The sequence below is a fragment of the uncultured Schumannella sp. genome (assembly GCF_905479755.1).
GTDB lineage: Bacteria > Actinomycetota > Actinomycetes > Actinomycetales > Microbacteriaceae > DCRR01.
In genome coordinates this window covers 113,444-171,114 of sequence record NZ_CAJQNT010000003.1, presented here as the reverse complement: position 1 = coordinate 171,114, position 57,671 = coordinate 113,444, and the positions used below count along the sequence as shown (strand labels likewise).

The window sequence follows — 57,671 nt, the reverse complement described above, 5'->3', positions numbered from 1 at the left end:
GCAACGTCGTCTACTCGGCCTACAAAGGGATCGACCTCGGGACGAATCTCGTCTCGGGTCCGTATCGGGTCTCCAACCTCGCATCGGCGTACACGACGGCCATGTCGAGCAGGCTCCTGGATTCGGTCGTCTTCACCGACTTCGAGACGTACCGGCCGTCGCTGGATTCGCCCGCCGCCTGGGGGGTCAGCCTGATCTCGCGCGACGGCGAAGTGACCGGGGCGCTCGCCGTGGAGATGCCGATCGATCGCATCGCCGACGTCATGACCGGCGGGGGCGCCTGGGCCGAAGGGGGACTCGGCGAGACCGGGGAGAGCTACCTCGTCGGTCGCGACGACCTCATGCGTTCGCCCTCGCGCGAACTCCTCGAAGACCCCGAGCGCTACATCGAGCAGGCCACACGGATGGGCGTCGAGCCGAGCGCGATCGAGCTGGCGGTGCAGCGCGGCGAGTCGCTGCTGCTGCAGCCGGCCGTCACGGATGCGGTCGAACGCGCGCAACGCGGCGAATCCGGCACCCTCGTCGCGCCCGGCTACCTCGGCACCGAGACCATCTCGGCGTACGCACCGCTGCGGGTGCAGAACCTCGGCTGGGTGATCGTCGCGGCGGTCGACACGAGCGAGGCCTTTGCGCCGGTCTCCGCCTTCACCGCGAACCTCATCATCTCCTCAGCGATCCTCGTGCTGGTCATCTCGGTGCTCTCGCTCGTGATCGCCCAGTTCCTGGTGCGGCCGCTGCGGCGGCTGCGGCTCGCCGCGGAACGCATCGCGGCCGGAGAGACCGGCGTCGAGGTGGACGCCGGATCGACCGACGAACTCGCGGCCGTCGCCGGGGCGTTCAACGAGATGTCGCGCAGCCTGCAGGTGAAGGCGGAGCTGCTGGAGGAGCAGCAGAAAGAGAACGACCGCCTGATCCTCTCGCTCATGCCCGAGTCCCTCGCCAAGCGCTACCGGGAGGGCGCCCAGACGATCGCGCAGGACCACACGGAGGCCTGCGTGCTGTTCGCCGACATCGTCGGCTTCGAGGCCTTCAGCCGCACTCTCGACAGCGAGCATGGCCTGGAGGTGCTCAACGAGCTCGTGAAGAACTTCGATGACGCCGCCGACCGGCTCGGCGTCGAGCGCGTGCGCACGACCCGGCAGGGCTACCTCGCCAGCTGCGGACTCTCCGTGCCGCGCATCGATGCCGCGCGCCGCGTGGTCGACTTCGCGCTCGAGCTGGAAGCGATCCTGCACCGCTTCAACGGGCAGCACGGCACCTCGCTCGAGCTTCGCGCCGGCATCGACCTCGGCACCGTGACGAGCGGGCTGATCGGGCGGTCGCACGTCATCTTCGACCTGTGGGGCGACGCCGTGAGCCTCGCGTTCCAGCTGCAGGGCGAGCGCACCGAGCCGGGCATCTATGCGAGCGATCGGGTGCGCGAGCGCCTCGCGGACTCGACCGGGTTCGTGGAGGTCGGCAGCGTCGACTCGGGCGGCGCCGCCCACCGCGTGTGGCGGGTCGAGGCGGCCGAGGTCGATGGCTGAGCTGTTCGCCGAACCGTGGTTCTGGCCCGCGGCGCTCGTGATCGTCGGACTGCCGATCACGCTGCTCGTGCTCACCGAGATTCATGCGGCGCTGGCGCGGAGCGGGCGCGGTGCGGCGCGAATCGTGCGCCTGGTGCGCGACTGGGTGGTGCCGCTCGGCGCACTCCTCGTCCTGCTCGCGCAGACGCGCTACCTCGCCGGCGATGTCGACTGGTTCAAGGTCACGGCGACCGCGTTCGGCTTCCTCGTGGTGCTCGTGCTGATCAACGGCGTCAACCTCGTCGTGTTCACGAAAGCGCGCGAGGGGAGCTGGCGCCAGCGACTGCCCAAGATCTTCATCGACCTGGGGCGGGCGCTGCTCATCGTCGTCGCCGTCGCGATCATCTTCTCCTGGGTGTGGGGCGCCGACGTCGGCGGCCTCTTCACCGCGCTCGGGGTCGGCTCGATCGTGATCGGCCTGGCGCTGCAGGGCGCCGTCGGACCGGTCGTCGCGGGCCTGTTCCTGCTGTTCGAGCGCCCCTTCCAGGTCGACGACTGGCTGATGACCGGATTCGGCAAGGGCCGCGTCGTCGAGGTCAACTGGCGCGCGACGCACTTCGACACCAACAACGGGCTGCGCGTCGTGCCGAATTCCGCCCTCGCGGGCGACGCGTTCGTCAACCTCAGTCGGGCGCGCAACCCCTACGAGGCCTCGGTCCAGGTGCGGTTCGCGACCGACGACCCGCCCGACGACGTGCTCGCGCTCGTGCTGGCGGTCGCGACCGACCTGCCCCAGCGGCATCCCGAGTCGGGCCCCAGCGCGATCCCGCTGCGCAAAGGCTTCTACGAGGTCGGGATCCCGCTGGCGAGCCCCGGTTCCGAATGGGGTGCCGTCGGTCTGTTCCGCCGCCGGCTCTGGTACGCCGCCCGGCGTGCCGGACTGCACCTGGATCGCGACCTCACGGATCCGTTCACCAGTCGGGAGCGCACGCGCGCCGCGCTCACCCGGCTCGCCCCGCGGCTCTCGGTCGAGCCCCCCGACATCGAGCGGCTGCTGGAGAGCGTGCGCCTGGAGCGCTACGGCGAGGGCGAGTGCGTGCAGCGACCCGCGACCGTGCCCGACGGGGTGCGCTACATCGTGTCGGGCGAGGCCCGCATGTCGGCGGAGGGGCCGGCGGGCGAGGTGCTGCATGTCGCCGACTTCGGGCGAGACGACGCGCTCGGTCTGACCTCGCTCACGCGCCAGGGGATCGCCTCGAGCGTGGTCGCGCTGACGCCGCTGACCGTGTTGCTGATTCCGGTGGAGACGCTCGACGAGCTGGTGCGCACCCGGCGCAGTCTCGCGCGCGAGTACGGTCGCGAGATCGACAACCGACGTGATCGCACCTTCGAGGCGTTCGCTGCCGCCGGTCTGGAGCCGCCGAGCGGCTCGCGTCTGATCGCCTACTAGGCCCGGTAACACAGGCCGAGTCGGAAGTAGGCTCGGGGCATGCATTTCGCCGGAACCGTCCTGGACCTCGTCGGGAACACGCCACTCGTGCGGCTCAACTCGGTCACCGAGGGGATCGAGGCGACCGTGCTCGCCAAGATCGAGTACCTGAACCCGGGTGGGTCCTCCAAAGACCGCATCGCCACGCGGATCATCGACGCCGCCGAGCGCGAGGGCAAGCTCGCTCCCGGGGGGACCATCGTCGAGCCGACCAGCGGCAACACCGGGATCGGCCTCGTCCTGGTCGCGCAGCAGCGCGGCTACCACTGCGTGTTCGTCTGCCCCGACAAGGTCAGCGAAGACAAGCGCAACGTGCTGAAGGCCTACGGCGCCGAGGTGGTGGTGTGCCCGACGAACGTCGCCCCCGAAGATCCGCGCTCGTACTACAACGTGAGCGATCGGCTGGCGCGCGAGCTGCCGGGCGCCTTCAAGCCCGACCAGTACTCGAACCGGAACGGTCCGCTCAGCCACTACGAGACGACCGGTCCCGAGATCTGGCGCGACACCGAGGGGAAGATCACGCACTTCGTCGCGGGCGTCGGCACGGGCGGCACAATCTCCGGGGTCGCCAAGTACCTCAAGGAGCAGAACCCCGGCGTGCGCATCATCGGCGCCGACCCGGAGGGCTCGGTCTACTCCGGCGGCACCGGGCAGCCGTATCTGGTCGAGGGCGTCGGTGAGGACTTCTGGCCGACCGCCTACGACCCGAGCCTGGTGGACGAGATCATCGCCTCCAGCGACGCCGAGAGCTTCGACCTCACCCGCCGGCTGGCGCGCGAGGAGGGGCTGCTGGTCGGCGGATCCAGTGGCCTCGCGATTGCGAGCGGACTCAAGGCGGCCCGCGACCTCGGACCTGACGATGTCATGGTCATCCTGCTTCCCGATGGCGGCCGCGGCTACCTCGGCAAGGTCTTCAACGACACCTGGATGGATCGGCACGGCTTCGGTGTTGCAGGGGAGGGGCGCACCGTCGCCGACGTGCTCGGGGCGGTCGATGCCGCGGCTCTTCCGCACCTGCGGCCGGACCACACGGTCGCCGAGGCGGTCGCCGCGCTGCGCGCCGCCGACACGCCCGCCCTGCCCGTGCTCAAGGCCGAGACCCCGGTCGTGCTCGGGGAGGTCGCCGGAACGGTCACCGAACGCGCCCTCGTGGATGCCCTCCTCGCCGGCGAGGTGACCCCCGCCCACCCGATCGACGCCCTCATCGGCGATGTGCTTCCGCTCGTCGGCCTCGCGCAGTCGCTCGAGGCGGCCCGCGACGCCCTCGCCGAGACCGGTGCCGGGCTCGTGCTCGACCAGGGCAAACCGGTCGCGCTCCTGACTCGCGGTGCGCTCGCGCGCGCCCTCGCATCCTGACGAAGAGAAGAACCCCATGAACTCCGAGAACGACTTCACCACGCGCGCCATCCACGCCGGGCAGGACTTCGACCCGACGACCGGCGCGGTCATCCCGCCGGTCTACTTCACGACCACGTTCGTGCAGGACGGCGTCGGCGGCTTCCGCGGCGGCTACGAGTACACGCGCGGCGGCAACCCGACCCGCACGGCGCTCGAGACCCTGCTCGCCTCGATCGAGGGCGGCGACCGCGCCTTCAGCTTCGCCTCCGGTCTCGCGGCTGAGGACACGCTGTTGCGGGCCGCGCTGAAGCCGGGTGACCACATCCTGATGGGCAACGACGTCTACGGTGGCACCCACCGACTGGTGAGCCGCGTGCACGTGCCCGTGGGCGTCTCGCTCTCCACCGTGGAGATGGGCGATCTGGATGCGGTGGCGAGCGCCCTGCGCCCCGACGCCACCAAGGTCGTCTGGCTGGAGACGCCGAGCAACCCGCTCATGAAGATCACCGACATCGCCGCGGTCGCGGAGCTCGCGCACCGCGTCGGCGCGATCGTCGTGGTCGACAACACCTTCGCGTCGCCCTACCTGCAGCAGCCGCTGTCGCTCGGCGCCGACGTGGTCGTGCACTCGACGACCAAGTACCTCGGCGGTCACAGCGATGTGCTCGGCGGAGCGGTCATCCTGAAGGACGAGACGCTCGTGCGCGGGGAATCCCTCGCCGATCAGGTCGGCTTCCTGCAGTTCGGGGTCGGCGCCGTCTCCGGTCCGATGGATGCCTGGCTCACCATGCGCGGCATCAAGACCCTCGGTGTGCGGATGGACCGGCACTCCTCGAACGCGCAGCGCATCGCCGAGGCGCTCGTCGGGCACGAGAAGCTCGAGCGGGTGTACTACCCGGGTCTGCCGGATCACCCCGGGCACGAGCTGGCCGCGCGCCAGATGAAGAGCTTCGGCGGCATGATCTCGGTCGCGGTGCGCGGCGGGGGCGAGACTGCGCGGCGCTTCGCCGAGTCGATGGAGCTGTTCCAGCTGGCGGAGTCGCTCGGCGGTGTCGAGTCGCTCGTCTGCTACCCGAGCGAGATGACCCACGCCTCCGTCAAGGGCACCCAGCTCGAGGTGCCCGAGAACGTCGTGCGTCTCTCCGTCGGCATCGAGTCCGTCGACGACCTCCTCGCCGACCTCCACTCCGCCCTCACCCGTTTGTGACGGCAGGGATGCATCCCTGACGCGAGCGAGTGCGGCGTGCGGCACGCGGATGCGGCGCGAGTCACGCGGTTGGGCGCGGGGCGCGGGGCGCGCGGCGGGGACTCGCCTGGGTGGGGCTCGCCCGGGGGCGGCGCGCTCGGCATAATGGGCGGAGTAGCCGTGTGAACGTACACACGGCGAGACAGAGGACGGTGTGATGGAACCGGAGAAGGTTCGCGCGCCCAATATTCGCGATGTCGCTCGCGTGGCCGGGGTGTCCTACCAGACCGTTTCTCGCGTGCTCAACGACAGCGAGGCGATTCGGCCCGCCACGCGTGAGCGCGTGCTCCAGGCCATCGACGAACTCGGCTATCGGCCGAACCAGGCCGCGCGCGCGCTCGTCACGAGCCGCTCCCGCACCATCGGCGTGCTCTCGTCGCAGTCCTCCCAGTACGGGCCCGCCACCAGCATCGCCGCGATCGAGGCGGCCGCGCGCGAGGCGGGCTATCGCCTGAGCATCACCAACACGGCCTCGAGCGAGTACGCCTCGATCAAGGCTGGGGTCGACTACCTGATGAGCCAGGCGGTGGAGGCGCTCGTCGTCATCGCCCCCCAGGTTCGTGTGTTCGAGGCGCTGCAGGATCTCTCGGTGAGCGTCCCGATCGTGACCCTCGAATCGACCGGCAGAGACCCGCGCCGCAGCCTCTCGGTCGACCAGGTCGCGGGCGCGCGACTCGCGACGCGACACCTCCTCGATCTCGGCCACCGCGACATCCTGCACCTGGCGGGGCCTCAAGATTGGATCGAGGCCGAGGCCCGGATGCAGGGCTACCTGGAGGCGCTCGCGGATGCCGACGCCCGCACCCGCGCCCCGATTCTGGGCGATTGGACGGCCTCGTTCGGCTACTACGCGGGCCTCGAGCTCTTGCGCGTGCGCGACTTCACGGCGGTCTTCGTCGCGAACGACCAGATGGCGCTCGGCCTGCTGCACGCGGCGCGCGAGCTGGGCCTCCAGGTGCCGGATGACCTGAGCGTCGTCGGCTTCGATGACATCCCGGAGGCGGCGCACTTCGCTCCTCCGCTCACCACCGTTCGGCAGAACTTTGTTGAGATCGGACGACGCGCGGTGTCGATTCTGCTCGCCGAGCTGCGTGGTGAGACGTCGACCGACCATCAGATGGTGTTGCCGGAGCTGATTCTGCGCGAGTCGACCGGCCCGGTGTAGGCCCGCGCGCGGCCCCAATCTCGCGACCGTTACCGAACGGTGACCGAAAGACATTTGACAAATGTGACCGTTTCGCGAGTAGAGTCCTCTCGTTGGTGTGAACGGTCACATCACGGGTCCTAGATCCAGACAACGGAGTCAGTACGTGGAAGCAACGACCGCCCCGGGCGCAGAGTCCGCCGATCAGTACACGATCGGCGTCGACTTCGGCACCCTCTCCGGCCGCGCCGTGGTCGTCCGCGTCGCGGACGGCGCCGAGCTCGGCGCCGGCGTCCACGAATACCGCCACGCCGTCATGGACACCACCCTCGCCGCCACCGGCGCGGCACTCCCGCCCGAGTGGGCGCTGCAGGTGCCGAACGACTACCGCGAGGTGCTGCGCATCGCCGTGCCGGCCGCCCTCGCGGATGCGGGCATCGACCCCGCCCAGGTGATCGGCATCGCGACCGACTTCACCGCATCCTCGCCGATGCCGGTCACGGCCGACGGCACCCCGATCTGCGAGCTGCCCGGCTTCGCCGACCGACCGCACGCCTACGTGAAGCTCTGGAAGCACCACGCCGCCCAGCCGCAGGCCGACCGCATCAACGCCCTGGCCGCCGAGCGCGGCGAGAGCTGGTTGCCGCGCTACGGCGGGTTCATCTCGAGCGAGTGGGAGTTCGCCAAGGCGCTCCAGCTGCTCGAAGAGGACGCCGAGATCTTCGAGACGATGGATCACTGGGTCGAGGCCGCCGACTGGATCGTCTGGCAGCTGTCGGGCCGCTACCTTCGCAACGCCTGCACCGCCGGCTACAAGGGCATCTTCCAGGACGGCGCCTCCCCGAGTCGCGACTTCCTCGCCGCCCTCAACCCCGCGTTCGTCGACTTCGCCACCGACAAGCTCGAGCACGAGATCGGCGCCCTCGGCGCCCGCGCCGGGGGACTGACCGCCGAGGCGGCCGCCTGGACGGGGCTGCCCGAAGGCATCGCCGTCGCGGTCGGCAACGTCGACGCGCACGTCACCGCCCCCGCGGCCCGCGCCGTCGAACCCGGCCAGATGGTCGCGATCATGGGCACCAGCACCTGCCACGTCATGAACGGCGAGCGCCTCGTCGAGGTTCCCGGCATGTGCGGCGCGGTCGACGGCGGCATTGTCGACGGGCTCTGGGGCTACGAGGCCGGGCAGTCCGGCGTCGGCGACATCTTCGCCTGGTATGTGGCGAACCAGGTGCCGGCCGCCGCGCACGAGGCCGCCGCCGCGGCGGGCCAGAGCGTCCACCAGTACCTCACCGATCTCGCCTTCACCGAACCGGTCGGCGCCCACGGCCTGCTCGCCCTCGACTGGCACAACGGCAACCGCTCGGTGCTCGTCAACACCGAACTGTCCGGCCTCGTCCTAGGCCTGACGCTCGCGACCCGCCCCGAACAGGTCTACCGGGCGCTCCTGGAGGCGACCGCCTTCGGCACTCGCGGGATCGTGGAGACTTTCGCCGCATCCGGGGTCCCCGTCACCGAGTTCATCGTCGCCGGCGGCCTGCTGAAGAACCCGCACCTCATGCAGACCTACAGCGACGTGCTGCGGATGCCGATCTCCACCATCGCGAGCGAGCAGGGCCCGGCGCTCGGCAGCGCCATTCACGCGGCGGTCGCGGCCGGAGCCTTTGAGAACATCCGCGCGGCGAGCGAGGCGATGGGCAAGCTGGAGCGCAACGTCTACACCCCAAATCCGGAGTCGGCGGATGCCTACGACGCCCTCTACGCGGAATACCGAGAGCTGCACGACTACTTCGGCCGCGGCGGCAACGACGTGATGAAGCGGCTCAAGGCGCGCCGGCGGGAGGTGCTGGCATGAACGCGTTCTCTCCCGAGATCGAGGTGGCGATCGCGCGCGTGCGCGACGAGGTCGCCGGCCTGCACCGTGAGCTGACCCGCTACGGGCTCGTCGTCTGGACCGGCGGCAACGTGAGCGGTCGCGTGCCCGGCGCCGACCTGTTCGTGATCAAGCCGAGCGGCGTCGCCTACGACGACCTGGCACCGGAGAACATGATCCTCTGCCACCTCGACGGCACCGTCGTCGGCTCCACCCCGGGCAGCGACCGCAGCCCGTCGAGCGACACCGCCGCACACGCCTACGTCTACCGCGAGATGCCGGAGGTCGGCGGAGTCGTGCACACGCACTCCACCTACGCGACCGCCTGGGCGGCGCGCGGCGAGGCGATCCCGTGCGTGATCACCGGCATGGCGGACGAGTTCGGCGGCGAGATCCCGGTCGGCCCGTTCGCGATCATCGGCGACGACTCGATCGGGCGCGGCATCGTCGAGACCCTGCGCGGCCACCGCTCGCGCGCCGTGCTGATGCAAAACCACGGACCGTTCACGATCGGCGCGGATGCCCGCGACGCCGTCAAGGCGGCCGTGATGTGCGAGGACGCGGCCCGCACCATCCACATTTCGCGCCAGTTGGGGGATCCGCTGCCGCTGCCGCAGGACCGCATCGACGCCCTCTTCGATCGCTACCAGAACGTCTACGGCCAAGCGCCCCAGGGAGAACTCCAGTGACCGCCCGCAGCATCATCCCCGACCTCGGCTCGTTCGAGGTGTGGTTCCTCACCGGGAGCCAGCACCTCTACGGCCCCGAGACGCTCGCCCAGGTCGCCGAGCAGTCGCAGGCGGTCGTGCGCGGACTCGCCGAGTCGGCGGATGTGCCGGTCACCGTGGTCTGGAAGCCGGTGCTGACCGACAGTGAAGGCATCAAGAAGCTGATTCTCGAGGCGAACGCGAACGAGAAGGTCATCGGCCTGATCGCCTGGATGCACACCTTCAGCCCCGCCAAGATGTGGATCGCGGGCCTGGATGCGTTGCAGAAGCCGCTGCTGCACCTGCACACGCAGGCGAACGTCGAATTGCCCTGGGGCGAGATCGACTTCGACTTCATGAACCTCAACCAGGCCGCGCACGGCGACCGCGAGTTCGGGTACATCGAGACGCGTCTGGGCATCCCGCGCACCACCGTCGTCGGGCACGTCTCCGACCCCGCCGTCACGGCGCGGGTCGGCTCGTGGGCCCGCGCCGCGGCGGGGCGCTGGGCCACGCAGACGATGAAGCTCGCGCGCTTCGGCGACAACATGCGCTTCGTCGCCGTCACCGAGGGCGACAAGACGGAGGCCGAGTTGCGCCTCGGCGTGCAGGTCAACACCTGGGGCGTCAACGAGCTGGCGGCGGCGGTGGATGCGGCGAGCGACACCGACATCGACGCGCTGGTGGCCGAGTACCTCGACAGCTACCACGTGGCCCCCGAACTGCACCCGGGCGCGGCGCGCCACGCCGCGCTCCGCGACGGCGCGCGCATCGAACTGGGCCTGCGCTCCTTCCTCGAAGCCGGCGGATTCTCCGCATTCACCACCTCCTTCGAGGATCTCGGGACGCTCCCGCAGCTGCCCGGCCTCGCCGTCCAGCGCCTCATGGCTGACGGCTACGGCTTCGGCGCCGAGGGCGACTGGAAGACCGCGGTGCTCGTGCGCACGGCCGCGGTCATGGGCGCGGGCCTCCCCGGCGGCGCGAGCCTGATGGAGGACTACACCTACCACCTGGAGCCCGGCAACGAGCTCATCCTGGGCGCGCACATGCTCGAGGTGAGCCCGTCGCTGTCGAGCGAGAAGGCGAGCCTCGAAGTGCACCCGCTCGGCATCGGCGGCAAAGACGACCCGGTGCGGCTCGTGTTCACCGCGGATGCCGGCCCCGCGATCGTGGTGGCGCTGAGCGATCAGCGCGACCGCTTCCGCCTCGTCGCGAACCTGGTCGAGAATGTGGCGCTGCCCGCACCGATGCCGAAGCTGCCGGTCGGCCGCGCCGTGTGGAAGCCCGCGCCCGACTTCCGGACCTCCGCGACCGCGTGGCTGATGGCGGGCGCCGCGCACCACACGGTGATGTCGACCCAGGTCGGCCTCGAGGTCTTTCAGGACTTCGCGCGCATGTCGAAGATCGAGCTCCTGGCGATCACCGACGACACCACCCTCGACGGTTTCGAGCGCGAGCTGCGCTCGAACGCCGCCTACTACCGATTGGCACAGGGCTTGTAGCGCCCCCCACAAGACTTGCCGGATCTGCGGATTCGGGGAGGCATCCGATGTTCATCGACGACACCGGATGAGGCACCAACCTCACATGATGAAAGGAAACACAGTGAAGAAGGCAAAGGTTCTTCTTGCCGGCATCGCCGCCGGTGCACTGACGCTCAGCCTCGCGGCCTGCGCGCCCGGAGACGGCAGCAGCAGCGAAGGCGAGGGCGGTCTGATCGGTGTTGCGATGCCGACCCGCTCGTCCGAGCGGTGGATCGCCGACGGTGACGCCCTCAAGGCGGCGCTCGAGGCGCAGGGCTACACGGTCGACCTGCAGTTCGCTGAGGACGACATCCCCACCCAGGTCTCGCAGGTCGAGAACATGATCACCAAGGGCGCCGAGGCGCTCATCATCGCGGCGATCGACGGCACCACCCTCAGCAACGTGCTGCAGACGGCGGCCGACAGCGAGATCCCGGTGATTTCCTACGACCGTCTGATCGTCGGAAGCGAGAACGTCGACTACTACGCGACGTTCGACAACTTCCTCGTCGGTCAGCAGCAGGCGTGGACGCTGCTCAACGGTCTCGGTCTCACTGAGCTCGACGGCACGCCGATCGCGGATGCGCCGGCCGGACCGTTCAACATCGAACTGTTCGCGGGCTCGCTCGACGACAACAACGCGTTCTTCTTCTTCAACGGCGCGATGGATGTGCTCCAGCCGCTGATCGATGACGGAACGCTCGTCGTGCAGTCGGGTCAGACCTCGATTGAGCAGGCCGCCACGCTCCGCTGGGACGGCGAGACCGCTCAGAGCCGCATGGAGGACCTCCTCACCGCGAACTACTCGGGTGGCGACAAGGTCGACGCCGTGCTTTCGCCCTACGACGGAATCAGCCGTGGCATCATCTCGGCTCTGACCGACGCGGGCTACACGGTCGGCGACGACTTCCCGATCATCTCCGGTCAGGACGCCGAGGTCGACTCGGTGAAGTCGATCCTCGCGGACGAGCAGTACGCGACCATCTTCAAGGACACGCGTGAGCTGGCCAAGGTTGCGGCCGGCATGGCGATCGCGATCCTCGAAGGCACCGAGGTCGAGGTGAACGACACCGAGACCTACGACAACCAGGTCAAGGTCGTTCCGTCCTACCTGCTGGCGCCGGTTCCGGTCATCAAGGCGAACGTGCAAGAGGCGCTCGTCGACACCGGGTACTGGACGGCTGCGGACCTCGGTCTGTAATCCACTTCGGATACCCATTCACGCGGGAGCGCTAGCGCTCCACGAGTGAAACCTGAAGGATCGGTGGTGGGGGAGCCCTCCCACCACCGATCCCCTCCGACAACGACGTAAGGAAGCGGACGAGAGATGACGCAGAACGTCCTCGAAATGCGATCGATCACCAAGACGTTCCCGGGTGTGAAGGCGCTCAACAAGGTGACCCTCGAGGTCGCGCGCGGCGAGATTCACGCCATCTGCGGCGAGAACGGCGCGGGGAAATCCACGCTCATGAAGGTGCTGTCCGGGGTGTATCCCCACGGCACCTACGAGGGCGAGATCGTCTTCGAGAACAAGACGGTCGAGTTCGGCAACCTGCGCGACAGCGAGGCTGAGGGGATCGTCATCATCCACCAGGAGCTCGCGCTGAGCCCCTACCTCTCGATCGCCGAGAACATCTTCCTCAACAACGAGGTGAAGAACCCGGTCGGCCTGATCGACTGGAACAAGACCAACCACGAAGCGGCCAAGCTGTTGGCGCGCGTGGGACTGAGCGAGAATCCGCTCACCCGCATCATGGATATCGGCGTCGGCAAGCAGCAGCTCGTCGAGATCGCCAAGGCGCTGTCCAAGGAGGTGAAGCTCCTCATCCTGGATGAGCCGACCGCGGCGCTCAACGACGAGGACAGCGACCACCTGCTTGACCTGATCCTGCACCTCAAGGGGCAGGGCATCACGAGCATCATCATCAGCCACAAGCTCAACGAGATCAAGAAGATCGCCGACAGCGTCACCGTCATCCGTGACGGCCGGACGATTGAGACGATCGCCAAGTCGGATGTCACCGAGGACCGCATCATCAAAGACATGGTGGGGCGCGACCTCGAGCACCGCTACCCCGACCACACGCCGCACATCGGCGAGGAGGTGCTGCGCGTCGAGAACTGGACGGCGCATCACCCGCAGGACCCGACGCGCGTCGTCGTCGACAACGTCAACCTTCACGTGCGCGCGGGCGAGATCGTCGGCATCGCCGGCCTCATGGGCGCCGGGCGGACCGAGTTCGCGATGAGCCTGTTCGGCCGCAGCTACGGCACGCGGATCACCGGCAAGGTCTTCAAGAACGGCACCGAGATCACGACGCGTTCGGTCGCCGAGGCGATCGAGCACGGACTCGCCTACGCGACGGAGGACCGCAAGCACTACGGTCTCAACCTGATCGAAGACATCAAGCGGAACATCTCGATCGCCGCGCTCAAGAAGATCTCGCGCTTCGGTCTGGTCAACGACAACGAAGACTTCAAGATCGCCAACGAGTACCGCGCGAGCATGAACATCAAGGCCCCGAGCGTGCTCGTGCCGACCGGCAAGCTGTCGGGCGGAAACCAGCAGAAGGTCGTGCTGTCCAAGTGGATCAACGCCGACCCCGACGTGCTCATTCTCGACGAGCCGACTCGCGGCATCGACGTCGGTGCGAAGTACGAGATCTACACGATCATCAATCGCCTCGCGGCGCAGGGGAAGGCGATCATCGTCATCTCCTCCGAGCTGCCCGAGCTCATCGGGATCAGCGACCGCATCTACGCCCTGTCCGAAGGCCGCATCACGGGTGAGCTGCCCGTGAAGGAAGCCACCCCTGAAGCACTCATCAAGCTCATGACCATGGAGAACGCACGCTGATGTCCGAACCCACTACGCGCACTGACGTTGCGGAAACGACCCCCATGCCCACCAACCGGTTCACGGCGGCGCTCAGCCACGTCGTGTCCGATCTCGGCAAGAACGGAATCTTCATCGCGCTCATCGCGGTGATCGTGTTCTTCTCGATCACGACCGACGGCATCCTGCTGCGGCCGCAGAACATCTCCAACCTGATCGTGCAGAACGGGTACATCCTCGTGCTCGCGATCGGCATGGTGTTCGTGATCGTCGCCGGCCACATCGACCTCTCCGTCGGCTCGGTCGCCGCGTTCATCGGGGCGGTATCGGGCGTCTTCATTCGAGACCTCGGATTCCCGTGGTGGCTGGCCATCATCGGCGCCCTCGCGGTGGGAGCCCTGGTCGGCGCCTGGCAGGGGTTCTGGATCGCGTACGTCGGCATCCCCGCGTTCATCGTGACGCTCGCCGGCATGCTGATCTTCCGCGGGCTCGCGCTCGTGACGCTCGGCAACGCCAACATCGGCTCCTTCCCGGAGGAGTACCGAGCGCTCGGGAACGGGTTCTTGACCGATGTGCTCGGGGAGTTCGCCGTCGATCCCCTCACCCTCGCCGTCGGTGCGATCGCGATCATCGCGATCATCGTGCAGACCTGGCGCACGCGCCGCGCCCGCCAGTCCTATGCGCAGGACGTGGAGCCGGTGTTCTGGTTCGTCGCCAAGATCCTGCTCGTGATCGGCGGTCTCGGCGCCTTCAGCTTCGCGCTCGCGAGCTTCAAGGGCATCCCGGTGACGCTCATCGTGCTGGCGGCGCTCGTGCTGATCTACGGCATCATCCAGAACCGCAGCGTCTTCGGGCGTCACGTCTACGCGATCGGCGGCAACCGTCACGCGGCCGAACTCTCGGGCATCAAGACGCGTCAGGTCGACTTCTTCCTGTTCGTCAACATGGGTGTGCTGGCGGCGCTCGCCGGGTTGATCTTCACCGCGCGACTGAACCTCGCGGGGCCGAAGGCCGGTGACGGCTTCGAGCTGGAGGCGATCTCGGCGGCGTTCATCGGCGGCGCGGCGGTGCAGGGCGGCATCGGCACCATCGGTGGTGCGATCATCGGTGGTCTCATCATCGGTGTGCTGAACAACGGCATGTCGATCATGGGCATCGGCATCGAGTGGCAGCAGGCCGTGAAGGGTCTCGTGCTGCTCCTCGCCGTCGCCTTCGACGTCTTCAACAAGCGCCGCAACGGAGGCCGTTGAGCTGGCAGGGATGCATCCCTGACGTAAGGGAGTGCCGCGCGCGGCACTCCCTTACGTCGCGGGTCACGCGGTAGGCGCGTTTGCACGGGTGACGTGTGCGGGTGCGCTGGGCGCGCGGCCGTGGTGCTGCTCGGGGTGCGGCGGCCCGCTGGCGCGCTCGGGATGCATCCCTGACGCCACCGCGTGAGGCGTGCGGCACTCGGCGGCCGCGTGAGTCACGCGGTTGCCGTCCTTCAGCGTGCGGGCTCGGCCGCGACTGCTGGCTACGCGCGCGCCGCGTACTGTTCGCGGATCACCGGACGCACGTCGGCCACCGGAGCCGCGGCTACCGCGATCGGCCAGTCCGGTCGCGAACCGGTGAGTGCCCATGCCGCCTGCACGCTACCCCCGAGGGCCACGTACTCGGCGGGCTCCGGGACGACCACCGGCGCGTCGAACACCTGCGCGGCGATCGTCGCGACCGCCGGGTTCTGGGCGGCGCCGCCCACCAGCAGCACACGCTCGGCCGACACCCCGTGCGAGCGCACCGCGTCGAGCCCGTCGGCCAGGCCGCACAGCAGTCCCTCCACGGCCGCCCGGGCCAGGTTCTCGCGGGTGGTGCTCGCGAGCGTCATGCCGAACAGGGTCGCGGTCGCGTTGGGGCGATTCGGGGTGCGTTCGCCCTCGAAGTAGGGCTGCAGGACGAGACCTGCGGCGCCGGGCTCGGCGGCGAGGGCAAGCCGCCCCAACTCGTCGTGGTCGACTCCGAGCAGCCGCGCCGTCGCGTCGAGAATGCGGGCCGCGTTGAGCGTGGCGACGAGGGGGAGGTAGGCGCCGGAGGCATCCGCGAATCCGGCCACCGTGCCGGTTTCGTCGCGCACCGGCTGCTCGGTTACCGCGAAGACGGTGCCGCTGGTGCCGATTGACACGACCACGTCGCCGGGGCGTGCGCCCAGGCCGAGCGCGGCACCCGCGTTGTCGCCCGCGCCGGCGCCGACGACGAGGCCGGCGGGCACCGGACCGTGCGCGGTGGTCGCCCCGGCGGAGTCGGCCGGGCCGAGCACGCGCGGCAGGATGGCGTCGTGGCCGAGCGCGGCGATGAGCAGATCGCGATCGTACGCGCCGTCGGCGGGGCTCCAGTAGCTGGTGCCGCTTGCGTCGGACCGGTCGGTGGTGAGCGCGGCGAGGTCGGGGCCGAATGGGCTCACGCCCGCGGGCCCGTAGCCGAGTAGTCGCCAGGTGAGCCAGTCGTGGGGGAGCGCGACGGCGGCGACGCGGGCGGCGTTCTCCGGTTCGGCGTCGCGCAGCCAGCGCAGCTTGGTCGCAGTGAAGCTCGCGACGGGCACGCTGCCGGCGCGTCGGGCGAGCTCGGCCGCGCCGAACTCGGCGACCAGCGCGGATGCGGCGGCGGCGCTGCGGGTGTCGTTCCAGAGCAGCGCCGGGCGGATTACCTCGCCCGCGGCGTCGAGCACGACCATGCCGTGCTGCTGGCCGCCGATTGAGATCGCGGCGACGTCATCGAGGCCGCCGGCGTCGGCGAGCGCCTCGGTGAGGGCGGTCCACCAGGCATCCGGATGCACTTCGGTGCCGTCCGGATGCGCGGCTCGACCCGTGCGCACCACGGCCCCGGTCTCGAGGTCGCGGATCACGACCTTGCAGCTCTGGGTGGAGGAGTCGATTCCGGCGACGAGCGTCACGAATCACTCCGACCGCGTGACCCGCGCGCCAACCGCGTGCCGCGCGCGGCACTCGCTGGCGCCCGGGATGCATCCCTGCCGACCCGCATGGGCATTAGCGGGCGTTGAGGAGGTGCTCGGTGGCGAGCTGCTGCAGACGCACGAAGCCGAAGCCCTTGCCGCCGAGGTAGGCGTCGGCGTCGAAGTCTTCGAACGCGCTCGTGTCCGCGAGCAGGTCGTCGTAGGTCTCGCCCGCAGCCAGGGTCGGCACCGCGAGCTCCGGCACGCGCGAGGCGATGAGCGCCTCCTGCACCTCGGGGTCGGCGCGGAAGGCCGCGGCGCGCTCCTTGAGCAGCAGGTAGGTGCGCATGTTGGCGGCGGCCGAATCCCAGACCCCGGTCTCGTCTTCGGTGCGGCTCGGCTTGTAGTCGAAGTGCCGCGGGCCGTCGTAGGAGGGTCCGCCGTTCGGGCCGCCATTCTCGAGCAGGTCGACGAGCGAGAACGCGTTGTGCAGGTCGCCGTGCCCGAACACGAGGTCCTGGTCGTACTTGATGCCGCGCTGCCCGTTCAGGTCGATGTGGAACAGCTTGCCCTGGTAGAGCGCCTGCGCGATGCCGGCGGTGAAGTTGAGTCCGGCCATCTGCTCGTGCCCGACCTCGGGGTTGAGGCCGAACAGTTCGGGGCGCTCGAGCGTCTCGATGAACGCCATCGCGTGCCCGACGGTGGGCAGCAGGATGTCGCCGCGCGGCTCGTTCGGCTTCGGCTCGATGGCGAAGCGGATGTCGTAGCCCTTGTCGCTCACATAGTCACCGAAGACGTTGAGCGCCTCGCGATACCGCTCAAGCGCGCTGCGCACATCCTTGGCGGCATCGTATTCGGCGCCTTCGCGGCCGCCCCACATGACGAAGGTGGTGGCGCCGAGTTCGACGCCGAGCTCGAGCTGACGCATCGCTTTGCGCATCGCGAAGCGCCGCACCTCGCGGTCGTTGGAGGTGAAGCCGCCGTCTTTGAAGACGGGCGCGCTGAACAGGTTGGTGGTGACCATCGGCACCTTCATGCCGGTGGAGGCGAGGGCGCCCTTGAGGCGTTCGATCTCCTTGTCGCGTTCGGCGGGCGTCGACCCGAAGGCGAACAGGTCGTCGTCGTGGAAGGTGAGGCCGTAGGCGCCGAGTTCGGCGAGCTTGTTGACGGCGTGCACGACGTCGAGGGGCTTGCGGGTGGGGCCGCCGAAGGGGTCGGTGCCGTTGTATCCGATGGTCCAGAGTCCGAAGGTGAACTTGTCGGCGGGGGTGGGATGGAGGGCCATGATGCTCCTGGTTCGACGGTGAACGCGAAATGTTGCGTTCCCCAACTTATATCATGAAGCGCGCGCCGCGCGAGAGAGATGCCGCGGACCCGCGCACGGATATGGTGAACGGATGGTCAGCGTGAAGGACGGGTCGGACGGGGTCCGCCGCCGCAATCTGGCGGCCGTGCTGACGCGCGTGCACCACGGCGGTCCCGCCTCGCGCGCCGCCCTCACCGCCGAGATCGGCCTGAACCGCTCGACCATCGGTTCCCTCGTCGCCGAGCTCGACGCGCTCGGGCTCGTCGAGGAGGCCGACGCCGAGGTCACCCGCCGGGTCGGCCGGCCCTCTCCGGTTGTGCGCCCGAACCCCGGCCCGGCCGTCGTGGCCGTCAACCCGGAATTGGATGCCGTGACCGTCGCAATCGTCGGCCTCGGCGCGCGCGTGGAGCACCGCATCCGGCGCGAAGTGGACCATGCGATCACGGCGCGTGAAGCGGCCGACATGGTGGCCGACATCGTCGATCACTACCGCGAGACGATCACCCCGGGCCGTGTGCTGCGTGCCGCCGGGCTCGCCGTGCCGGGCCTCGTGCGGGCGAGCGATGGGGTGGTGCGCTGGGCCCCGCACCTGGATTGGCGCGACGAACCGATCGCGTCGCTCGTGGCGGAACGTCTCGGGCTGCCGACGGTGGTCGACAACGACGCGAGTCTGGGCGCGCTCGCCGAACGCATCTTCGGCGCCGGCCGTGGCGTCGAGGAGCTGGTCTATCTGAACGGTGGTGCCAGCGGTATCGGTGGCGGTGTCATCGTGCACGGGCACCTGCTCGGCGGCGCGCACGGCTACGCGGGCGAGTTCGGGCAGAACCGCCCCGGGCTCGTGGATGCGGCCGACCGGGTGACCGAGCACGGCACGCTCGAGGACGAGGTGAGTCGCGCCCGCCTGCTCGCGGTGCTCGGGTTGGCCGGCGCCGACGAGCCGCAGCTGGAGCGCGCGCTGCTGGCGAGCACCGACGAGGGCGTCCGCGCCGAGATTGCGCGCCAACAGCGGGTGCTCGCGGTGGCGCTGAGCAATGCGATCAACGTGATGAATCCCGAATTGGTCGTGCTCGGCGGGTTCCTGGCGAGCCTGCTGGCCTGCGACCCGGCCGGGTTCGAACGGGCGGTCGAGGCCTCGACCGTGCCGGCCGCGTTCGAGGGTGTGCGCATCCAGCCGGCGGGGCTCGGGGAAGATCGGTTGCTGATTGGTGCGGCCGAACTCGCCTGGCAGCCGATCCTCGACGACCCGGCGACGGCGGCCTCGCCGCCCCAGGAGGTGTCCGCCGTCGAGCTTGGGGTGCGCGGGATGCATCCCTGACGCCGGCGCGTGCGGCGTGCGGCACGCGGATGTGGCGCGGGTCACGCGGTAGGTCGGATGCGGCGCGAGCCCCGCCCCGAGCGCCCATGCGCAAGGATGGGAGGCACGACTCGCGGGCGCGGCCGCCCGGAGCACCACCACCACTGCAGGAAAGGCCGTGACATCATGGCGACCGCCGGTTCCCCCGACTACCGCGACGGCGGGCTCGAGTTCGCCCCCGACTTCGTGTTCGGCTCGGCGACCGCGAGCTACCAGATCGAGGGCGCCGCCCACGAGGACGGCCGCGGCCCGAGCATCTGGGACACCTTCAGCCACACCCCCGGCAAGACCTGGAACGGCGACACCGGCGACGTGGCCGACGACCACTATCACCGGTGGGAATCCGACCTGGATCTGATGAAGGAGCTGGGCCTGGAGGCCTACCGCTTCTCGATCGCCTGGCCGCGCATCCAACCGACCGGCTCCGGCGCCGTGAACCGGAAGGGCCTCGAGTTCTATTCGCGGCTCGTCGACGGCCTGCTCGCCCGCGGCATCAAGCCGGTGGCGACGCTCTACCACTGGGATCTGCCGCAGGCGCTGGAGGATGCGGGCGGCTGGCCGAATCGCGACACCGCGTACCGCTTCGAGGAGTACGCCGCGCGCACGGTGGAGGCCCTCGGCGACCGCGTGCACACCTGGACGACGTTCAACGAGCCGTGGTGCTCGGCCTACCTCGGCTACGGCTCGGGCGCCCACGCGCCGGGTCGCACCGAGGGGGCCGCCGCGCTCGCCGCCGTGCACCACCTGAACCTGGCGCACGGGCTCGCGGTGCCGGAGATCCGGCGCGCGGCGACGAACGACCCGGAACTGTCGATCACCCTCAACTTCCACGTCATCCGCGGCGATCACGAGACCAGCCCGGAGGCGATTCGCCGCATCGACGCGCTCGCCAACCGCGCCTTCACGAGCCCGCTGCTGCACGGTCGCTACGACGACGACCTGCTGGCCGACACCGCCGAGGTCACCGAGTGGGCTTTCGTGCGCGACGGTGACCTGGCGCAGATCCACCAGCCGATCGACATCCTCGGCGTCAACTACTACTCGACCGTGACGGTGAAGATGTGGGACGGCGTGAGCCCCCGCGCGAATGCCGACGGCCACAAGGACATGGGCGGTTCGCCCTGGCCGGGCAGCCGCGACGTCGAGTTCTTGACGCAGCCGGGCCCGTACACCGACATGGGCTGGAACATCGCCCCCGACGGTCTGGAGGAGCTGCTCGTGCACCTGCACGAGGAGTTCCCGAACCAGCCGCTCATGATCACCGAGAACGGCGCCGCGTTCCCGGACCGGGTGGTCGAGTCCGAGCACGGAACCCGGGTTCCGGATGCCGACCGCATCGACTACCTGAACCGCCATTTCACGGCGGCGCACCGCGCGATCGCGCGCGGCGTGGACCTGCGCGGGTACTTCGTCTGGTCGCTGCTGGACAACTTCGAGTGGGGCTACGGCTACTCGAAGCGCTTCGGCATCGTGCGGGTGAACTACGAGACGCAGGAGCGGATCGTGAAGGACTCGGCGCGCTGGTTCACGGAGGTCATTCGCGGGCGCCGCACACCCGACATCGACTAGCGTCGCTTCGTGAGTTCTGAGATCCGCGTCGAGGCGCACCCGCCGACTAAGCCGATCGTCCTTCACCCCGGCGACTCGCTCACCAAGGGCCAGCGGCTCGTCTACGTGCTGGTGCTGGGCGCGCTGGTGGCGCTCGGCCCGTTCACGATCGACCTCTACCTGCCGGCGTTCCCGGCGATCGCGACGGTGTTCGACGCGACCGACGCGGCGATTCAGTTGACGCTGACGGCGACGACGATCGGCTTCGGTCTCGGCCAGCTGCTGATCGGGCCGTGGAGCGACAAGGTGGGTCGGCGCACGCCGCTGCTGGTCGCGACGGCGCTGCACATCGCGGCGAGCCTCGGCGTGGCTCTCGCCCCGGACCTCGGGCTGATCGGGCTGTTCCGTGTGCTGCAGGGCATCGGTGCGGCCGGCGGCGGGGTCGTGGCGATGGCGATGGTGCGCGACCTGTTCGGCGGGCATCCGCTGGTTCGGATGCTCGCCCGCCTGGCCCTGGTGACGGGCCTCGCCCCCATCGTGGCGCCGGTCATCGGCTCGCAGTTGCTGCAGATCATGGACTGGCGCGGCATCTTCTGGGTGCTGATGGCCTACGGCATCGCGGTGCTGGTGCTCGCCTGGTTCCTGATCATCGAAACTTTGCCGCCGGCCCGTCGCCGCGACGTCGGCCACAGCACGGCGCGCGACCGCTACCGCGCGCTGTTCCACGACCGGGTGTTCGTCGGCATCGCGATCGTCGGGGCGATGAATTTCTCCTCGCTGTTCGCCTACTTGGCGGCGTCGTCGTTCCTGTTTCAGGATGTCTACGGGCTGGACGCGCAGCAGTACGGCTTGGTGTTTGGGGCCAATTCGCTCGGCTTGGTGATCTGTTCGCAGCTCTCGTCGCGCGTGATGCGGCGCGTGGGTCCGCAGTGGGTGATCGCGGTGACGCTCACTGGGATGTTCCTCGCGGCCGCGTCGATCGTCGTGTTCTCGATCGCCGGCGGCGGTATCTGGACGGTGCTCATCCCGCTGTTCGTGCTGATCTCGCTGGCGGGGGCGACGTTCCCGGCGATCCAGGTGACGGCGCTCGCCCATCACGGCAAGGAGGCGGGCACGGCCGCGTCGCTGCTCGGCGCGGTGAACTTCGGCCTGGCCGGGCTCATCTCGCCGATCGTCGGGTGGCTCGGCATCGGTTCGGCGCTGCCGATGGCGGCGGTGCAGATGGCCACGCTCGCGGTCGCCATCATCGTGCTCTGGGTGGTCGTGCGCCCGCGCACCGTGCCTTCGATCGCGGGAACCTAGGCGGATGCCCACCCCCCGCCGCCGACGCCTCTCGCGGCGCGGCGCGACCCTGGTCGCGAGCGCGTCCGCCGTTCTGACGATCGTGGCGGTCGGCGGCCTCTTCGCGCTGCGGGTGGTGGAGGGCCCGTTCGGCTTCGACCTGGCGTGGGTCGATGAGCTGCGGCAGAACCCGGGCCCGTGGTTCGAGCTGCCGGCGCGCCTGCTCGACTTCCTCGGCGGGGGCTGGGCGGGGGTGCTGGTGATCCCGTTGGCGATCGCGGTCGCCTTTCTGGTCAGGCGCCGCCCGATGGCGGCGCTGATTTTTGTGGTGGCGTCGGCGGCGAGCGCGCTCGTGGTGCAGGCGGTGAAGTTCCTCGCCGACCGCGACCGCCCACTGGAGTCGCTGATCCAGCTCGAGTCGGCATCATTCCCTTCGGGGCATGTGGCGAATGCGGCCACGATGGCGGTGCTGCTGACGCTGCTGGTGCGGCGCTGGAGCGTGGCGATCGCGGGCACGATCTGGGTGGTGGCGATGGCGTTCGCACGCACCTACCTCGGCGTGCACTGGCTGAGCGACACTCTCGCGGGTGCGGTGGTCGGCGCCGGGGTCGCGGTGTTCGTCTGGGCGCTCTTCCCGCACCGCATCCGGGGCGCTAGCGTCAGACCATGAGGATCCTGCTGGTCGGTGCGGGCGGTGTCGGCGACGCGATCGCCAAGATCGCCGCACGACGTGACTTTTTCGAACTGCTCGTCGTCAGCGACTACGACCAGAGCCGCGCCGAGCGCACGATCGCGTGGATCGCGAACAAGCACGGCGCCGAGGTGGCCGCACGGTTCGTCGCGGCGCACGTCGACGCCTCCGACCCCGACTCGGTCGCGGCGCTCGCCGGTGAACACGGGGTGACGCACGTGATGAACGCGGTGGAGCCGAAGTTCGTGCCGACGATTTTTGCCGGGGCGCTGGCCGCCGGGGCCGGCTATCTGGACATGGCGATGAGCCTGTCGGAGCCGCATCCGGAGGAGCCGTATTCGCAGACGCACGTGAAGCTCGGTGACGACCAGTTCGCGCAGTCGCCCGACTGGGAGAAGGCCGGGCAGCTGGCCCTGGTCGGCATGGGCGTCGAGCCGGGCCTCAGCGACGTGTTCGCGCGCTACGCGAGCGACGAACTGTTCAGCGAGATCGACGAGTTGGGCACGCGCGACGGCGCCAACCTGGTGGTGCGCGACGAGGCGGGCAACGAGATCTTCGCCCCGAGCTTCTCGATCTGGACGACGATCGAGGAATGCCTGAACCCGCCGGTGGTGTGGGAGAAGGACGCCGGCTGGTTCACGACGGCGCCGTTCAGCGAGCCGGAGGTGTTCGAGTTCCCGGAGGGCATCGGTCCGGTGGAGTGCGTCAACGTCGAGCACGAGGAGGTGCTGCTGATGCCGCGCTGGCTCGACGCCAAGCGCGTGACCTTCAAGTACGGGCTCGGCGACGAGTTCATCGGCGTGCTGAAGACGCTGCACCTGCTGGGGCTCGATTCGACGACACCGCTGACGGTGCGAAGCGCCGACGGCCCGGTCAGCGTCGCCCCGCGCGACGTGGTGGCGGCCGCTCTTCCCGACCCGGCGAGCATCGGCCCGCGGATGACCGGCAAGACCTGCGCGGGCGTCTTCGTCACCGGTACCGGCAAGGACGGCGCCCCGCGCGCCGTGTACCTGTACCACGTGAGCGACAACGAGTGGACGATGGCCGAGTACGAGGCGCAGTGCGTCGTCTGGCAGACCGCGTTGAACCCGGTGATCGCGCTCGAACTGCTCGCCCGCGGGGTCTGGTCGGGCGTCGGCGTGCTCGGCCCGGAGGCCTTCCCCGCGGCGCCGTTCCTGGAGCTGATGGCGAAGCCCGAGGCCGAGGGCGGGTACGGCCAGGCCTGGGGCCTCGAGGAGCGCACCCCCGTCTGATTTCGGGGTGCGCGGCTAGGCTGACCGCCATGAACGCTCCGAAGAACGCCGGGCCGCTCGACGACGCCGCGGTCGAGGCCATCCGCGCCGGGTACGCCTTCGAGGCGCCGGCGCTCGAGATGGGGGCCCTGGTCAACGGGGAGGCGCGCGCGGATGTGCCGGTGCGCATCCCGATCGCCATGACCAACCGTCATGGTCTGGTCGCGGGCGCGACGGGAACCGGCAAGACGAAGACCCTGCAGGTGCTCGCCGAACAGCTCTCGGCCGCCGGGGTGCCGGTGTTCGCCGCCGACATCAAGGGCGACCTCTCGGGCATCGCGAGCGAGGGTACCTCGAGCGAGAAGCTGCGGGAGCGCACCGAGAGCATTGGGCAGGAGTGGGCGCCGACCGCCAGCCCGACCGAGTTCTTCTCGCTTGGCGGCCTCGGTTCGGGGGTGCCGATCCGTGCCAGCATCGAGAGCTTCGGCCCGCTGCTGCTCAGCAAGGTGCTCGGGCTGAACAACACGCAGGAGTCGAGCCTCGGCCTCGTCTTCCACTACGCCAAGAAGGCCGAGCTGCCGCTCGTCGAACTCGCCGATTTGCGGGCGGTGGTCAGCCACCTGATGAGTGCCGAGGGCAAGGCCGAGCTGACCGAGCTCGGCGGGCTGTCGAAGGCGACCGCGGGGGTGATCCTGCGCGAGTTGATCAACTTCGCCGACCAGGGCGCCGACGTGTTCTTTGGCCAGCCGCAGATCGACGTCGCCGAGTTCATGCGCCAGTCGGCCGACGGCCGCGGCATCGTGAGCCTGCTCGAGGTGCCAAGCGTGCACGACAAGCCGGCCCTGTTCTCCACGTTCTTGATGTGGCTGCTCGGCGAGCTCTACGCGACGCTGCCCGAGGTGGGCGACCTCCCGCAGCCGAAGCTGGTGTTCTTCTTCGACGAGGCGCACCTGCTGTTCAAGGATGCCTCCAAAGATTTCCTCAGCCAGGTCACCCAGGTGGTGCGGCTGATCCGCTCGAAGGGGGTCGGCATCTTCTTCGTCACCCAGACCCCGAAGGACGTGCCCTCGGATGTGCTGGCCCAGTTGGGCAGCCGCGTGCAGCACCAGCTGCGCGCCCACACCCCCGACGACGCGAAGGCGCTGCGGGCGACCGTCTCGACCTATCCAAACTCCGGGTACGAGCTCGACGAGGTGCTGACGACGCTTGCCACCGGGGAGGCGATCGTGACGGTGATGAACGAGAAGGGCGCCCCCTCACCGGTCGCCTGGACGCGCCTGCGGGCCCCGCAGGGCTCGATGAACCCGACGGATGCGGCGGTGATCGCCGCCGCGGTCGCCGCCTCGCCGCTGACCGAGAAGTACGGGGTGGCGATCGACCCCAGCTCGGCGCGCGAGAAGCTCGCGACGAAGGCCGCGCAGGCCGAGAAGTCTCGCGAGCAGGCGGCGGAGGTGACGGCGCGGGCCGAGGCGCTCGAGCGTCAGCTCGCGGCCGAGCAGAAGGCCGCCGAGAAGCGGATCAAGGATGCCCAGCGTGCGGCCGACAAGCGGGCGAAGACGGCCGAACGTGCCGCGGCGAAGCGGGCGCGCGAGGAGGCGGCGCGCGACGAGCGTCGGCGCAAGCAGGCCGTGAACGCGGGCGTCCGGGTGGCGCGCGTGCTCGTCAACACGCTGTTCGGGTCGTCGCGCAAGCGCTGAGCCCGTCGCCCGGCAACTACATGCCCGGGATATTGAAACCGAGCACCGTGGTCAACAGCACGATCACGCTCGCGAGGGCGACGAGTCCGATCACCACCGCCGCGACCTTGATGGCGGGGCGATTCTCGAACCAGTACACGCTTCCCGGGTAGTCGCGGAAGAATTCGCTCATGCTGAGCGGGCCCGTCACGCGCTTCGCGGGCACCGGGAGCGCCGCGACGAGCGCCTCCAGATCGTGTGCGTGCCAGAAGTTGCCGCGCAGTCGGTAGAGCGTCCGGCCGTCGAGGTTGCGCGCGATCAGCTGCGTGACAATCTCGGGGGACTGGCCGACCTGGGTGTCGACGAGCAGCACCTCTTCGATGTCATCCAGGTCGACGCTGATCGTCGGCGAGAAGATGCCGTTGCCGGTCAGCTCGGTGTCGGTGACGGTCGCGTGCACCCACAGTTGACGCAGCAGCACCGCGAGCCCCGCCGCGAGGACGACCGCGTGCACCGCGAAGACGGGCGCGATCTGGTCGCGTTCGCTCGCGAACCAGTAGAGAACGCCGAAGATCGGCACCATGCCGGCGACGAGCGACACGACGGCGGTCAGCATGAGGGAGCGGCGCGGGTAGATCCGGACGCGGTGGGTCGTCACACGCCCCCCTTCGAGCGGCACAGATGATGTGAAGCTTTTTTCGTCGTGGTGGTGTTCAACAGCGGAGGATGGGGGATTCGAACCCCCGAGGGCTTTCACCCAACACGCTTTCCAAGCGTGCGCCATAGGCCACTAGGCGAATCCTCCTGGCAGGACCCCCCGCGCACCCGCCAGAGCCCGGTTACCCTTGCTGCGTTTCCGCCCTGGGGGAGTTGGCCTGGTTGGCGCCACGCGGGGAGCCGCGGCCATACTATCCCACCGGCCTCTGGGTGTCGGACCTGGTCCCATCCCCACCCGTCCGCGGTGGTGCCGACTACGCTGGGCGAGTGGTTACCGCCCTGTATCGCCGCTACCGGCCCGAGACCTTCGCCGAGCTCATCGGCCAGTCGCAGGTGACCGATCCGCTGCGCACGGCGCTGCGCACCGATCGCGTCAACCACGCCTACCTGTTTAGCGGACCACGCGGATGCGGCAAGACCACCAGCGCCCGCATCCTGGCCCGCTGTTTGAACTGCGCCGAGGGCCCCACCGACACCCCGTGCGGCGTGTGCCCCTCGTGCGTCGAGCTCAGCCGCGACGGCTCCGGCTCGCTCGACGTGGTCGAGATCGACGCCGCCTCGCACAACGGCGTGGATGACGCCCGCGACCTGCGCGAACGCGCCGCCTTCGCCCCCGCGCGCGACCGCTTCAAGATCTTCATCCTCGATGAGGCGCACATGGTGACGCCGCAGGGCTTCAACGCGCTGCTGAAGATCGTGGAAGAGCCGCCGGAGCACGTCAAGTTCATCTTCGCCACCACGGAGCCCGACAAGGTGATCGGCACGATCCGCAGCCGCACCCATCATTACCCGTTCCGGCTGGTGCCGCCCGCGCAGATGCTCGATTACGTGCAGCAGTTGAGTGGCACCGAGGGCGTCGAGGTCGAGGCTGGCGTGCTGCCGCTCGTCGTGCGCGCTGGTGGGGGTTCGGTGCGTGACACGCTGTCGCTGCTCGACCAGTTGATCGCCGGCTCGGAGGGCGACCGCGTCGACTACGAGCGCGCGGTCGCGCTGCTCGGCTACACGCACGCCGCCCTGCTCGATGAGGTCGTGGAGGCGATCGGCGGCCGCGACGCGCCGGCGCTGTTCGCGGCCATCGACCGCGTCATCCAAACCGGACAGGATCCGCGCCGTTTCGTCGACGACCTGCTGGAGCGCCTGCGCGACCTGATCGTGGTGGCCGCCACCGGCGAGGGCGCCGGGGCGGTGCTGCGCGGCATCCCCGCCGACGAGGTCGAGCGGATGCGCGTGCAAGCGGGCTCCTTCGGCTCCGCCGAGCTGTCGCGGAGCGCGGACCTGGTGAACGCCGCACTCGGCGAGATGTCGGGCGCGACCTCGCCGCGCCTGCACCTGGAACTGCTGGCCGCGCGCCTGCTGGTGCCCGCGATGGACGACGCCGAGCGCGGCGCGCTCGCCCGCGTGGAGCGCCTCGAGCGCCGCATCGGCATCGAGGGCGCCGCGCCGGCCCCCGCAGCGCAGCCCGTCCCCGCCGCGCAGCCCGCCCCCGCGTCCGCGAAGCGTGACGTTTCTCCGGAGGTTTCGGCGGCCCCGCCCGCGAAACCGGCGGAGGTGGAGCCTCCCGCAGCAAAAACTCCGGAGAAACGACACACTGACGAGCCCGCGGCGCCCGTGGCACCCGCCGCGCCGGCGGCACCCGGCGAGCCGGCCGCGAAGGCGGCGCCCGTTGGCCCGGTCACCATTCAGCAGATCAAGGATTCCTGGCCCGAGATCCTTGAGGCGGTCAAGAAGGCGAAGCGCAACTCGTGGCTCGTCGTCTTCGGCGCCACCCCGCGCGCGTACGCCGACGAGGTGCTGACGCTCTCGTTCCGCAGCGGCAACGACATCGACGACTTCCGCCCCAAGCAGAAGCCGGGCGACAACGTCAGCGATCACCTCCGCGTCGCGATCGAGCAGGTGCTCGGCGTGCGCGTGAAGTTCCTGCCCCGCGTCGAGGCGAACGCCGCCAGCCCGGAGCCCGCGCCGCCCGCCACAGCGCCGCCCGCCACCGCGCCGCCCGCGCAGCGTGAGGTTTCTCCGGAGGTTTCGCCGGGCGGGCCCGCCAACCCGGGGGATGCCGCCCGCACCGCGCCCAAAACTCCGGAAAAGCGTCACACTTCGGCGGTGGAGCCGGCCCCCGAGCCCGACGACGCCCCCGACCCGGAGGCCGAACCACCGCACCCCGACGACGCCGACGGCTGGAATGTCGTCTCGATCCCCGGCGGCGCCGCGACGCCCCCAGCCGCCAACCCCAGCGGGTTGAGTAGCCGCGACAGCGGCGTATCGAAACCCGACGCGGAGAACTCCAGCGGGCCCAGCAGCCCCGCCAGCGCCAAACCGAGCGGGTTGAGTAGCCGCGCCAGCGGCGTATCGAAACCCGAACCCGAGCAACCCCAGGCCGCAAACCCCGCCGCAAACCCCGCCGGTAGGCGCGCCCACCCTTCCGCCAACTCCGCGGCCCCGCGCGAGCGCTACGGCGAGGCCGTCGTGCGCGAGCTTCTGGGTGCCAACTTCATCGGCGAGCACTCCCTCGCGCCCACCGACGCGCCGGTTACGATGGACGCCCCCACGTCCAGCGCCCCAGCCAGCGCCCCCGCGGCCAGCGCCCCCGCCGACGCCCCCGCCGACCCGGCCGGGAGCTAGCCGTGTACGAAGGCATCATTCAGGATCTGATCGACGAGCTCGGCCGCCTGCCGGGCATCGGCCCAAAGTCGGCGCAGCGCATCGCGTTCCACATCGTGCAGACCGAGAGCTTCGACACCCAACGCCTGGCCGAGATCCTCACCGACATCCGCGAGAAGATCCGTTTCTGCTCGATCTGCGGCAACGTCTCGGAGCACGACACCTGCGCGGTCTGCCGCGACCCGCGTCGCAGCCCCGCCTCGATCTGTGTGGTCGAGGAGGCGAAGGATGTGGTGGCGATCGAGCGCACCCGCGAGTTCCGCGGTCTGTACCACGTGCTCGGCGGCGCGATCAGCCCGATTGACGGCATCGGCCCCGACGATCTGCGCATCGCCCAGCTGCTGTCGCGTTTGGCCGACGGCACCGTCACCGAGGTGATCATCGCGACCGACCCGAACCTGGAGGGGGAGGCGACCGCCACCTACCTGAGCCGCCTGCTGCAGAGCCAGCCGGGCCTGCGCGTCTCGCGTCTCGCCTCGGGCCTCCCGGTCGGCGGCGACCTGGAGTACGCCGACGAGGTGACCCTTGGCCGCGCCTTCGAGGGTCGGCGTTTCGTCCAGAACTGAGACGAACTTTAAACAAGAGCGTGCAAGAATCTGATCCCGTGACCCACGCCACTGCCACGACCGCCCGCCTCGTCGCCTTCGACCTCGACGACACCCTTGCGGCCTCCAAGTCTCCGCTCGACCCGCGCATGGCGAGCCTCATCGTCGAGCTGCTCGGCGCCGTCGAGGTGTGTGTCATCTCGGGCGGCAATTTCGCCCAGTTCGAGCTGCAGCTGGTCGACAACCTGCCGCTGGATCACCCGGATGCCCTGGCCCGCCTGCACCTGATGCCCACCTGCGGCACCCAGTACTTCCTGTTCCAAGACGGCGGCTGGGCCGCCCAGTACGCCGAGAATTTGAGCGAGGAGCAGAAGGCATCCGCCCTGGCCGCGGTGGAGCAGGAGGCGAAGCGCCTCGGCTTCTGGGAGAGCGAGACCTGGGGCCCCATCCTCGAGGACCGCGGATCACAGATCACCTTCTCGGCTCTCGGCCAGGCCGCGCCGGTGGACGCCAAGAAGGCGTGGGATCCGAGCGGCGAGAAGAAGAACGCGTTGCGTTCGGCGGTGCAGGAGCTGCTGCCCGAACTGGAGGTGCGCTCGGGCGGGTCGACGAGCGTCGACATCACCCGCCGCGGCATCGACAAGGCTTACGGCATGCGCAAGCTCGCCGAGCTGACCGGCATTCCGCTCGACGACATGCTGTTCGTCGGCGACCGCCTCGACCCGGACGGCAACGACTACCCGGTGAAGGCGATGGGCGTGGAGTGCGTCGCGGTGGAGGGCTGGGAAGACACGGCCGAGTTCATCCGCGGCTTCCTCGCCGCGCGTTCCTAGCGACGCGCGCCGAACCCCACGCGCGCCGAGCACGGCGCAATCTCGCGCCCCGCTGGCGCGATCGCGGCGGCACCTCCGCTCGCGCGCCCGTAGAATCGTCCGTTATGAGCACTTCCGCAGGCATCCATCTCGGCGTTGTCGGCGCCACCGGTCAGGTCGGCGCCGTCGTGCGTCGCCTTCTCGCCGAGCGCGATTTTCCGATCGCCAGCATCCGCTTCTTCGCGAGCGCCCGCAGCGCGGGCACGACGATTGATTTCCGCGGTGAGCCGATCACGGTCGAGGATGCCTCGGTCGCCGATCCGAGCGGCCTCGATGTCGCGATCTTCAGCGCCGGCGCCACGATGAGCCGCGTACAGGCCCCGCGCTTCGCCGCGGCGGGTGTGCTGGTCATCGACAACTCGTCGGCCTGGCGCATGGACCCGGAGGTTCCGCTGGTGGTGAGCGAGGTGAACCCGCACGCCATGGACGAGGCGGTCAAGGGCATCATCGCGAACCCGAACTGCACCACCATGGCGGCGATGCCGGTCATGAAGGTGCTGGATGCGGAGGCGGGCCTGACGCGTCTGATCGTCAGCACGTACCAGGCCGTCAGTGGCGCGGGCCTGGCCGGCGGCGAGGAGCTCTTGGAGCAGGCGAGCGCCGCGGTCGCGCAGGACGCGATCAATCTGGTGCACGACGGCGGCGCGGTCGAGCTGCCGGCCCCGAACAAGTTCCCCAAGAACATCGCCTTCAACGTGGTGCCGCTCGCCGGCAGCATCGTCGACGATGGGCTCAACGAGACCGACGAAGAGAAGAAGCTGCGCAACGAGAGCCGCAAGATTCTCGAACTGCCGGAGCTGCTGGTCAGCGGCACCTGCGTGCGTGTTCCGGTGTTCACCGGCCACTCGCTGTCGATCAACGCGGAGTTCGCCCGCCCGCTCAGCCCCGAGCGCGCGCGGGAGCTGCTGTCTGGCGCCCCCGGCGTTCAGCTGATGGATGTGCCGACCCCGCTCGACGCGGCCGGCGCCGACCCGAGCCTGGTGGGCCGCATCCGCGCCGACGAGGGGGCGCCCGAGGGGCGGGGCCTGGCGCTCTTCATCTCGAACGACAACTTGCGCAAGGGTGCCGCGCTGAACGCGGTGCAGCTGGCCGAGTTGGCGGCGGCGAAGCTGATGGCGGTCCAGCCCGCCTAAGGCGCAGCGTCCCAGAAGATCCCCGGTTCTTCACGCCTCCACCGACGGTGCGCCCTGCGCCTGCGTTCTAGGATGGATGTCGTGCCTGAACCCGTTGACGTTGCCCTCATCGGTGGCGGCATCATGAGCGCCACGCTCGGTGCCCTCATCTCGGAACTCGAACCCGACTGGTCGATCACGATCCTGGAGGGCCTCGGCGACGTCGCGCTGGAGAGCTCGAACGCGTGGAACAACGCGGGCACCGGACACGCGGCCCTGTGCGAGTTGAACTATTCGCCGGAGCGCCCCGACGGCACGGTCGATGTCAGCAAGGCGATCGACATCAACGAGCAGTTCCAGGTCTCGCGCCAGTTCTGGAGCTTCCTGGTGGAGCAGGGCGTGATCCCGGAGCCGCAGCGTTTCATCAACTCGGTGCCGCACCTGAGTTTCGTCTGGGGCGAGGACAACGTCGCCTACCTGCGCAAGCGCTTCGAGGCGCTGAAAGATCACCCGCTCTTCGCGGGCCTGGAATACACCGAGGATGCGCGAAAGATTCGCGAGTGGGCCCCGCTACTGATTCCGGGCCGCGCCAAATCGCAACCGGTCGCCGCGACCCGCATCACCTCCGGCACCGACGTCGACTTCGGCGCGCTCACCCACGACCTGATCGACCACCTGGTTGCGCGCGGCGCCGACCTGCGGCTCAACTACCGCGTGACGGGGTTGAAGAAGAAGGGCGACGTTTGGCGCATCCGCGGTCGTCGCGAGGTGGGCCTGACGTCTTTCGAGCTGAACGCGCGGTTCGTGTTCGTGGGGGCCGGTGGTGGTGCCTTGACGCTGCTGCAGCGCTCGGGCATCCGCGAGATCCGGGGTTACGGCGGCTTCCCGATCAGCGGCCAGTTCCTCCGCACCGACGAGCCGAGCGTGGTGGCGAAGCACCAGGGCAAGGTCTATGGCAAGGCCTCGGTGGGCGCCCCGCCGATGTCGGTGCCGCACCTCGACACGCGCGTCGTCGACGGCAACAAGAGCCTGCTGTTCGGCCCGTACGCGGGCTTCACCCCCAAGTTTTTGAAGACCGGCACCTGGTGGGATCTGTTCGGTTCGATCCGCTGGCACAACCTGGGCACGATGGTGGGCGCGGGGCTGCGCAACCTGGGGCTCGTGAAGTACCTGGTGGGGGAGCTGCTCGCCTCGCGCGCCGCGAAGCACCGCGTGCTGCAAGAGTTCGCCCCGACGGCGAAGCGCGGCGACTGGCGCCTGATCACGGCGGGTCAGCGCGTGCAGATCATGAAGCGGGATGCGAACGGCACCCCGGTGATCCAGCTCGGCACCGAGGTGGTGGCGGCCGCCGACGGGTCGATCGCGGGCCTCCTCGGAGCCTCGCCCGGCGCCTCGACGGCGGTGCCGATCATGCTCGGGCTGTTGGAGCGCTGCTTTCCGGAGAAGTTCGAGGGCTGGCGCCCGGGCCTTCAGACGATGATCCCGAGCCTCGGCGCGAAGCTGTCGGCCGACACGAAGGCCGCGGCGAGTTCGATCGCGGCGACCGCGGCGAAACTCGAGCTGGATGAGCCGAGTCGGCGTTAGCGCCAAGTGACCCCGGGGTCGTCAGTTTCAGTCCCGGCTCCGCGGGCGTCTAGAATTGTGCGTCTGCACCCGTGATCCAGGAGCCAATTCCGTGAGCCTCATCGTCCAGAAGTACGGCGGTTCGTCCGTCGCCGACGCCGAGAGCATCAAGCGGGTGGCCAAGCGCATCGTCGAGACGCGCAAGGCGGGCAACGAGGTCGTTGTCGCGGTGTCGGCGATGGGCGACACCACCGACGAGCTGATCGACCTGGCGCACGAGGTGGCGCCGATTCCCGAGCCGCGCGAGCTCGACATGCTGCTCACCACGGGCGAGCGCATTTCGATGGCGCTTTTGGCGATGGCGATCAAGAGCATGGGTTTCGAGGCGCGCTCCTACACGGGCAGCCAGGCCGGCATGATCACGGACTCCCGGCACGGCTCCGCCCGCATCGTCGATGTCACGCCGGGCCGCGTGCGCGAGGCGCTCGATGATGGCGCGATCGCGATCGTCGCGGGCTTCCAGGGTTTCAACCGCGACAGTCGCGACATCACGACGCTGGGCCGCGGCGGATCCGACACGACGGCGGTGGCGCTGGCGGCGGCGTTGAAGGCGGACGTCTGCGAGATCTACACCGACGTCGACGGTGTCTTCACGGCGGATCCGCGGGTGGTGCCGAAGGCGCACAAGATCGAGCACATCACGAGTGAAGAGATGTTGGAGCTGGCGGCGGCGGGGGCGAAGGTTCTGTACATTCGCGCGGTCGAGTACGCGCGGCGCCACGGGGTCACGCTGCACGTGCGCTCGTCGTTCAACAACAACGAGGGCACCTGGGTCGTCAACGGCAATAGAGGAGACACGATGGAAGAGCCTGTCATCACGGGAGTCGCGGGCGATCTGAGCGAGGCGAAGATCACCGTCGTGGGTGTGCCCGACGTGCCCGGCAAGGCGGCCGAGATTTTCACGATCGTGGCGCAGACCGGCGCCAACATCGACATGATCGTGCAGAACGTGTCGGCCGCCGCGACTGGCGTCACCGATATTTCGTTCACGCTGCCGAAGGCCGAGGGCGAGAAGGTGTTGACGGCGCTGCGTGTCGCCCAGGAGGGTGTCGGCTTCGAGTCGCTGCAGTACGACGACCAGATCGGCAAGCTCTCGGTCGTCGGCGCCGGCATGCGCACCAGCGCGGGTGTCTCGGCGCAGCTGTTCACCTCGCTGTCGGATGCGGGCATCAACATCGAGATGATCTCGACCTCCGAGATCCGCATCTCGGTCGTCACCCGCGCCGATACGCTCGCCGATGCGATGCGCATCGTGCACAACGCGTTCGGGCTTGACGGTGAGGTTGACGCCGTCGTGCACGCCGGCACCGGCCGATAGCATCGACCTCATTTCCGGACTTCGGCCGGAACATCGCGCGACCGACGCTCGCGCTGACGCGTCCCGTGAGCGCGTCGGCCTCTATGCTGAAAAGGTGACACCAGGCGAAACGCAGCCGGATGCGACCGACCTCTCCCGGCATCCGCGCGTTCCGACCCTCGGAATCGTCGCCGCGAATGCGGAGTTGCGTGCCGAACTCGAACAGGCCCTCGCCCGCGCCACCCTCGCCGACAGCGTCGCCGTCTCGGTCGGAACCTGGATGGAAACCGTCTCGCACGAAGCCTTCCCCACCCAAGCCGTCGTCTTCGATGCCGACGACGAAAGCGCCACCCCCTCCGTCGAGGCGCGCGTGCGCGCCAGCCGCGCCGCGAGTGCCCGCGTGATCGCCGTCACCCGCGACGTCGACGGCGCCGCCGCCGAGCGCTGGAAAGCTGCCGGTGCCGCCGACATCGTCACCCCCGAACAGCTCCCCGCCGCCGTGCACGCGCTCAGCGGTGTCGAGCCGGGGCGCGCCGCCGAATGGCACCAGAGCGCCCTGCAGCGCGCCCACCGGCCCAAGCTCAGCCCCGGCGAGACGCAGGCGCTCAAGCTCTACTGCTCCGGGCTCAGCACCATCGAGGTGGGGCGCGAGATGAACGTGCAATACGAAACGGCGAAAACCTACCTGCGGCGCGTGCGCGAAAAGTACGCCAAGGTGGGCCGGCCGGCCAGCAAAAAGATCGAACTCATCCGTCGGGCGACGGAAGACGGGATTCTGGAGGAGTAGATGGCGAAGCTCTACTTCCGCTACGGGGCGATGAACAGCGGCAAGAGCACCGCGCTCCTGCAGGCCGCCTACAACTATGAGGAGCGCGGGCAGCGGGTGCTGCTAGCCAAACCGGCGATCGACTCCAAAGGCGACAACTCGATCGTCTCCCGGCTCGGCGTGGCCCGCCCCGTCGACTTCACCATCGGGCCGAGCGCCGACCTCGCCGCGCTGTTCGTCGCCGAGCGCGCGCGCCTCATCCGCGAAAGCGGCCAAGACCTCAGCTGCCTCCTCGTCGACGAGGCGCAATTCCTCGACGAACAACAAGTGGATGACCTGCTGCGGATCGCCATCCAGCAAGACGTGCCGGTGCTCGCCTACGGCATCCGCACCGACTTCCAGACCGTCGCGTTCCCGGGCAGCCGCCGACTGCTCGAAGTCGCGCACTCGCTCGAAGAGCTCAAGACCATCTGCCGCTGCGGGCGCAAAGCCGTGTTCAACGCGCGCACCATCAACGGCGACTTCGTGTTCGACGGCGACCAGGTCGCCATCGAAGACGGCGCCGAAGTCGTCTACGAGTCGCTGTGCGGCGCGTGCTACCTCGACGAGAGCGGCGGCACCCTCAACCGCGGCTGGCGGCCCCGCATCGACTTCAGCTACACAAGCGGGCCCGACGCCGACTTCGCCTGAGCTGCGCCGTCCGCACGCACCGCATCCGGAGACGCGAAACGGCCGCCCTCTCGGACGGCCGTTTCGCATTTGGTCGGGGTAACAGGATTTGAACCTGCGGCCTCGTCGTCCCGAACGACGCGCGCTACCAAGCTGCGCCATACCCCGGTGATGCACTTACCGTGAACGGCAACCTGTCAAGGATAGCCGATTTCTGCGGGCATCTCGGTCAGCGTCAGCACAACCGCCTCCGGCGGGCACGCGAAGCGCACCGGTGCGTAGATCGACGTGCCGAGACCCGCCGACACGTTCAGCAGCGCCTCGCCGCGCGCGTGGTGCCAGACGCTCAGACCCTGCGCCTGCTCGCGCGGAATGTCGCAGTTGGTGACCAGCGCCGGCAGCCCCGGCACCCGCACCTGACCGCCGTGGGTGTGCCCCGCGAAGATCAGGGATGCCCCCTCCGTCACGAAGTCATCCAACACCCGCTGGTACGGGGCATGCGTCACGCCCACGGTCAGCGGCGGCAGCGCCACCCTCTCGGACCACTCCACGTTCTCGCGCACCGCCTCCAGGTTCGCGGGGATCGAACCGAGGTCATCCCAGCCGCGGTGCGCATCCGCCGTGCCCACGAACTCGAACGCGGTGCCCTTCAGCTCGATCGCGGCCGCCCGATTGTTCAGGTCGGACCACTCGTGGCCGTTGACGAACAGGCGCTCCAGCGCCGCCGTGTCGAGCTTCACGCCGTCGTTGTGCGACTTCGACGGCCCGCTGAAATAGCGGAACGGGTTCTTGATCGTCGGCCCGACGAAGTCGTTCGAGCCGTGCACGAACACGCCCGGCACCCCACGGAACGGCTCGAGGGCCTCCGCCACGGCCGGAAGCGCATCCGCGTGGCCCAGATTGTCTCCGGTGTTTACGATCAGGTCGGGCTCCACCCGCGCGAGCGAGCGCACGAAGTCGATCTTCGACCGCTGCCACGGCGCCAGGTGCAGGTCGCTCAGGTGCAGGATCGTGATCGGGCGCGAGCCAGATGCCAGGATCGGTAGCGTCTCCTCGCGCACTGTCCAGCGCACCCGTTCGACGAGAGCGCCGTAGGCGAATGCGGCGGCGCCGAGCGCCGCGGCGGCACCGATTCCGGCACCGACGCGGCGAAGCTCAGCACTCACGGGCAGGCGACTCTTCGCACCGTCAACGTCACGGTGTTGTTCTTGTTCAGGACCGAACCGGCTGCCGGATCTTGAGCGACCACGGTGCCGATCGAGGCGGGCGGGTCTCCGACCTCGGCGACGACACAGGCCTCCGCGACGTTCTCGAAGCCGGCATCAATCAACACCGTTTCTGCATCGGAGTAGTCGTAGCCCTGCGTCGAGACGTCGGGAACCACCGCCGACTTGCCGTTCGAGGTGTACACCTTCACCTCGGTGCCGCGCGGTTGCGAGGAGCCCTCACCCGGCGACACCTTCGCGACGACACCCTCAGGAAGGTCGGAGTCGACCTCGCCGGCGTCCGTGTAGCGCAGTTCGACGAGTTCGATCGCCGACTTCGCCGCCTCCGGCGTGCTGCCGATCAGTCCCTCGGGAACGGTCACCGGGTTGCCGGTCAACAGCGCCGGATCCGGGGAGGCGAAGGCCGAGCCGGGGTAGCGCTTGTCGATCTCGAGCGCGATCGGCTTGAAGATCGTGTGACGCAAAACGGCGGCCTGGATGCCGTTGATGTAGATGCTTCGCAGCGCCTGCGTGCCGACGATGTTGCCCACCCAGACCGCGGTCGCGACCTCGGTCGAGGTGCCGACCATCCAGGTGTGCACGGAGGCATCCGTCGTTCCGGTCTTGCCGATGTAGGGGGTGCCGTCGTACGGGTTCGAGGCCGCGGCGGTCCCTGTCATGACCGACGCCATCGCGTAGGCGGCCGTGTTGGCGACCTCCGGCGAGACGAGCGACTGGCCGCAGACCTGCGGCTGGCCCTGCAGCTCGGTGCCCGCCGGGTCGATCACGGTGTCGATGATGATCGGCTCGCAGTAGACGCCCTCGTTCGCGATCGCCGCATAGGCCGCGGCCTGCGTCAGCGGAGCGATGTTGTTCTCACAGCCACCGATCGCGCACGACGGGTTCGTCGCCAGGTCCGAACCGTCGGCGGCGCCGTCACCGCGGTGCACGCCGATCGAGGCGGCGAGCTCGGCAATGCGGGCCTGGTCGACATCGGCGGCCATCTGCATGAACACCGAGTTCACCGAGCCGGCGGTACCGCGCACCACCGTGTACGACCCCTTCTCACCGGCGTCGTTCTTCACCTTGAAGGTGGTGCCGCCGTAGGTGCCGCCGATGTTCGAGTCGAAGAACTCGGCGTAGTTGAACTCGGTGATGCTCGCGTCGAAGGCCTCGTTGACACCGTGCCCGGCGTCGAGGAAGGCGAGCAGAACGTACGGCTTGTAGGTCGACCCGGGCTGGAATCCACTTCCGCCACCGCCCGCGAGGTCGGTGTTGAAGTTGACCGCGGTGGTCGAATCGCCGCCGCCGTCCAGCGTGTTGTCGAAGGTCTTGTTCTGCGCCATCACGATGATGCGGCCGGTGTCCACCTCGATGCTCGACACCGCGGCGCCCAGCTCGAACCGATCCTCGTCCGGATCTGCGTACTTCTTCACCGTCGAGTTGGCGGTCGTCGCCAGGCTCGGGTTGATCGACAGCACGAGCGTGTAGCCGCCGCGCTTCCAGTTCTCCAGCCGCTCCTCCTCGGTGGTGCCGAGGCTTGCGAGAGTCTCCACCTGGCGCGTCGCGTAGTCGCACGCGAAGCGGTACTCGGTCTTCGCCGCGAGGCAGCCGTTCTTCGGAGCCGAGTAGTTGACGAACTCCTCATCGACCGGCGTCGCGATGGCCTCATCGCGCTCCTCCAGGGTGATGTAGCCCTCTTCGTGCATCGCCGTCAAGATCACGTCGCGGCGCTCCTGGTTGGCCGCATAGTTGTCGGGCGTCGCCAGGCTGCGCGCGTTCGGGTACTGCACGATCGCGATGAGGCTCGCCGCCTCCGCGATCGTCAGATCGCTCGCGTTCTTCGAGAAGTACTGCTCCGACGCCGCCTGCACGCCGTAGGTGTTGCCGCCGAAGCCGGCAATGTTCAGGTACCCGGTGAGGATCTCCTCCTTCGAGTACCGCTGCTCCAGCCCGATCGCGAGCTTCATCTCGCGCAACTTGCGGTCGATCGACGGGTCGAGCGCCTCCGCGATCAACTCGGTTTGCGTGTCGATGTCGTAATCGGGGTTGTTGACGATCTGCGTGACGATGATGTTGCGCACCGTCTGCATCGTCAGCGTCGAGGCGCCACCCGCATCCGCCCCGGTGGCCTGGCCGAGAGCGGCACGGATCACCGAAGGCATGTCGACGCCGCCGTGGTCGTAGAAGCGACGGTCCTCACCGGCGATCGCCGCCTGCGCGAGGTACGGGCTCATCTCGTCGAGGCTGATCTGCTCGCGGTTCTGGTAGAACACCGTCGCGATGTTCACCACGTCGCCGCTGTCGTTGATGGCGACGATCTGGTTCTGCTGCGACCCCTCATCGAGCTCGAGGTAGTCGGGCAGGCTGTCGAAGATGCCGATTGTGCTGCTCGCGGTGACACCGGTCACGGCGAGGGCAGGGGCGACCATCACGGTCACAAGCAGTCCGGCGAGCGCACTCAGGCCGAGCGTTCCGAAGATCGCACCGAGCACCCCGCCAGCCGTCAGATTCTGGGCAGGCATAGTCTTTAGGGTACGGGACGACTCCGAACTTCAAGCTGAACGGAAGCACATAAATGACCAGGTGGGAATACCTGACCACACCCCTCATGATCCACAACACCGCCGCGATCCTCAACAACTGGGGAGGCGAGGGCTGGGAACTGGTGCAGGTGGTGACCGGTCCCGAAGGCGGGCTCGTGGCCTACCTCAAGCGCCCGGTCGCCGCGGAGGCCTCCGCGTGAGCGCCGTTGCCGCCCGGCTGGCCGAGCTCGGCCTGACCCTTCCCGCCGTGGCGAAGCCCGTCGCGGCCTACATTCCCTCGATCGTGTCAGGCGACCTCGTCTACACGGCGGGGCAGCTGCCGTTCATCGACGGGGCGCTTCCCGCGACCGGCAAGGTCGGCGGCGAGGTCAGCCCCGAGGACGCGGCCGGCTACGCCCGCATCTGCGCGCTCAATGCGCTCGCCGCCGCCGAAGACGCGATCGGATCGCTGGACCGCGTGACGCGCGTCGTCAAGGCGGTCGTGTTCGTGGCATCCACCCCCGATTTCACCGGGCAGCCCGCCGTCGCCAACGGTGCGTCGCAGCTGCTCGGCGAGGTGTTCGGCGAGGCAGGCCAGCACGTGCGGAGCGCGGTCGGAGTGGCCGTGCTGCCGCTCGACTCGCCCGTCGAGGTGGAGCTGGTGCTCGAGTTCCACTAGGGCCTTCGGAGGGGTGCGCCTGAGGCAGCCCTCCGAGGTGCTCAGTCGCCGGAGGCGCCGCTCAGCTTGTCCGAGATGATCTGCATCACGCTTGTGTCGGCGAGCGTCGTCGTGTCGCCGATGTCGCGCCCCTCCGCCACGTCGCGCAGCAGGCGCCGCATGATCTTGCCCGAGCGGGTCTTCGGCAGCTCGGCCACGATGTAGATGTCGCGCGGGCGGGCGATCGCGCCGATCTGCTGGGCGACGTGCGAACGCAGCAGTACCGGGGCATCCACCGCCATCTCGTCGGCGAACTCCTGCCGCAGAATCACGAACGCCACCACGGCCTGGCCGGTGGTCTCATCCGACGCGCCGACCACGGCCGCCTCGGCGACCGAGGGATGCGCGACCAGCGCCGACTCGATCTCGGCGGTCGAGAGGCGGTGCCCCGACACGTTCATGACGTCGTCGACGCGTCCGAGTAGCCAGACGTCGCCGTCCTCGTCGTAGTGTGCGCCGTCGCCGGCGAAGTACATCGGCCCGCCCTCGACGTCGGCGAACTTCGACCAGTACGTCTCCTGGAACCGCTCCGGGTCACCCCAGATCCCGCGCAGCATCGCCGGCCACGGCTCGGTCGCCACCAGCAGTCCACCATTGCCGTGCGCAACGGGCGTGCCGTCGTCGTCGAGGATGCCGATCGAGACACCCGGAATCGGCACCTGCGCGCTTCCCGGTTTCAGGGACGTGATCCCGGGCAGCGCGCTCACCATGATCGCGCCGGTCTCGGTCTGCCACCAGGTGTCCACGATGGGGGCGCTGCCGCCGCCGATCACGTCGCGGTACCAGATCCACGCCTCCGGGTTGATGGGTTCGCCGACGCTGCCCAGCACGCGAACGCTCGACAGGTCGAAGCGGTCCGGGATTTCGCGCCCCAGCTTCATGAATGAGCGGATCGCGGTGGGCGCCGTGTAGAAGATCGACACCTTGTACTTTTCGATCAGCTCCCACCAGCGGCCGGGGTGCGGCGTGTCGGGGGTGCCCTCGTACATGACCTGCGTGGCGCCGTTGGCGAGCGGGCCGTAGACGACGTAGCTGTGCCCGGTGACCCAGCCGACGTCGGCGGTGCACCAGTACACGTCGGTCTCGGGGTGCAGGTCGAACACGTTCTTGTGCGTGTACGCGACCTGGGTCAGGTAGCCGCCGCTGGTGTGCAGGATGCCCTTCGGCTTGCCGGTGGTGCCCGAGGTGTAGAGGATGAACAGCGGGTTCTCGGCCTCGAAGCCTTGCGGCTCGTGCTCGTCGCTCGCGGCGCCGAGGGCGTCGTGCCACCAGATGTCGCGGCCGTTCGTCCAGTCGACCTCGTTCTCGCCGCGACGCACCACCAGCACGTGCTGCACGGTGCTCGGGTTGCCGTCGATGGCGTCGGCGGCCAGCGCCGTGTCGACGGTGCCTTTCAGCCCGAAGACGCGGCCCTTCCGCCAGCCACCGTCGGCGGTGATGACGAGCTTCGCCTCCGCGTCGTCGATGCGGGCGCGGAGGCTCTCGGCGCTGAACCCGCCGAACACGACGGAGTGCACGGCACCGAGACGCGCGACCGCGAGCATGGCGATGACCGCCTCCGGGATGACCGGCAGATAGATCGCGACACGGTCGCCCTGGCCGATGCCAAGGGCTTCGAGCGCGTTGGCGGCGCGCTTCACCTCGGTGGTGAGTTCGGCGTAGGTGAGGGTGCGCGTGTCCCCCGGTTCGCCTTCCCAGTGAATGGCGACGCGATCCCCGTTGCCGGCGGCAACGTGGCGGTCCAGGCAGTTCTCGGCGACGTTGAGTCGGCCGTCACCGAACCAGCGCGCGAAGGGCGGGTTCGACCAGTCGAGGGTCTCGGTGAACGGGGTCTGCCAGTGCACGAGCTGCCGGGACTGCTCGGCCCAGAAGCCGAGGCGGTCCGCGGCTGCGGCCTCGGCAAGCTCGGTCGAGGCCACCGCGTTCTGAGCGAACTCGGGGCTCGGGGCGAACCGGCGGTTCTCGTGCATCAGGCTGTCAATCGAATTCATGGACGTCGTTATCCTCGCTCGACCCGCGACCGTGCCTGTCGGTCGCGCGAAAATGGGTAGGGAATCCGACGATCCTAGCGGGCGCGGTTTTCGGCGCGGGGCGGCGTGTGACCCCGTGTTTCGGCGGGTGAGCGTTTACCGGGCACCGCGCGCGACCCGACGGGCACGAACACCAGCAATTTCTCGGCGAATGTCCGTTGCGGTGTCCTCCTTTTGGAGTACACTCAAGCCATCCGGGTGAAAGCCCGGCATGCGGCGCACAAGATTCCCCCCAATCCTGCGTTGCTGTGGCGGCGCCCGTTCCCCCCAATGGGCGCCGCCCCTCTGTTTAAGCGTGTCTCCGCACTCGGTGGCGCAGTCGCGGGGCCGCCCGCATTGTCGCGCGAGTTTCCAGCTCCAGCTCCAGCTCCCGCTCCCGCGCGTCGGTTCGTTCCCCGTCGGGATGGCGACCGCCGACTCACAGCGCGCGGTGGCGCGCTCAGGCGGCGACGCATCCCACGCGAAGGTGATCGTGTGGATGCGTGGGCGGGCGAGCAGGTGGGGCCGTTCGTCGCGCGTCCGAGCAGAGCCGCGACGGATCGCGGCCTCGCGAGCCCGGCACGAACGGCGGCCGACGCATCCGTGTGGGGTCCGTTGGCGGGCGTGCTCGAGCCGGAGGTGACCGACCTCTTCGTGAATCCCGACGGCAGCGTGTGGGTCGACCGTGGCACGGGCGCCGAGGCGATTCCGGGGCTCGTGCTGGCCCCGCGCGAGGCGCGCGAGCTCGCGGTTCGCCTGTTGGCGCGCGGGGACCGTCACGTCGACGAGGCGACCCCGTGCGCCGACGTGGCGCTCGACGACACCTTGCGCGTGCACGCCGTGCTGCCGCCGATCAGTGGGGGCGGTGCCGTGCTCTCGATCCGGCAGGCGCGTCCCGAGCGCTGGAGTCTCGCCCAGCTCGCCGAGCGCGGCGTTGTCGATCCCGCGGGCCTCGAGCGGCTACGCGAGTTGGTGGCGCGCCGCGCCAATCTGCTCGTCACCGGCGCCGCGGGCACCGGCAAGACGACGCTCCTGGCCGCGCTGCTGGCGGAGGCTCCCGCGACCGAGCGCCTCGTCGTGCTCGAGGATGTCGCCGAGTTGCGGGTGGCACATCCGCATGTCGTCGCGCTGTCGGCGCGACAGCCGAACCTGGAGGGCCGCGGGGCGGTCGGGCTGGATCGGCTGGTGCGCGAGGCGCTGCGGATGCGTCCGGATCGTCTGATTGTCGGCGAGTGCCGCGGTGCCGAACTGCGCGAGCTGCTCACGGCGCTGAACACCGGGCACGACGGCGGCGCGGGCACGCTGCACGCCAACTCGCTCGCCGACGTGCCAGCGCGCCTGGAGGCGCTCGGTGCGGTCGCCGGTCTCGGGCCGACGGCGCTCGCGCGGCAGGCGGTGAGCGCGTTCGACGCGGTCATCCACGTGGCGCGCGGGGGCGTCGATGTACCCCGACGCGTGGAGTCGTTCGGGCGCCTGCGGCTCGGTGCGCGCGACCGGCTGGCGGTGGAGGAGTGGTGAGCGAGCCCGGCGCCGCGCTGGATGCGCAGGCCGAGCTGGTGGAGCGCCTCGCGGTGCTGGTGGAGGCCGGCCTGTCGCCGGTCGCCGCGTGGCGTGAGCTCGCCGCCGACGGCCCCGGTTCGGTCGCGGCGGTCGTCGCCGAGCTGGTCGTGGCGGGCGGGGCGGATGCGATCCCCGACCGCGTGCTCGGCGCCCTCGACGCGCGCCCCGTCGGTGACCACGACGGCCTGCGCGCGCTCGCCGCCGTGTGGCGGGTCGCGACCGCGGCGGGTGCCCCGCTCGCGCCAACCCTCGCGCGTCTGGCGGCGGTGCTGCGTGATCTTGCGCAGGGGGAACGGGAGATCGAGACCGCGCTCGCCGGCCCCCGTGCCACCTCGCGCCTCGTGCTCGCGCTCCCGCCGCTCGGGTTGCTGCTCGGCGGGCTGCTTGGTATCGACGTGCTCGGCGCACTGTTCGGCAGCGTGCTCGGCGGGGCCTGCCTGGTGCTCGGCGTGAGCTTGCTGGTGCTCGCCGTGCGCTGGAATCGGCGACTGCGGCGCCGGGCCTCGGCGCGCGAGCCGGCCCCAGGGCTCGCCCTCGACCTGCTCGCGGTGGCACTCGCCGGGGGAGCGCCGCCGACGCGCGCACGGCAGTACGTCGTCGATGCGCTTTCCGAGGCGCACCTGCCCGCGGATGCGGCAGAGCTCGATCGGCAGCTCGCCTTCGCGACCCGGGCCGGCATCCCCGTCGGGGAGTTGGCCCGCAGCGCCGCCGTCGCGGAGCGCCGCCGAGCCCGTGCCGCCGGCGCCCGTCGCGCCGCCGAGTTCGAGACCCGGCTCGTGCTGCCGCTCGGGTTGTGCGTGCTCCCGGCGTTCGTGGTGCTCGGCGTGGCGCCGGTCGGCATCGCGATCGTCTCCTCCACCGCGTTGCTCGGCTAGCGCGGGTGCGCCGGGCGGCCGGGATGCGGTCTCGACGCCCCTCCGGTCGGCAAGGCTCGACCTGTTCGTGCCGCCAACACGCCCCCGGGCGATACGGAAGGAACGATCATGTCAACGACTCGCACGAACTTCTCGCCGACTCCGGGGAGGGGGCTCGCCGCGCGCGGGCGCGCCCTCCGCGACGACGAGCGGGGTGCCGCGACCGCCGAGTACGCGATCACGATCATGGCGGCGGTCGGCTTCGCCGGCCTGCTCGTGGTGATTCTGCGCTCGGGTGAGGTGCAGCAGATCCTCACCGACCTGGTGCGCAATGCGCTCACGGTGGCGGGCTGACCGCGGCAGCGTCGTCGCCGAGTTCGCGATCGCGCTGCCGGCGATCCTGTTCGTCTTTCTCGCGCTGATGGCGGGCATCCAGCTCGGCAGTGCCGCGGTGCGGTTGAGCGATGCGGCGGCGGATGCGGCCCGCGGCTTCGCGCGCGGCGAGGCGTCGTCGGTCGTCGCCGCGCACCTGGCGGTGCAGGTGCCGGGCGCGACGCTGGCGCGGCGCGACGACGGCGGGCTGGTGTGCGCCGAGCTGTCGCTCACGCCGAGCGGCGTGGGCGGGCTGCTCGGTGTTCGGCTGGAGGCGCGCAGCTGCGCGCTCGCGGGTGGGCTGTGAGAGCGTCCGCGGTCGGCGCGGGCGCGACGTCGAGCGGTGATCGCGCCGGGGCGCGGGAGACGGGCTCGGGCTCGGTTCTCGGCCTCGCGCTGCTCGGCGCCCTCGTCGCGCTCGCGCTTGCGGCCGTCGCGCTCGGGGGTGCGCTCGTCGAGCGTCAGCGCGTGATCGGCGCGGCCGACAACGCGGCGCTCGCCGCGGCCGACGCCGCGCGCGGGATCGTGCCCGGATCGCCGTGCCTCGTCGCCGAGCAGGTCACCGCCGCCAACCGGACGGAGCTGCGCTCGTGCGAGGTCGACGGCTACATCGTCACCGTCGAGGCGGCGGCGTCACTCGGCGGTGTTGTCGTCCGCGCTCGCGCGACGGCGGGCCCGCCCCCATGACACGGCGAGCAGCACGCCGCCCAGCAACAGGATCGCCGCGCCGCCCACGAGAGGCCACGCGTCGACGCCGGTGGCGGCGAGCACCGCATCCCAGGTGGCGGTCAGGGTGATCGGCTCCGTGACGAGGGCGGCGAAGTCGTAGGGCTCCCCATCCAGGGTCCACCCGGCGAACTCGTAGCCCTCGCGCGTGGGGTCGGCGGGCGCGGCGGGAGCCTCGCCGTCATTGACCGTCGTGCTCGCCAGGGTGCTGCCGCCCGCGGTGTCGAAGGTGACCAGGTAGTGGAACTGGACGATGATCTGACCGCCCGCACCGACAGTTCCGGTGACGGCCGAGTAGCCGACCCCGGCGGGCGTCGTCGAGTTGCTGATCGAGGACGCTCTCGGCGCCCCGCCGTCGGTGGCGGCACCCGCATCCGGGGTGCCCTGGATGTCGATTGTGCTGGCGGTGCCCCAATTGCCGGCCCCGATGCCGGCCGCGTCGTCGCCGCCGGTCGCCGTGACGCGGCCGCCCGTGATGGTGACCGGGCTGCCGTCGCTGTTGTACCCGCCGCCGATCCCGGCTGCGCCGTTGCCGCCGGTCGCGGTGACGCGGCCGCCCTGGATCGTGGTCGTGCCGGCATCACCGCCCATGTCGCCGCTCCCGATTCCCGCCGACCGGTATCCGCCGGTCGCCGCCACGGTGCCGGCGCTGATGGTGGTGGTCCCGCCCGTGCCGGTGGAGCCGCCCCCGATGCCGGCCGCGTAATCGCCGCCGGTGGCGGTGACGTCGCCGCCCGTGATGTCTGTGGTGCCACCGCCGTTCTCGTTGCCGCCGCCGATGCCCGCTCCGTAGTGCCCACCCTCGGCGGTGACGGTTCCGCCGGTGATGGTGGTCGTGCCGCCGGCGCCCTCGTCGCCGCCGCCGATTCCCGCCCCGTAGCCGCCACTGGTGGCGGTGACGGTGCCGCCGGCAATCGTCGTGGTGCCGCCATTCCCGCTCTCGCCGCCGCCGATCCCTGCGCCGAGAAAACCACCCGTGGCGGTGGTGGTGCCGCCGCTGAGAGTGATGACGCCGCCATCGCCGCCATCGCCGCCGCCGATCCCCGCCCCGCTGGATCCGCCGGTGGCGTCGATCGTGCCGCCGGTGATGGTGACGGATCCGCCATCGCCGCCATTGCCGCCGCCGATTCCCGCGGCGTACGTGGCACCCTGGGCGGTCAGGGCCCCGCCGCCGGTCGCGTTGATGGTGAGTGTCGACGTGTCGGGGACGCCGATGGCGGCGTCGGAGATCGCGGGGTCCGCGATCGTGAGCGTGTGGCCGTTCAGGTCGAGGGTGATCGACTCGCCAGCCTCGACGACCAGGGATTCACCGGTCGGCGCGGTGATGTCGGCGCCGAGAACGACGGTGTCGCCGTCGACGGCGAACGCGGCCTGCAGGTCGCCCCAGGTGGTGACGGTGACGGTCGCGGCCGAGGCGGGGGTGGCCGTAAGCAGGGCGAACGGGAGGGCGAGCGCGGCGGCGAGGGCGGCCCGGCGCGCGATGATCGAGTGGATCACGGGCGATCTCCGGAGTCCCGGATGTGAGGGGCACCGCATCCGCTGAGGTTCCCTCGACCGTAGCAGGAAACGACACCTATATAAGGAGCAGCCGCGAACGAGCGTTCACCTCCGGCCGTGCGGCGCGAAGCAGAGCCTCGGCGCGAATGTGTATGGTGTGCCTCGGACGGAAGGAGTCCGGTGTCAGACAGCAGGAAGCTTGTCATCGTCGAGTCGCCCGCAAAGGCGAAGACGATCGCGCAGTACCTCGGCGATGGGTATGAGGTACAGGCCTCGGTCGGTCACATCCGTGACCTGATCGAGCCCAAGAACCTGCCGCCAGAGCTCAAGAAGGGGTCGCTCGGCAAGTTTTCGATCGACGTCGAGGGCGGATTCCTTCCCTACTACGTGGTCAGTGACGCCAAGAAGCGCACCGTCACCGAACTCAAAAAGGCCCTCAAGGACGCCGACGAGCTCTACCTCGCCACTGATGAAGACCGCGAAGGGGAGGCGATCGCCTGGCACCTGCTCGAGGTGCTGAAGCCGAAGGTCCCCGTCAAGCGCATGGTCTTCCACGAGATCACCAAGGACGCGATCGAGGCGGCGCGCAACAACCCGCGCGAACTCGACACCGCCCTGGTCGACGCGCAGGAGACCCGCCGCATCCTCGACCGGCTGTTCGGGTTCGAGATCTCGCCGGTGCTGTGGCGCAAGGTCGGGCCGGGGCTCTCGGCCGGGCGCGTGCAGTCCGCCGCGACGCGACTCGTGGTCGACCGCGAGCGCGAGCGACTCGCCTTCATCTCCGCCTCCTACTGGGACCTCATCGCGGGGCTCGCGCCGGGCGCCGATGCCGACCAGGCCGGCAAGAAGTTCGACGCGCGCCTCGCGCGCCTCGACGGTCGCCGCGTCGCCAGCGGTCGCGACTTCACCGACCTCGGCGTGCTGAAGGGCGACGCGGTCGCCCTCGACGAGAAGGCCGCCGAGGCGCTCTCGGCCGCTCTCACGAAGGACGACGCGCGGTTCACCGTGCTCCGCGTCGAGTCCAAGCCCTACACGCGTCGCCCCGCCGCGCCGTTCACCACCTCGACGCTGCAGCAGGAGGCCGGCCGCAAGCTGCGCTTCACCGCGCGTCAGACCATGTCGGTCGCGCAGAGTCTCTACGAAAACGGCTACATCACCTACATGCGTACCGACTCGCCGGCGCTCTCGCAGCAGGCGATCCAGGCGGCGCGCGCTCAGGCCTCCGAACTGTACGGTGCCGACTCGATTCCCGAAAAGCCGCGCGTCTACACCGGCAAGTCGAAGAACGCGCAAGAAGCCCACGAGGCGGTGCGCCCCTCGGGGGATGTGTTCCGCACGCCGTCGGAGCTGGCCAGCACCTTGCGCGGCAACGACTTCAAGCTCTACGACCTGATCTGGAAGCGCACCGTCGCCTCGCAGATGGCGGATGCCCGCGGCCAGACCGCGACCGTCACCATCGAAGGCCGACCGGCGGATGCCGCCGAGGCGGGCGCGACCGCCGCCGAGTTCACCGCCTCCGGCACCGTCATCACCTTCCGCGGCTTCCTCGCCGCCTACGAGGAGGGCCGTGACGAGGAGCGCGACGACGCCGAGGCCGCCGCCGAGCGCGAGACGACGTTGCCGCCGATGACCGAAGGTCAGGTGCTCACCCTCGCCGAGCTCGAGGCGAAAGGCCACGAGACCAGCCCGCCCGCGCGCTACACCGAGGCGAGCCTCGTCAAGAAACTCGAAGAGCTCGGCATCGGTCGCCCGTCGACCTACGCGAGCATCATCTCGACCATCATCGATCGCGGCTACATCAGCCCGCGCGGCAGCGCGCTGGTGCCGAACTGGATCGCCTTCAGCGTCGTGCGGCTGCTGGAGGAGAACTTCGGCGAACTCGTCGAATACGACTTCACCGCCGAGATGGAAGAAGACCTCGACCGGATCGCCGGCGGCGAGCAGGATCGCGTCGAGTGGCTGAAGGCCTTCTACTTCGGCGGGGGAGAGCACCGCGGTTTGCGCGACACCGTCGAAAACCTCGGCGAGATCGACGCGCGCGAGATCAACTCGGTGCGGATCTCCGACGACATCACGCTGCGCATCGGCAAGTACGGCCCGTACCTGGAGGTTCCGGCCGCCGAAGGCGAGACGCCGCGCCGGGTCAACGTGCCGGAAGAGCTGGCCCCCGACGAACTGACGGCCGAAAAGGCGCAAGAGCTGATCGACGCGCCCGTGGTGGGCGACCGCGAACTCGGGGTGAACCCGGAGACCGGCAAGATGATCGTCGCCAAGGACGGCCGCTACGGCCCCTACGTGACCGAGCTGGAGCCGGAGCCGCCCGCCGAGGAGCCCGTCGTCGACCCGGCCACGGGCGAAGTGCTCGAAGCCAAGCCCAAGGCCAAGAAGAAGGCCGCCGCGCCGAAGCCGCGCACCGCATCCCTGTTCAAAGACATGGATCCGATGACCGTCGACCTCGAGACCGCGCTCAAGCTGCTGTCGCTGCCGCGCGTCGTGGGGCAGGACCCCGAGACGGGCGTCGACATCACCGCGCAGAACGGGCGCTACGGCCCGTACCTGAAGAAGGGCACCGACAGTCGGTCGCTCGAGAGCGAAGAGCAGATCTTCACGATCGAGATGCCGGCCGTGCTGGAGATCTTCGCGCAGCCGAAGTACGGCGCCCGGCGCCCCTCCAGCGCGCTCAAGGAGTTCGAGGCGGACCCGGTCAGCGGCAAGCTCATCAAGGTGCGCGACGGTCGCTTCGGCCCCTACGTCACCGACGGCGAGACCAACGCGACCATCCCGCGCGGCGAAGACGTCGAGGCGGTCGACTTCGACCGCGCCGTGCAGCTTCTCGCCGACAAGCGGGCGAAGGGTCCGGCCAAGAAGCCGGCCAAGCGCGCGCCGGCGAAGCGCGCCCCGGCGAAGAAAAAGAGCTAGCGGTGCGCGGGCTCTTCCTCACCTTCGAAGGTGGCGACGGATCCGGCAAGTCGACGCAGGCCGCGATCCTGGAGGAGCACCTCGTCGGGCTCGGCCGCGAGGTCGTGCGCACGCGCGAACCCGGCGGCACCGACCTCGGCGTCGAATTGCGCGAGATCGTGTTGCACCGGCGCGGCGAGATGGAGCCGCGCGCCGAGGCGCTGATCTACGCGGCCGACCGCGCGCACCACATCGCGACGCTCGTGCGTCCGGCGCTCGAGCGCGGCGCGATCGTGCTGCAGGATCGCTACCTCGACTCCTCGGTCGCCTACCAGGGCGCCGGGCGGGTGCTCGATGCGACGGAGGTGCGCGAGCTGTCGCTCTGGGCGACCGGCGGGCTGCTGCCCGATGTGACGGTGCTGCTCGACCTCGACGAGACGCTCGGGCGTGAGCGGCTCGACAGCTCCCGCACGCGCTACGACCGGCTCGAGGCGGAGGCCAGCGACTTCCACGCACGCGTGCGCGCCGCCTACCTGGAGCTCGCCGCGGCGGAACCCGAGCGCTTCCTCGTGCTCGATGCGACGCGCCCGGTCGACGAACTCGCCGCGGGAATCCGCGACCGAGTGTCGGCCCTCCTCGACTAGCGTGGAGTCGTGTTTGACGAGGTGACGGGCCAGCCCGAGGCGATCGCGACCGTGCGCGCCGCGGCCGCGGGGGACGGCCTCGCCCACTCCTGGCTGATCACCGGCCCGCCCGGCTCCGGTCGTTCCACGCTCGCCTACGCGTTCGCCGCGGCGCTCCTGGCCCGGCCCGGCGACGAAGAGGCGACGGTGGCGCAGGTGGCGGCGCGCACGCATCCCGACCTCGCCGTGCTCGCCACCGAGAACGTCATCATCAAGATCGACGACGTGCGCCGTCTCGTCACGGCGAGCCAGTTCTCGCCCTCGGCCGGTCGCTACCGCGTGATGATCATCGAAGACGCCGACCGGATGACCGAGCGCACCTCCAACGTGCTGCTGAAGGCCCTCGAGGAGCCGCCCCCACGCACCATCTGGATTCTCTGCGCCCCGAGCGAAGCCGACCTGCTGCCCACGGTGCGTTCGCGCGTGCGCATGCTGCGGTTGCGGGTGCCGACGATCGAGGAGGTCGCCGAACTGCTGGAGCGGCGCGACGGGGTCTCGCGCCCGGACGCGCTGCGCGCGGCGCGCGAGGCGCAATCCCACATCGGCATGGCGCACCGCCTCGCGACCAGCGATGAGGCACGACGCCGCCGCGCCCGCACGCTCGAGGTGGCCCTCGGCATCCGCTCCGTCTCGGGGGCGGTGCTCGCCGCGACCGAACTGCTCGACGTCGCCAAGGCCGACGCAGAGGCGATCACCACCGAGCGCGACGCCGAAGAGCGCGAACAGGCGCTGCGCTCCCTCGGCATCGAGCCCGGGGGCACCGTGCCGCCGGGGCTGCGCGCCCAGCTCAAGGCGCTCGACGAGGACCAGAAGCGCCGCGCGACGCGCAGCCTGCGCGACGGGATCGACCGCATCCTCGTCGACCTGCAGTCGCTGTATCGCGACGTGCTGCTGCGCCAACTCGGCGCCGAACTCGAGCCGGTCAACCTGGCGATCTTTGCCGAGGTGGACCGCGCCGCGAGCGAGGCGACGCCCGCCGAGACGCTCGCCACCCTCGACGCGATCGCCGAGGCCCGGCACCGCATCGAGGGCAACGTCGCGCCCGCGCTCGCGTTGGAAGCCATGCTGGTGAGCGCCGTGCGCGCGCCCCGGTCAGAGAGGATCGCATGACCCGCCACCGTTCCCCGTGGGTTGCCGCGCTCGCGCTGGCGACCGCCGCCGCACTGACCGGATGCGTCAGCTGGTTCCAGCCGCCGTCGCCCGAGGTCACCTCGACGCCGACCCTCGAAGACGTCTCGGCCGAGCTCATCCCGTACTACCACCAGGTACTCACCTGGGAGTCCTGCGGCACCGGCATGCAGTGCACCACCGCGATGGCGCCGCTGGACTGGAACGACCCGGCGCGCGACTCGATCGAGCTCGCGCTCATCCGGCAGCCGGCCACCGGCACCAAGCTCGGCTCGCTGCTGATCAACCCGGGAGGCCCGGGTGGATCGGGCTACGAGTTCGTGCGCGACAGCATCGACTACGCCACCAGCGCGCGACTGCAGTCCAGCTACGACATCGTCGGCTTCGACCCGCGGGGAGTGGGGAACTCCTCGGCGGTGGACTGCTACGACGACCCGGCCGAGTTGGACGAGTACAACTACGGCATCATCCCCGGCGTCGAAGGCAGTGACGAGTGGATCGCCGCCGTCCGCGCCGACAACGCCGCCTGGGGCCAGGCCTGCCTCGAACACACCGGGGCGCTGCTGGAGTTCGTCGACACGACGAGCGCCGCGCGCGACCTCGACCTGCTGCGCGCCGTGCTCGGCGACACCAAGCTCAACTACCTCGGCTACTCCTACGGCACCTTCCTCGGCGCCAGCTTCGCCGAGCTCTACGCCGACACGGCGGGGCGGCTCGTGCTCGACGGTGCCGTCGATCCCGCGACGAGCGAATTCGAGGTGACCCTCACGCAGGCCGTCGGCTTCGAGAGCGCCTTCCGCGCCTACCTCACCGACTGCGTGCAGCGCGCCGACTGTCCGTTCGGCGGAACCGTCGACTCGGCGATGGCCTCCACCGGTGAACTGCTCGACCTGCTCGTCGCCAGCCCGCTCCTCCACAGCGACGGACGACAGCTGGGCGCCGACACGATGTTCATCGCGATCATCCTCCCGCTCTACAGCCAAGAGAACTGGCCCTACCTCGACGTCCTGTTCTCCGAGGTCTTCCAGGGCTTCACCGACACGGCGTTCCTGCTCGCCGACAGCTACAACGAGCGGAACCCCGACGGCAGCTACGCCTCCAACTCGACGGAGGCGTTCACGGCCATCAACTGCCTCGACTACCCGAGCGAGAGCGACGTCGCCACGATGCGCGAACAGGCCGCCGAACTGCAGGCCGCCGCGCCGATCTTCGGGCCGCGGATGTCGTACGGCGGAACCGGCTGCGCCGACTGGCCGTTCCCGTCGACGCGCGAGCGCGGCGAGATCACCGCGCCCGGCTCGCCCGACATCCTCGTGATCGGCACCACCAACGACCCCGCGACGCCGTACATCTGGGCGCAGAACATGGCGAACCAGCTCGTGAACGGACACCTCATCACCTACAACGGCGAGGGACACACCGCGTACAACAAGTCGAACTCGTGCGTGAACGACGCCGTCGACGACTTCTTCATCGACGGAACGGTGCCGTCGAGCGACCCGAACTGCTGAGCGTTTCACGGGCTCGGCGGGATCGACTATGATCGTCAATCGTGCCGTTCGCATCGCGAGCGGTTCGGCCGCCTTAGCTCAGTTGGTAGAGCGATTCACTCGTAATGAATAGGTCGTCAGTTCGATTCTGACAGGTGGCTCCACTTCTTGCATCGTCGCCCCCAGTCCGGGGGCAAACTCGCCGTTTGCCCCGAAAACCGCTTGCCTCGGGTGCCGGCCGCGACGTAACCTCCAACCACAGCGTCGCTCTGAGGGGGGATGACGCATTCGAGATCTCGGGGGGGATCGCGTGACTATTGGGCGACCAGTTGTACTTGGAGCGGTCTTCACGACCGTCATGACGGTCGCGCTGCCATTCCTCGGCGGCGCCGGACCGGCTCTGTCTCAGCCCGCGCAGGCGGCCGCGGTCGGCACCGCGCCGATCGCCTCGACCTCGCTCGTCGTCCAGGGCCAGATCTCCGCCGACCCGGTGGCCGCGCTCGCCGCGGTCACGCAGCCGGTGGCCAGCATCCTCGAGATCGACAGCCCGCGCATCGACCTGAGTGTTGATGTCGAGCACATCGCGCAGAAGCCGGTTCCGCCGCCCCCGCCGCCCGTCACCGCCGCCGGGGCTGCGAGTGGGACGGCCGAGCGCCGCGCCGCGCTCGCCGCACAGGGCGCCTCCTGCCCGTCCAACGTGGGCGGATCGACCGGTTCGGCTCCCGGACGCACCAGCCCCGAAGGGGTTGCCGGCACCACGACCAGCGACATCGCCTCGTTTGCGGCGGCGTACAACGCGATTCGCGTTGCCAACTGCTTGAACCCGGTGCCGATGGCGAACTTCCGCTACGACTCCTGCATGGAGACCCGCCTGTTCTGGATGGCGGAAGACCCGAGCACGAACCCGTCAAGCGCGTGGGGCCACACCAACACGGCCAAGCGCAGCGACGGCAAGCCGATCGAAGGCTGCGACGGAAACCTCGCGGGAGGCTCCGGGAACACCGGCGCCACGGTGGCGCAGAAGTGGTGGAACTCCACGGCGCACCGCAACTCGCTCTACCGCCCCACCTACACCGGAAGCACTGCCGGCGTGTGCATCTACCTCGCGATGACGCACGGTGGCGTTCCGAACGAGCCCTACAGCTTCACGCGGGCCGCCGCCCGCTGGGGGAGCTGCTAGGGATTGCCCCAAGACCCGCCGGGGCGCGCATCTCAGCGCGCGCCCCGGCGTTGGCGCGCCCGCACCCGGGGGCTGCGACCGCACGTCGAGCGGCACGGTCGGCCCTCGCCCCGTCGCTAGGGTGGATGCATGACGACACGACTGCGATGGGGCATTCTCGGACCCGGCGGAATCGCCGCCCTGATGGTGAAAGACCTGCAACTTGTCGGGGCTCCCGTCGTGGCGGTGGGCTCGCGGTCACGCGAACGTGCCGTCGAGTTCGCCGAGCGCTTCGACATCCCGAATCGCCACGGCAGCTATGACGAACTCGTTGCCGACCCGGAGGTCGACATCATCTACGTCGCGACGACCCAGAACGCGCATGCGGAGCATGCCATTCTGGCGCTGAACGCCGGAAAGCACGTGCTTCTCGAGAAGCCGTACACGATCAACGCCGCCGAAGCGCAGGCCGTCGTCGATGCGGCCGAGTCGAACGGCGTGACCGTACTTGAAGCGATGTGGACGCGGTTCCTGCCACACATGGTGCGCATCCGCGAGGTGATCGAGGCGGGCACGATCGGCGAGGTGCGCTCCCTCGTCGCGACGCACGAACAGGCGCTGGCCGATCGCCCCGGGATGCGGCTGCTGGATCCGGCTCGCGGCGGCGGCGCGCTGCTCGACCTCGGCATCTATCCGGTCGCGCTCGCGTGGGATCTCCTGGGGGCACCGGCGACGACGAGCGCGCTTGGCACGCTCAACGACGACGGGCTCGACCTGCAGACCTCGATCCTGTTCCGCTACGACAACGGCGCACACGCCGTCCTGCACACCCAGATGGACGGCGCCGGGGCGAATCGGGCGAGCATCATCGGCTCGCGCGGACGCATCGACATCGACGGTGTTTGGTACACGCCGAGCCCCGCAACCGTCGTCACGAACGACGGCGAGGTGCTCGAACGCATCGACATCCCCGTGGAGGGGCGCGGGATGCAGTTCCAGGCCCTCGCGATGGAGCGCATGATCGCGGCGGGCCAGACCGAGACGCCCGAGATCACCCCCGCCGAGTCGGTCGCCATCATGGCCAGCCTCGACGAGATCCGAGCACAGATCGGACTGCGGTTCCCGGGCGAGTGAACCTCGAGAGCCGGTCGCCTATCATGGCCGAGTGAGCGACGAGCCCCCGATCAGCCGCCGAGCGGCACGAGAGGCCGCCGGGCGTCGAGGCGGTTCCGCCCCGACGCCGGGCAGCGAACTGGCGACCGTGGTGTTGCCCACCGACCCGGAGGCCGAGGCGCCCGCGGGGCGGGGAGGCATCCTCGGCATCATCCGCGCGCATCCGACCACCTGGTTGATCTCGGCGATCGTCGTCCTCTTCGTCGGCCTCGGCACCGGTGCCGTGTTCACCGGCATCGCCGTCGCCTCCAACGTTGAAGCTCCCGTCGTGATCGAGACCGAAGAGCCGATCGCCGCACGCGAGGTGCCGGAGACGGTCGCGGATTCGGTGCTGCTGCGCACCTGCTCGGTCGCCGACCTCACCAGCGACGACCGGCTCAAGAAGCTGTACGTGTCGGCGACCCTGCTCGACTCCGCCGAACCGGTCCAAATGCTGTCGCGGCGCAGCGACACCGCCGTGCGCGTCGGCAGCGTCATGAAGGTGTACACGGCGGCGGCCGCGATCGCGGTGCTCGGCCCCGACTACACCCTCACCACCACCGTCGTCGACGGCAGCGTGCCCGGCACGATCGTGCTCGTCGGACGCGGGGACGCGACCCTGAGCGCGCTGCCCTCCGGCACCGAAAGCTACTATCCGGGCGCGGCCAAGATCTCCGACCTCGCCGCGCAGGCGCTCGTCAAATACCAGGCCGCGCATCCCGATGTTCCGATCACGCAGGTGATCCTCGACGCGACGTACTGGAATCCGGCCGACAACTGGGACTCCAGTTGGGCGCGCAGCGAGCAGACCACCGGCTACCACTCGGAGGTCACCGCACTGCAGGTCGACGGCGATCGCGCCGACCCGACCAAGTCGGTGAGCCCCCGCGGCACCGACCCGGTCGCCACCGCCGGGGAGGCGTTCGTCTCCGCCCTGCGGGCCGCCGACCCGGGCGGGGTGCTCGCCGAGGAGGTCACCACCGCGACCGGCTCGGCGTCGTCGAGCGCCGCTGTACTCGGTCAGGTGTCGTCGCAGAAAGTGTCGGTGCTGATCAAGCAGATGCTGCTCGACAGCGACAACACGCTCGCCGAAATGCTCGCCCGCGTGGTGTCGAAGAACTCGGGGCTCGACGGTTCCGCGTCGTCGTTGCGTTCCGCGATTCCGAGCGCCGTCGGATCGTTCGGCGCCGACACCAGCGGAATGGTCGTCGCCGACGGCTCGGGGCTGAGCGCCAACAACGCCGTCAGCATGACCCAGGTCGCCGAATTCATGGCGCTCGTCTGGGAGGGCGAGAACGGCCTCAGCTACGTGCGCGACGGGCTGTCGCTCGCCGGGGTCACCGGGTCGCTTCGGGACCGCTTCAGCGGCGACAACACGGATGCCCGGGGCAACGTCTACGGCAAGACCGGCTGGATCAGCACCGCCTACAGTCTCGCCGGCATCGTGGAGGCGAGCGACGGATCCCTCGTGGCGTACTCGATCTCGGCCGTGCGCGACGGGATCACCGCCGACACCAAGAGCGCCATCGACAACCTGGTGACGGGCTTCTATCGTTGCGGAAGCAACCTCGCCAACTATTAGGAGGCCTCATGCGCGCGCTGTTCATCATCGACGTTCAGAACGATTTCACCGAGGGTGGGGCTCTCGGGGTTGACGGCGGGGCGGCGGTCGCGAGCGGGATCACCGAATATCTGGAAGCGCATCCGGACCGCTACGGCGTCGTGGTGGCCTCCCGCGACTGGCACCACGGTGACGACGACAAC

Annotated in this window: 47 protein-coding genes, 3 tRNA genes and 1 other RNA gene (2 of these 51 running past the window's edge); 41 read left to right on the top strand and 10 right to left on the bottom strand. The window is 69.7% G+C overall.

Annotated elements, in window-relative coordinates:
* The 11 genes from QZ258_RS00950 to mmsB all read left to right on the top strand — a co-directional run.
* Positions 1–1,526: the 3' portion of an adenylate/guanylate cyclase domain-containing protein gene (locus QZ258_RS00950; RefSeq protein WP_294178183.1), read on the top strand. Its footprint begins 622 nt before the window's first position; 1,526 of the gene's 2,148 nt are visible here — the last part of the coding sequence; the start codon falls outside the window, past its left edge; the stop codon is at positions 1,524–1,526.
* On the top strand, positions 1,519–2,955 hold the full coding sequence (locus tag QZ258_RS00945; protein ID WP_294178181.1) for a mechanosensitive ion channel family protein: 1,437 nt from the start codon (positions 1,519–1,521) through the stop codon (positions 2,953–2,955). The genes QZ258_RS00950 and QZ258_RS00945 overlap by 8 nt, the downstream gene beginning before the upstream one ends.
* 39 nt (positions 2,956–2,994) lie before the next feature.
* A complete protein-coding gene (locus QZ258_RS00940; protein WP_294178180.1) occupies positions 2,995–4,350 on the top strand; it encodes a cystathionine beta-synthase in 1,356 nt (451 codons plus the stop codon).
* Positions 4,351–4,366: 16 nt separating this feature from the next.
* Positions 4,367–5,539, top strand: coding sequence for a cystathionine gamma-synthase (locus QZ258_RS00935; protein WP_294178178.1), 1,173 nt, complete (start codon positions 4,367–4,369; stop codon positions 5,537–5,539).
* A gap of 196 nt (positions 5,540–5,735) precedes the next feature.
* Complete coding sequence (locus tag QZ258_RS00930; protein ID WP_294178176.1) at positions 5,736–6,743, top strand: LacI family DNA-binding transcriptional regulator; 1,008 nt, start codon at positions 5,736–5,738, stop codon at positions 6,741–6,743.
* Between the two features lie 145 nt (positions 6,744–6,888).
* Positions 6,889–8,574, top strand: coding sequence for a ribulokinase (gene araB, locus QZ258_RS00925; protein ID WP_294178174.1), 1,686 nt, complete (start codon positions 6,889–6,891; stop codon positions 8,572–8,574).
* Complete coding sequence (locus tag QZ258_RS00920; RefSeq protein ID WP_294178172.1) at positions 8,571–9,281, top strand: L-ribulose-5-phosphate 4-epimerase; 711 nt, start codon at positions 8,571–8,573, stop codon at positions 9,279–9,281. Before araB ends, QZ258_RS00920 begins: the two co-directional genes overlap by 4 nt.
* An 11-nt stretch (positions 9,282–9,292) precedes the next feature.
* Positions 9,293–10,801, top strand: a complete 1,509-nt coding sequence (araA, locus tag QZ258_RS00915; RefSeq protein ID WP_294178300.1) for an L-arabinose isomerase — start codon at positions 9,293–9,295, stop codon at positions 10,799–10,801.
* Positions 10,802–10,904: 103 nt separating this feature from the next.
* Positions 10,905–12,023, top strand: a complete 1,119-nt coding sequence (gene chvE, locus QZ258_RS00910; protein ID WP_294178170.1) for a multiple monosaccharide ABC transporter substrate-binding protein — start codon at positions 10,905–10,907, stop codon at positions 12,021–12,023.
* A gap of 126 nt (positions 12,024–12,149) precedes the next feature.
* Complete coding sequence (gene mmsA / locus QZ258_RS00905) at positions 12,150–13,679, top strand: multiple monosaccharide ABC transporter ATP-binding protein (protein WP_294178168.1); 1,530 nt, start codon at positions 12,150–12,152, stop codon at positions 13,677–13,679.
* Between the two features lie 44 nt (positions 13,680–13,723).
* Entirely contained in the window at positions 13,724–14,908 is a 1,185-nt protein-coding gene (gene mmsB / locus QZ258_RS00900; RefSeq protein ID WP_294178166.1) for a multiple monosaccharide ABC transporter permease, read from the top strand.
* Between the two features lie 263 nt (positions 14,909–15,171).
* Here mmsB and xylB read toward each other — a convergent pair whose 3' ends face one another.
* Together xylB and xylA are read right to left on the bottom strand one after the other, a co-directional pair.
* Positions 15,172–16,584 (bottom strand): xylulokinase, encoded by a 1,413-nt coding sequence (xylB, locus tag QZ258_RS00895; RefSeq protein ID WP_294178164.1) that lies wholly within the window; start codon positions 16,582–16,584, stop codon positions 15,172–15,174.
* A gap of 94 nt (positions 16,585–16,678) precedes the next feature.
* Positions 16,679–17,869, bottom strand: a complete 1,191-nt coding sequence (gene xylA / locus QZ258_RS00890; protein ID WP_294178162.1) for a xylose isomerase — start codon at positions 17,867–17,869, stop codon at positions 16,679–16,681.
* Positions 17,870–17,981: 112 nt separating this feature from the next.
* Between xylA and QZ258_RS00885 the strand changes: the two genes are divergently transcribed.
* The 6 genes from QZ258_RS00885 to QZ258_RS00860 all read left to right on the top strand — a co-directional run bounded on the left by QZ258_RS00885 (position 17,982) and on the right by QZ258_RS00860 (position 25,693).
* Positions 17,982–19,205 (top strand): ROK family protein, encoded by a 1,224-nt coding sequence (locus tag QZ258_RS00885; protein ID WP_294178160.1) that lies wholly within the window; start codon positions 17,982–17,984, stop codon positions 19,203–19,205.
* A gap of 165 nt (positions 19,206–19,370) precedes the next feature.
* The gene (locus QZ258_RS00880) at positions 19,371–20,813 is read left to right on the top strand and encodes a GH1 family beta-glucosidase (RefSeq protein WP_294178158.1); all 1,443 of its coding nucleotides are present in this window, start codon (positions 19,371–19,373) and stop codon (positions 20,811–20,813) included.
* 9 nt (positions 20,814–20,822) lie between these two features.
* Positions 20,823–22,094 (top strand): multidrug effflux MFS transporter, encoded by a 1,272-nt coding sequence (locus QZ258_RS00875; RefSeq protein WP_294178156.1) that lies wholly within the window; start codon positions 20,823–20,825, stop codon positions 22,092–22,094.
* Positions 22,095–22,098: 4 nt separating this feature from the next.
* Positions 22,099–22,743 carry a phosphatase PAP2 family protein gene (locus QZ258_RS00870; protein WP_294178155.1) on the top strand — a complete coding sequence of 215 codons (645 nt, stop codon included), beginning with the start codon at positions 22,099–22,101 and terminating at the stop codon, positions 22,741–22,743.
* Positions 22,740–24,017: a saccharopine dehydrogenase family protein gene (locus tag QZ258_RS00865; RefSeq protein ID WP_294178154.1), complete on the top strand. Its 1,278-nt coding sequence runs from the start codon at positions 22,740–22,742 to the stop codon at positions 24,015–24,017. The genes QZ258_RS00870 and QZ258_RS00865 overlap by 4 nt, the downstream gene beginning before the upstream one ends.
* 29 nt (positions 24,018–24,046) lie before the next feature.
* Positions 24,047–25,693: a helicase HerA-like domain-containing protein gene (locus QZ258_RS00860; protein ID WP_294178152.1), complete on the top strand. Its 1,647-nt coding sequence runs from the start codon at positions 24,047–24,049 to the stop codon at positions 25,691–25,693.
* A 16-nt stretch (positions 25,694–25,709) separates the two neighbouring features.
* Here QZ258_RS00860 and QZ258_RS00855 read toward each other — a convergent pair whose 3' ends face one another.
* The 3 genes from QZ258_RS00855 to ffs all read right to left on the bottom strand — a co-directional run bounded on the left by QZ258_RS00855 (position 25,710) and on the right by ffs (position 26,574).
* Complete coding sequence (locus tag QZ258_RS00855; RefSeq protein ID WP_294178150.1) at positions 25,710–26,330, bottom strand: hypothetical protein; 621 nt, start codon at positions 26,328–26,330, stop codon at positions 25,710–25,712.
* 62 nt (positions 26,331–26,392) lie between these two features.
* A tRNA-Ser gene (locus QZ258_RS00850) sits at positions 26,393–26,477 on the bottom strand.
* Positions 26,478–26,574, bottom strand: an RNA gene (gene ffs / locus QZ258_RS00845) — signal recognition particle sRNA small type.
* Positions 26,575–26,656: 82 nt separating this feature from the next.
* Here ffs and QZ258_RS00840 point away from each other — a divergent pair.
* From QZ258_RS00840 to QZ258_RS00805, 8 genes are all read left to right on the top strand, one after another.
* Positions 26,657–29,008 (top strand): DNA polymerase III subunit gamma and tau, encoded by a 2,352-nt coding sequence (locus QZ258_RS00840; RefSeq protein WP_294178148.1) that lies wholly within the window; start codon positions 26,657–26,659, stop codon positions 29,006–29,008.
* Positions 29,009–29,010: 2 nt separating this feature from the next.
* Positions 29,011–29,613 (top strand): recombination mediator RecR, encoded by a 603-nt coding sequence (gene recR / locus QZ258_RS00835; RefSeq protein ID WP_294178147.1) that lies wholly within the window; start codon positions 29,011–29,013, stop codon positions 29,611–29,613.
* Between the two features lie 38 nt (positions 29,614–29,651).
* The gene (locus QZ258_RS00830; protein WP_294178146.1) at positions 29,652–30,425 is read left to right on the top strand and encodes an HAD-IIB family hydrolase; all 774 of its coding nucleotides are present in this window, start codon (positions 29,652–29,654) and stop codon (positions 30,423–30,425) included.
* A gap of 104 nt (positions 30,426–30,529) precedes the next feature.
* On the top strand, positions 30,530–31,597 hold the full coding sequence (locus QZ258_RS00825; protein WP_294178145.1) for an aspartate-semialdehyde dehydrogenase: 1,068 nt from the start codon (positions 30,530–30,532) through the stop codon (positions 31,595–31,597).
* A gap of 72 nt (positions 31,598–31,669) precedes the next feature.
* On the top strand, positions 31,670–33,160 hold the full coding sequence (locus QZ258_RS00820) for a malate:quinone oxidoreductase (protein ID WP_294178144.1): 1,491 nt from the start codon (positions 31,670–31,672) through the stop codon (positions 33,158–33,160).
* 91 nt (positions 33,161–33,251) lie between these two features.
* The gene (locus QZ258_RS00815) at positions 33,252–34,517 is read left to right on the top strand and encodes an aspartate kinase (protein WP_294178143.1); all 1,266 of its coding nucleotides are present in this window, start codon (positions 33,252–33,254) and stop codon (positions 34,515–34,517) included.
* Positions 34,518–34,611: 94 nt separating this feature from the next.
* Positions 34,612–35,283 carry a LuxR C-terminal-related transcriptional regulator gene (locus QZ258_RS00810; RefSeq protein ID WP_294178142.1) on the top strand — a complete coding sequence of 224 codons (672 nt, stop codon included), beginning with the start codon at positions 34,612–34,614 and terminating at the stop codon, positions 35,281–35,283.
* A complete protein-coding gene (locus tag QZ258_RS00805; protein ID WP_294178141.1) occupies positions 35,284–35,952 on the top strand; it encodes a thymidine kinase in 669 nt (222 codons plus the stop codon).
* A gap of 70 nt (positions 35,953–36,022) precedes the next feature.
* Here the strand turns inward: QZ258_RS00805 and QZ258_RS00800 are convergent.
* From QZ258_RS00800 to QZ258_RS00790, 3 genes are all read right to left on the bottom strand, one after another.
* A tRNA-Pro gene (locus tag QZ258_RS00800) sits at positions 36,023–36,099 on the bottom strand.
* A gap of 29 nt (positions 36,100–36,128) precedes the next feature.
* Complete coding sequence (locus QZ258_RS00795) at positions 36,129–37,097, bottom strand: metallophosphoesterase (RefSeq protein ID WP_294178139.1); 969 nt, start codon at positions 37,095–37,097, stop codon at positions 36,129–36,131.
* Positions 37,094–39,661 (bottom strand): transglycosylase domain-containing protein, encoded by a 2,568-nt coding sequence (locus QZ258_RS00790; protein ID WP_294178137.1) that lies wholly within the window; start codon positions 39,659–39,661, stop codon positions 37,094–37,096. Before QZ258_RS00790 ends, QZ258_RS00795 begins: the two co-directional genes overlap by 4 nt.
* A gap of 53 nt (positions 39,662–39,714) precedes the next feature.
* Between QZ258_RS00790 and QZ258_RS00785 the strand changes: the two genes are divergently transcribed.
* Both QZ258_RS00785 and QZ258_RS00780 read left to right on the top strand, forming a co-directional pair.
* The gene (locus QZ258_RS00785) at positions 39,715–39,882 is read left to right on the top strand and encodes a hypothetical protein (RefSeq protein WP_294178135.1); all 168 of its coding nucleotides are present in this window, start codon (positions 39,715–39,717) and stop codon (positions 39,880–39,882) included.
* On the top strand, positions 39,879–40,340 hold the full coding sequence (locus QZ258_RS00780; RefSeq protein WP_294178134.1) for a RidA family protein: 462 nt from the start codon (positions 39,879–39,881) through the stop codon (positions 40,338–40,340). Before QZ258_RS00785 ends, QZ258_RS00780 begins: the two co-directional genes overlap by 4 nt.
* A gap of 41 nt (positions 40,341–40,381) precedes the next feature.
* On the opposite strand, the gene acs is transcribed toward QZ258_RS00780, so the two are convergent.
* Complete coding sequence (acs, locus tag QZ258_RS00775) at positions 40,382–42,370, bottom strand: acetate--CoA ligase (RefSeq protein WP_294178133.1); 1,989 nt, start codon at positions 42,368–42,370, stop codon at positions 40,382–40,384.
* A 513-nt stretch (positions 42,371–42,883) separates the two neighbouring features.
* Here acs and QZ258_RS00770 point away from each other — a divergent pair.
* The 5 genes from QZ258_RS00770 to QZ258_RS00750 all read left to right on the top strand — a co-directional run bounded on the left by QZ258_RS00770 (position 42,884) and on the right by QZ258_RS00750 (position 45,861).
* Complete coding sequence (locus QZ258_RS00770) at positions 42,884–43,906, top strand: TadA family conjugal transfer-associated ATPase (protein WP_294178131.1); 1,023 nt, start codon at positions 42,884–42,886, stop codon at positions 43,904–43,906.
* A complete protein-coding gene (locus QZ258_RS00765) occupies positions 43,903–44,823 on the top strand; it encodes a type II secretion system F family protein (RefSeq protein ID WP_294178128.1) in 921 nt (306 codons plus the stop codon). The genes QZ258_RS00770 and QZ258_RS00765 overlap by 4 nt, the downstream gene beginning before the upstream one ends.
* A 108-nt stretch (positions 44,824–44,931) precedes the next feature.
* Entirely contained in the window at positions 44,932–45,156 is a 225-nt protein-coding gene (locus tag QZ258_RS00760; RefSeq protein WP_294178126.1) for a DUF4244 domain-containing protein, read from the top strand.
* On the top strand, positions 45,134–45,481 hold the full coding sequence (locus tag QZ258_RS00755) for a TadE family type IV pilus minor pilin (RefSeq protein WP_294178124.1): 348 nt from the start codon (positions 45,134–45,136) through the stop codon (positions 45,479–45,481). The genes QZ258_RS00760 and QZ258_RS00755 overlap by 23 nt, the downstream gene beginning before the upstream one ends.
* Positions 45,478–45,861, top strand: coding sequence for an Rv3654c family TadE-like protein (locus tag QZ258_RS00750; protein WP_294178122.1), 384 nt, complete (start codon positions 45,478–45,480; stop codon positions 45,859–45,861). The genes QZ258_RS00755 and QZ258_RS00750 overlap by 4 nt, the downstream gene beginning before the upstream one ends.
* Here QZ258_RS00750 and QZ258_RS00745 read toward each other — a convergent pair.
* Positions 45,808–47,397 (bottom strand): InlB B-repeat-containing protein, encoded by a 1,590-nt coding sequence (locus QZ258_RS00745; protein WP_294178119.1) that lies wholly within the window; start codon positions 47,395–47,397, stop codon positions 45,808–45,810. The genes QZ258_RS00750 and QZ258_RS00745 overlap by 54 nt on opposite strands.
* Positions 47,398–47,577: 180 nt before the next feature.
* Here QZ258_RS00745 and topA point away from each other — a divergent pair, with 180 nt between their 5' ends.
* The 9 genes from topA to QZ258_RS00700 all read left to right on the top strand — a co-directional run.
* The gene (gene topA, locus QZ258_RS00740) at positions 47,578–50,316 is read left to right on the top strand and encodes a type I DNA topoisomerase (RefSeq protein WP_294178117.1); all 2,739 of its coding nucleotides are present in this window, start codon (positions 47,578–47,580) and stop codon (positions 50,314–50,316) included.
* A 2-nt stretch (positions 50,317–50,318) separates the two neighbouring features.
* Positions 50,319–50,939: a dTMP kinase gene (gene tmk, locus QZ258_RS00735; RefSeq protein ID WP_294178115.1), complete on the top strand. Its 621-nt coding sequence runs from the start codon at positions 50,319–50,321 to the stop codon at positions 50,937–50,939.
* Positions 50,940–50,948: 9 nt separating this feature from the next.
* Positions 50,949–52,088 (top strand): DNA polymerase III subunit delta', encoded by a 1,140-nt coding sequence (locus QZ258_RS00730; protein ID WP_294178113.1) that lies wholly within the window; start codon positions 50,949–50,951, stop codon positions 52,086–52,088.
* Positions 52,085–53,617: an alpha/beta hydrolase gene (locus QZ258_RS00725; RefSeq protein ID WP_294178111.1), complete on the top strand. Its 1,533-nt coding sequence runs from the start codon at positions 52,085–52,087 to the stop codon at positions 53,615–53,617. Before QZ258_RS00730 ends, QZ258_RS00725 begins: the two co-directional genes overlap by 4 nt.
* A 67-nt stretch (positions 53,618–53,684) precedes the next feature.
* A tRNA-Thr gene (locus tag QZ258_RS00720) sits at positions 53,685–53,760 on the top strand.
* A 194-nt stretch (positions 53,761–53,954) separates the two neighbouring features.
* On the top strand, positions 53,955–54,776 hold the full coding sequence (locus QZ258_RS00715; protein ID WP_294178108.1) for a hypothetical protein: 822 nt from the start codon (positions 53,955–53,957) through the stop codon (positions 54,774–54,776).
* 129 nt (positions 54,777–54,905) lie between these two features.
* A complete protein-coding gene (locus tag QZ258_RS00710; RefSeq protein WP_294178106.1) occupies positions 54,906–55,889 on the top strand; it encodes a Gfo/Idh/MocA family protein in 984 nt (327 codons plus the stop codon).
* 31 nt (positions 55,890–55,920) lie between these two features.
* Positions 55,921–57,489: a D-alanyl-D-alanine carboxypeptidase/D-alanyl-D-alanine-endopeptidase gene (locus QZ258_RS00705; protein WP_294178105.1), complete on the top strand. Its 1,569-nt coding sequence runs from the start codon at positions 55,921–55,923 to the stop codon at positions 57,487–57,489.
* Positions 57,490–57,497: 8 nt separating this feature from the next.
* Positions 57,498–57,671 carry the start of an isochorismatase family protein gene (locus QZ258_RS00700; RefSeq protein ID WP_294178103.1) on the top strand. The gene runs 405 nt beyond the window's last position, so the window shows 174 of its 579 coding nt (coding positions 1–174); it begins with the start codon at positions 57,498–57,500; the stop codon falls past the right edge of the window.

What these genes read in the sequence shown, in the direction of transcription:
- QZ258_RS00860 (WP_294178152.1), top strand. Translation starts at nt 24,047, where the DNA reads ATGAACGCTCCGAAGAACGCCGGGCCGCTCGACGACGCCGCGGTCGAG.
- QZ258_RS00865 (WP_294178154.1), top strand. Translation starts at nt 22,740, where the DNA reads ATGAGGATCCTGCTGGTCGGTGCGGGCGGTGTCGGCGACGCGATCGCC.
- xylA (WP_294178162.1), bottom strand. Translation starts at nt 17,869, where the DNA reads ATGGCCCTCCATCCCACCCCCGCCGACAAGTTCACCTTCGGACTCTGG.
- QZ258_RS00935 (WP_294178178.1), top strand. Translation starts at nt 4,367, where the DNA reads ATGAACTCCGAGAACGACTTCACCACGCGCGCCATCCACGCCGGGCAG.
- QZ258_RS00945 (WP_294178181.1), top strand. Translation starts at nt 1,519, where the DNA reads ATGGCTGAGCTGTTCGCCGAACCGTGGTTCTGGCCCGCGGCGCTCGTG.
- mmsA (WP_294178168.1), top strand. Translation starts at nt 12,150, where the DNA reads ATGACGCAGAACGTCCTCGAAATGCGATCGATCACCAAGACGTTCCCG.
- acs (WP_294178133.1), bottom strand. Translation starts at nt 42,370, where the DNA reads ATGAATTCGATTGACAGCCTGATGCACGAGAACCGCCGGTTCGCCCCG.
- QZ258_RS00870 (WP_294178155.1), top strand. Translation starts at nt 22,099, where the DNA reads ATGCCCACCCCCCGCCGCCGACGCCTCTCGCGGCGCGGCGCGACCCTG.
- QZ258_RS00710 (WP_294178106.1), top strand. Translation starts at nt 54,906, where the DNA reads ATGACGACACGACTGCGATGGGGCATTCTCGGACCCGGCGGAATCGCC.
- mmsB (WP_294178166.1), top strand. Translation starts at nt 13,724, where the DNA reads ATGCCCACCAACCGGTTCACGGCGGCGCTCAGCCACGTCGTGTCCGAT.
- QZ258_RS00820 (WP_294178144.1), top strand. Translation starts at nt 31,670, where the DNA reads ATGGATGTCGTGCCTGAACCCGTTGACGTTGCCCTCATCGGTGGCGGC.
- QZ258_RS00880 (WP_294178158.1), top strand. Translation starts at nt 19,371, where the DNA reads ATGGCGACCGCCGGTTCCCCCGACTACCGCGACGGCGGGCTCGAGTTC.
- QZ258_RS00930 (WP_294178176.1), top strand. Translation starts at nt 5,736, where the DNA reads ATGGAACCGGAGAAGGTTCGCGCGCCCAATATTCGCGATGTCGCTCGC.
- QZ258_RS00785 (WP_294178135.1), top strand. Translation starts at nt 39,715, where the DNA reads ATGACCAGGTGGGAATACCTGACCACACCCCTCATGATCCACAACACC.
- QZ258_RS00755 (WP_294178124.1), top strand. Translation starts at nt 45,134, where the DNA reads ATGCGCTCACGGTGGCGGGCTGACCGCGGCAGCGTCGTCGCCGAGTTC.
- QZ258_RS00825 (WP_294178145.1), top strand. Translation starts at nt 30,530, where the DNA reads ATGAGCACTTCCGCAGGCATCCATCTCGGCGTTGTCGGCGCCACCGGT.
- QZ258_RS00790 (WP_294178137.1), bottom strand. Translation starts at nt 39,661, where the DNA reads ATGCCTGCCCAGAATCTGACGGCTGGCGGGGTGCTCGGTGCGATCTTC.
- QZ258_RS00715 (WP_294178108.1), top strand. Translation starts at nt 53,955, where the DNA reads ATGACGGTCGCGCTGCCATTCCTCGGCGGCGCCGGACCGGCTCTGTCT.
- QZ258_RS00760 (WP_294178126.1), top strand. Translation starts at nt 44,932, where the DNA reads ATGTCAACGACTCGCACGAACTTCTCGCCGACTCCGGGGAGGGGGCTC.
- QZ258_RS00885 (WP_294178160.1), top strand. Translation starts at nt 17,982, where the DNA reads ATGGTCAGCGTGAAGGACGGGTCGGACGGGGTCCGCCGCCGCAATCTG.
- QZ258_RS00940 (WP_294178180.1), top strand. Translation starts at nt 2,995, where the DNA reads ATGCATTTCGCCGGAACCGTCCTGGACCTCGTCGGGAACACGCCACTC.
- QZ258_RS00805 (WP_294178141.1), top strand. Translation starts at nt 35,284, where the DNA reads ATGGCGAAGCTCTACTTCCGCTACGGGGCGATGAACAGCGGCAAGAGC.
- QZ258_RS00725 (WP_294178111.1), top strand. Translation starts at nt 52,085, where the DNA reads ATGACCCGCCACCGTTCCCCGTGGGTTGCCGCGCTCGCGCTGGCGACC.
- QZ258_RS00920 (WP_294178172.1), top strand. Translation starts at nt 8,571, where the DNA reads ATGAACGCGTTCTCTCCCGAGATCGAGGTGGCGATCGCGCGCGTGCGC.